The 41,222-nt window shown below is 67.9% G+C and carries 35 protein-coding genes and 1 pseudogene; 20 read left to right on the plus strand and 16 right to left on the minus strand.

Going from position 1 to position 41,222, the window contains the following annotated elements:
• Positions 1 to 212: 212 nt before the first annotated feature.
• On the minus strand, positions 213 to 1,787 hold the full coding sequence (locus AC1DXX_RS24970; protein WP_478136905.1) for a phospholipase D family protein: 1,575 nt from the start codon (positions 1,785 to 1,787) through the stop codon (positions 213 to 215).
• A gap of 160 nt (positions 1,788 to 1,947) precedes the next feature.
• Here AC1DXX_RS24970 and AC1DXX_RS24975 point away from each other — a divergent pair, with 160 nt between their 5' ends.
• The 5 genes from AC1DXX_RS24975 to AC1DXX_RS24995 all read left to right on the plus strand — a co-directional run bounded on the left by AC1DXX_RS24975 (position 1,948) and on the right by AC1DXX_RS24995 (position 7,019).
• Positions 1,948 to 2,898: a LysR family transcriptional regulator gene (locus tag AC1DXX_RS24975; RefSeq protein ID WP_478136906.1), complete on the plus strand. Its 951-nt coding sequence runs from the start codon at positions 1,948 to 1,950 to the stop codon at positions 2,896 to 2,898.
• Between the two features lie 51 nt (positions 2,899 to 2,949).
• Entirely contained in the window at positions 2,950 to 5,196 is a 2,247-nt protein-coding gene (gene yccS / locus AC1DXX_RS24980; RefSeq protein WP_478136907.1) for a YccS family putative transporter, read from the plus strand.
• 51 nt (positions 5,197 to 5,247) lie between these two features.
• Positions 5,248 to 5,604, plus strand: a complete 357-nt coding sequence (locus AC1DXX_RS24985; RefSeq protein ID WP_478136908.1) for a hypothetical protein — start codon at positions 5,248 to 5,250, stop codon at positions 5,602 to 5,604.
• 149 nt (positions 5,605 to 5,753) lie between these two features.
• Complete coding sequence (locus tag AC1DXX_RS24990) at positions 5,754 to 6,452, plus strand: Bax inhibitor-1/YccA family protein (protein WP_478136909.1); 699 nt, start codon at positions 5,754 to 5,756, stop codon at positions 6,450 to 6,452.
• A gap of 21 nt (positions 6,453 to 6,473) precedes the next feature.
• Positions 6,474 to 7,019, plus strand: coding sequence for an Rrf2 family transcriptional regulator (locus AC1DXX_RS24995; protein WP_478136910.1), 546 nt, complete (start codon positions 6,474 to 6,476; stop codon positions 7,017 to 7,019).
• Between the two features lie 4 nt (positions 7,020 to 7,023).
• Here the strand turns inward: AC1DXX_RS24995 and AC1DXX_RS25000 are convergent, their stop codons facing one another.
• Positions 7,024 to 7,929: a DMT family transporter gene (locus AC1DXX_RS25000; RefSeq protein ID WP_478136911.1), complete on the minus strand. Its 906-nt coding sequence runs from the start codon at positions 7,927 to 7,929 to the stop codon at positions 7,024 to 7,026.
• Positions 7,930 to 8,039: 110 nt separating this feature from the next.
• Here AC1DXX_RS25000 and AC1DXX_RS25005 point away from each other — a divergent pair, with 110 nt between their 5' ends.
• On the plus strand, positions 8,040 to 8,483 hold the full coding sequence (locus AC1DXX_RS25005) for an Lrp/AsnC family transcriptional regulator (protein WP_478136912.1): 444 nt from the start codon (positions 8,040 to 8,042) through the stop codon (positions 8,481 to 8,483).
• 4 nt (positions 8,484 to 8,487) lie between these two features.
• Here AC1DXX_RS25005 and AC1DXX_RS25010 read toward each other — a convergent pair whose 3' ends face one another.
• A complete protein-coding gene (locus AC1DXX_RS25010) occupies positions 8,488 to 9,114 on the minus strand; it encodes a TetR/AcrR family transcriptional regulator (protein ID WP_478136913.1) in 627 nt (208 codons plus the stop codon).
• A 135-nt stretch (positions 9,115 to 9,249) separates the two neighbouring features.
• On the opposite strand from AC1DXX_RS25010, the gene AC1DXX_RS25015 reads away from it, so the two are divergent.
• Positions 9,250 to 10,467: an ABA4-like family protein gene (locus tag AC1DXX_RS25015; protein WP_478136914.1), complete on the plus strand. Its 1,218-nt coding sequence runs from the start codon at positions 9,250 to 9,252 to the stop codon at positions 10,465 to 10,467.
• Between the two features lie 162 nt (positions 10,468 to 10,629).
• The gene (locus AC1DXX_RS25020) at positions 10,630 to 11,328 is read left to right on the plus strand and encodes an HAD-IA family hydrolase (protein ID WP_478136915.1); all 699 of its coding nucleotides are present in this window, start codon (positions 10,630 to 10,632) and stop codon (positions 11,326 to 11,328) included.
• Positions 11,329 to 11,576: 248 nt separating this feature from the next.
• On the opposite strand, the gene AC1DXX_RS25025 is transcribed toward AC1DXX_RS25020, so the two are convergent.
• From AC1DXX_RS25025 to AC1DXX_RS25080, 12 genes are all read right to left on the minus strand, one after another.
• The gene (locus tag AC1DXX_RS25025; RefSeq protein ID WP_478136916.1) at positions 11,577 to 12,854 is read right to left on the minus strand and encodes an NAD(P)/FAD-dependent oxidoreductase; all 1,278 of its coding nucleotides are present in this window, start codon (positions 12,852 to 12,854) and stop codon (positions 11,577 to 11,579) included.
• 51 nt (positions 12,855 to 12,905) lie between these two features.
• On the minus strand, positions 12,906 to 13,805 hold the full coding sequence (locus AC1DXX_RS25030) for a GNAT family N-acetyltransferase (RefSeq protein WP_478136917.1): 900 nt from the start codon (positions 13,803 to 13,805) through the stop codon (positions 12,906 to 12,908).
• Positions 13,806 to 13,813: 8 nt separating this feature from the next.
• The gene (locus AC1DXX_RS25035) at positions 13,814 to 15,139 is read right to left on the minus strand and encodes an NAD(P)/FAD-dependent oxidoreductase (protein WP_478136918.1); all 1,326 of its coding nucleotides are present in this window, start codon (positions 15,137 to 15,139) and stop codon (positions 13,814 to 13,816) included.
• 76 nt (positions 15,140 to 15,215) lie between these two features.
• Entirely contained in the window at positions 15,216 to 16,655 is a 1,440-nt protein-coding gene (locus tag AC1DXX_RS25040; protein WP_478136919.1) for an aldehyde dehydrogenase family protein, read from the minus strand.
• A gap of 49 nt (positions 16,656 to 16,704) precedes the next feature.
• The gene (locus tag AC1DXX_RS25045) at positions 16,705 to 17,058 is read right to left on the minus strand and encodes a cupin domain-containing protein (RefSeq protein WP_478136920.1); all 354 of its coding nucleotides are present in this window, start codon (positions 17,056 to 17,058) and stop codon (positions 16,705 to 16,707) included.
• Between the two features lie 161 nt (positions 17,059 to 17,219).
• Positions 17,220 to 18,374 carry an NAD(P)/FAD-dependent oxidoreductase gene (locus AC1DXX_RS25050; RefSeq protein ID WP_478136921.1) on the minus strand — a complete coding sequence of 385 codons (1,155 nt, stop codon included), beginning with the start codon at positions 18,372 to 18,374 and terminating at the stop codon, positions 17,220 to 17,222.
• A 61-nt stretch (positions 18,375 to 18,435) separates the two neighbouring features.
• Positions 18,436 to 19,839: an FAD/NAD(P)-dependent oxidoreductase gene (locus AC1DXX_RS25055; RefSeq protein ID WP_478136922.1), complete on the minus strand. Its 1,404-nt coding sequence runs from the start codon at positions 19,837 to 19,839 to the stop codon at positions 18,436 to 18,438.
• Positions 19,836 to 20,216: a (2Fe-2S)-binding protein gene (locus AC1DXX_RS25060; RefSeq protein ID WP_478136923.1), complete on the minus strand. Its 381-nt coding sequence runs from the start codon at positions 20,214 to 20,216 to the stop codon at positions 19,836 to 19,838. The genes AC1DXX_RS25055 and AC1DXX_RS25060 overlap by 4 nt, the downstream gene beginning before the upstream one ends.
• Positions 20,217 to 20,235: 19 nt before the next feature.
• A complete protein-coding gene (locus AC1DXX_RS25065) occupies positions 20,236 to 20,730 on the minus strand; it encodes an Lrp/AsnC family transcriptional regulator (protein ID WP_015865681.1) in 495 nt (164 codons plus the stop codon).
• 70 nt (positions 20,731 to 20,800) lie between these two features.
• The gene (locus AC1DXX_RS25070) at positions 20,801 to 22,204 is read right to left on the minus strand and encodes an aminotransferase class III-fold pyridoxal phosphate-dependent enzyme (protein ID WP_478136924.1); all 1,404 of its coding nucleotides are present in this window, start codon (positions 22,202 to 22,204) and stop codon (positions 20,801 to 20,803) included.
• 150 nt (positions 22,205 to 22,354) lie between these two features.
• The gene (locus tag AC1DXX_RS25075; protein ID WP_478136925.1) at positions 22,355 to 23,290 is read right to left on the minus strand and encodes a 2-hydroxyacid dehydrogenase; all 936 of its coding nucleotides are present in this window, start codon (positions 23,288 to 23,290) and stop codon (positions 22,355 to 22,357) included.
• A gap of 11 nt (positions 23,291 to 23,301) precedes the next feature.
• On the minus strand, positions 23,302 to 24,180 hold the full coding sequence (locus AC1DXX_RS25080) for a GNAT family N-acetyltransferase (protein WP_478136926.1): 879 nt from the start codon (positions 24,178 to 24,180) through the stop codon (positions 23,302 to 23,304).
• 513 nt (positions 24,181 to 24,693) lie between these two features.
• Here AC1DXX_RS25080 and AC1DXX_RS25085 point away from each other — a divergent pair.
• The 8 genes from AC1DXX_RS25085 to AC1DXX_RS25120 all read left to right on the plus strand — a co-directional run bounded on the left by AC1DXX_RS25085 (position 24,694) and on the right by AC1DXX_RS25120 (position 34,660).
• Positions 24,694 to 25,359 carry a haloacid dehalogenase type II gene (locus tag AC1DXX_RS25085; RefSeq protein ID WP_478136927.1) on the plus strand — a complete coding sequence of 222 codons (666 nt, stop codon included), beginning with the start codon at positions 24,694 to 24,696 and terminating at the stop codon, positions 25,357 to 25,359.
• 31 nt (positions 25,360 to 25,390) lie between these two features.
• A complete protein-coding gene (locus tag AC1DXX_RS25090) occupies positions 25,391 to 26,683 on the plus strand; it encodes an NAD(P)/FAD-dependent oxidoreductase (protein ID WP_478136928.1) in 1,293 nt (430 codons plus the stop codon).
• An 82-nt stretch (positions 26,684 to 26,765) separates the two neighbouring features.
• On the plus strand, positions 26,766 to 28,388 hold the full coding sequence (locus AC1DXX_RS25095; protein WP_478136929.1) for an ABC transporter substrate-binding protein: 1,623 nt from the start codon (positions 26,766 to 26,768) through the stop codon (positions 28,386 to 28,388).
• A gap of 159 nt (positions 28,389 to 28,547) precedes the next feature.
• A complete protein-coding gene (locus AC1DXX_RS25100; RefSeq protein WP_478136930.1) occupies positions 28,548 to 29,504 on the plus strand; it encodes an ABC transporter permease in 957 nt (318 codons plus the stop codon).
• 9 nt (positions 29,505 to 29,513) lie between these two features.
• Entirely contained in the window at positions 29,514 to 30,419 is a 906-nt protein-coding gene (locus AC1DXX_RS25105; protein WP_478136931.1) for an ABC transporter permease, read from the plus strand.
• A complete protein-coding gene (locus tag AC1DXX_RS25110) occupies positions 30,419 to 32,047 on the plus strand; it encodes an ABC transporter ATP-binding protein (RefSeq protein ID WP_478136932.1) in 1,629 nt (542 codons plus the stop codon). The genes AC1DXX_RS25105 and AC1DXX_RS25110 overlap by 1 nt, the downstream gene beginning before the upstream one ends.
• Positions 32,048 to 32,058: 11 nt before the next feature.
• On the plus strand, positions 32,059 to 33,147 hold the full coding sequence (locus tag AC1DXX_RS25115) for a tartrate dehydrogenase (RefSeq protein ID WP_478136933.1): 1,089 nt from the start codon (positions 32,059 to 32,061) through the stop codon (positions 33,145 to 33,147).
• 31 nt (positions 33,148 to 33,178) lie between these two features.
• Positions 33,179 to 34,660 carry an NAD-dependent succinate-semialdehyde dehydrogenase gene (locus tag AC1DXX_RS25120; protein ID WP_478136934.1) on the plus strand — a complete coding sequence of 494 codons (1,482 nt, stop codon included), beginning with the start codon at positions 33,179 to 33,181 and terminating at the stop codon, positions 34,658 to 34,660.
• A 9-nt stretch (positions 34,661 to 34,669) separates the two neighbouring features.
• On the opposite strand, the gene AC1DXX_RS25125 is transcribed toward AC1DXX_RS25120, so the two are convergent.
• Positions 34,670 to 35,647: a tripartite tricarboxylate transporter substrate-binding protein gene (locus AC1DXX_RS25125; protein ID WP_478136935.1), complete on the minus strand. Its 978-nt coding sequence runs from the start codon at positions 35,645 to 35,647 to the stop codon at positions 34,670 to 34,672.
• A gap of 125 nt (positions 35,648 to 35,772) precedes the next feature.
• Here AC1DXX_RS25125 and AC1DXX_RS25130 point away from each other — a divergent pair, with 125 nt between their 5' ends.
• From AC1DXX_RS25130 to AC1DXX_RS25145, 4 genes and pseudogenes are all read left to right on the plus strand, one after another.
• Entirely contained in the window at positions 35,773 to 36,318 is a 546-nt protein-coding gene (locus AC1DXX_RS25130) for a MarR family winged helix-turn-helix transcriptional regulator (protein ID WP_478136936.1), read from the plus strand.
• 125 nt (positions 36,319 to 36,443) lie between these two features.
• Positions 36,444 to 36,890 (plus strand): universal stress protein, encoded by a 447-nt coding sequence (locus AC1DXX_RS25135; RefSeq protein WP_478136937.1) that lies wholly within the window; start codon positions 36,444 to 36,446, stop codon positions 36,888 to 36,890.
• Between the two features lie 565 nt (positions 36,891 to 37,455).
• Positions 37,456 to 37,581: pseudogene (locus tag AC1DXX_RS25140) on the plus strand (ESPR domain-containing protein); the annotation flags it as partial.
• Between the two features lie 36 nt (positions 37,582 to 37,617).
• Positions 37,618 to 41,222 (plus strand): beta strand repeat-containing protein (locus AC1DXX_RS25145; RefSeq protein ID WP_478136938.1); only part of this gene is annotated, 3,605 nt, incomplete at its 3' end.

Below are 41,222 nucleotides of genomic sequence, written 5' to 3' on the forward strand. Positions count from 1 at the left end.
GCCTCCTCCTTTATTTCGCTGCGCAGAGCACACCATCGGCGTGATCGCTCAGCGCAGCGGTTGATCGGCCAGCACGAGAGCAGCGCTCATCGTGCACAGGGCACCGGGTGCTCCCCGCAGCGAAATAAAGGAGGAGCGAAGCGGGGGACATTCGCGGAGGGGAGTACCCGGTGTCCTGCGCACGCACCCCGAACGCCCCCCCCGACAGACTCTCAGAGTTCACCCTCAGGCACGATAGGCGCCAGCAGAAACACCTGGAGCCTCAGCAAGGCGCCAGCTTCAGGCTCCTCGGTCAACATCTTCTCGGTGCCATCCTGCCGCGTGACCCATTCCGTGGAATGGCCATCGGGCGCCAGGCGCAGCAGGTAGGCGCTGGATTCGAAGTCCATCATGCCCAGCAATTCACTGGCCAGCGCGGGGCTGTCGATCAAGAGCCCCAGCTCGGTGTTGCGCCGCTCCGAGCGGTTGTCGAGGTTCATCGAGCCGACGAACAGGATGCGGCGGTCGATCACCGCGATCTTGGCGTGCAGCCGCCCGAACGATGCGCCGAAGCGCCCCAATCGCGAGCGCTGGCGCGAAAGCCCCGGGCTCAGCTCGTGGATCTCGACGCCGGCCTGCAGCATCGGGGTGCGGTAGCGCGTGTAGCCGGTGTGCACCAGCGGCTCGTCGGTCGCGGCCAGCGAATTGGTCAGGAGCCGCAGCCGGACATGGCGCAGGCGAAGCTGCTGCATCGATTCGAGCCCGATCTGCCCCGGCACGAAGTACGGCGAGGCGACGAACACCTCCTCGGTGGCCGCGCGCATCGCCTCGACCAGGCGCGCACGCACGGTCCCTTCGCGCGTCGAGTCCTTGCTGCCCGCGACCTTGTCGGGCGGATCGGCAAAGGCGTGCGCGGTGGCGGCGGTCAGTTCGAGGCGGCCCCGTTCGAGCTGCTCCAGCGTCGTCGTGTAGCGCTTCAGCCGCTCGGGCACGCCCATGTCCCGCGGCCACTCGGGCGCCGCGGTGAGCACGTCCAGCCTTGCCCGCTGCGCGTCGGGGCCGCCGGGGTACGCGACCAGCGATTCGATCGGATAGACGTACTCGCTGTTCCAGTAGGTGTCGAAGGCGGTCGACAGCTCGCGCACCACCGGGCCGGCGGCGAGCACATCGAGATCGACGAAGTTGTTCTCGTTGGCCCGCATGAAGTACGCGTTCGCGATGTTGCGGCCACCGGCCACGGCCATCGCGTTGTCGGCGACCAGCAGCTTGTTGTGCATCCGGTGGTTGATGCGGCCGAAATCCGCCAGGGAGCTCGCGAAGCGGCCGGCAAAGGACGCGCGGCCACCGGGAAACGGATTGAAGAGCCGCACCTCGACGTTCGGGGAGGCGGCGAGCGCGAACAGCAGTTCGTCTTCGCCGACCGTGTAGAGGTCGTCGATGAGCAGCCGCACGCGAACGCCCCTGTCGGCCGCGTCGCGCAGGGCGCGGAACAGGGCCTTGCCGGTGTCGTCGTTGTGCAGCACGTAGTACTGCACGTCGAGCGTGCGCTGCGCGCGGGCCGCGAGTTCGAGGCGCAGGCGGAAGGCGTACCAGGCCAACGGCTCCAGCCGGAATCCCGAGAGCGCGGGATCGGGCAGCGAAGCTGCGACGATGGCGCCCAAAGGCGTGGACGTGCCAGGCGCAATGGCGGAGGAAGGCGCACGGGCCGGATTCGACGGGAGCGCCACGCAGCCCGCGATCGCGGCAAACAGGGTCAACGCGGCGGCTTGGAATGCGAGGCGCCGGATCGCCCGATGGATGGAAGTCATCACGCCGGATTCGAGCATCCGCCGGATGGCGCGTCCAGCCAATCGGATTGAGCCGGACTTTCAATCCAATCAACTTGCGAAAGCCAGGACCGGGACCACTTCCTCCACAGCCGCTGTTGGCGCATGATCGCCGGCCACGACGCCGGACAACCCTCCACCCATGACCATCCACGAACTCGACTTCCGCAAGATCGATCTCAACCTGCTGGTGGTCTTCCACGCGCTCATGCAGGAGCAGAGCGTGTCGCGCGCAGCAGCCCGGCTGTACCTCGGGCCGTCGGCCGTGAGCATGTCGCTGCGGCGGCTGCGCGAGCTGTTCAACGACGAGTTGTTCATCCGCTCGGGCGCAGGCATGGTGCCGAGCGCGCGGGCCGACGAGCTGGCACCGGCCATTGCGCAGTTGCTCGAAGGTGCGCACCGGCTGGTCTATCGCAGCGGTGCCTTCAACCCCAACGAGGTGGCCCATGTGTTCCGTCTCGGCGCGTCGGAGACCTGCGAGGCCGGCGTGGTGTCGCTGCTGCTCGCGGAGCTTCGCCGGCTGGCGCCGCTGGCTTCGCTGGTGGTGCGGTCCATCGACGCCACGCGGGTGGCCGGGATGCTGGACACGGGCGACATCGAGCTGGCCGTGGGCTACTTCAGGAACACGCCGGCGCACCAGCGCTGCGAAACGCTCTGCCACCACGACTTCGTCTGCCTCTTCGATGCGCGGCAGATCGGCCACCTGCCGGCGATGACGCTCGAGACCTACCTCGAGCACGAGCACGTGCTGGTCTCGCAGCGCGGCGACCTGGCGGGCGCCGTGGACGACCGCCTCAGGGAACTCGGCCTGTCGCGCCGCGTCGTGGCCTGCGCGGCGCGTTTCTCGGCCCTGCCTTCCTGGCTGACGCGCTCACCGCTGGTGGCCACGCTGCCGGCGGACATCGCGCAGGAAATGGCGCGCACGCATGGCCTCGAGACACGGCCGCTGCCCTTCGACATCGAGGGCTACGACATCCAGATGGCCTGGCATCGGCGGCTGGACGAGGACAAGGCCGCGCAGTGGTTCCGCACGCTGGTCCAGCGGGTGGCGCTGGAAACCCTGCCGGCCCTGCGGGAGGCCGTGGCCGCCTGAAGCCAGGCATGGCATGGCATGGCATGGCATGCATCGTGCAAGATTGCAGCCATGCTCCCCCTGTCCCCCGATTCGCTGCGCCAGCGCCTACGTTCCTTTGCCTCCCGCGCGCAGCCACTGCGCATATTTCTCACGCTCGGCAGCCTGATGGCGGTGTGCGGCTTCACCGGCCATCCCGATGCGGTGATCCCCTTGTTTCTCGGTGCCATCGCCAGCGCGTTGGCCGAAACCGACGACAGCTGGCGCGGGCGGCTTCGCGCGCAGCTCGTCACGCTCGGCTGCTTTGCGGTGGTGTCGTTCTCGGTCGAGGCGCTGTTCGGCATGCCGCTGCTCTTCATCGCGGCGCTGGCGTTCGCAGCCTTCTGGCTCACGATGCTGGGCGCAGTGGAAGCACGGTACAGGGCCATCGCCTATGCGACGCTGATCCTCGCGATGTACGCCACGCTCGGCATCGAGAACCAGGCCACGCACGGCCACGACGGTGGACGCGAGCCGCTGCTGCTGCTGGCCGGCGCCGCCTGGTACGGCGTGTTCTCGGTGCTCTGGTGCGCCGCCTTTCCGGCACAGCCGGTGCAGGCGCGGCTGGTTTCGCTCTTCACCGTGCTCGGCAATTTCGTGCGCTTCAAGGCCTCTCTGTTCGAGCCGCTGCGCGGCATCGACATCGCGCAGAAGCGGCTCTCTCTCGCGCAGCTCAATGCCGAGGTGGTGGCCGAGCTGAATGCCGCCAAGGAAAGCATCTTCCGCCGCATCGGCGCGCGGGCGCCGACCGGGCGCATCTCGCGCTACCGCGGGCTCTACCTGATCGCACAGGACGTGCACGAGCGCGCCAGCTCCTCGCACGACGACTACAACGCGCTGGCCGATGCCTTCTTCCACAGCGACCTGCTGTACCGCTGCCAGCGCGTGCTCGGGCTGCAGGGGCTGGCCTGCCAGCGCCTGGCCGCCTCGATCGCGCGGCGCGAGCCTTTCGACACCGGCGTCGAGACGGTGCAGGCGCTGGCCGACCTGCGCGGCGCCATCGAGCACGAACGGGCGCGCGCGACCACGCCGCAGCGGCTCACGCTGCTCGCCTCGGTCGAGGCGCTCGCGCGCAACCTCGCGCAGCTCGACGGCCAGCTCGCCGGTGCGAGCGAGCCTTCCGCCCGCGCCGGACGGACCGAAATGGGCCTGTTCAACCGCTCGCCGCGTTCCTGGCGCGATGCGGTGGAGCGCGTGCGGCGGCAGCTCGCGCCGCGCTCGCCGCTGTTTCGCCATGCGCTGCGGCTGGCCATCGCGCTGACCGCGGGCTACGGCGTGATGCACCTGATCCATCCCGCGCAGGGCTACTGGATCCTGCTGACCACGCTGTTCGTCTGCCAGCAGACCTATGGCGACACCATCTCGCGCATGGGCCAGCGCATCGCCGGCACCGCACTCGGCGTGGTGGCCGGTTGGGCGCTGCTGCAGCTGTTTCCGCAGCCGCTGGTGCAGTCGGCGATCGCGGTGGTGGCCGGCATGCTGTTCTTCGCCACCCGCGCCACGCGCTACCTGCTGGCAACGGCCGCGATGACGCTGCTGGTGCTGATGTGCTTCAACCAGGTGGGCGACAGCGGCCTGCTGCTCGTGCCGCGGCTGGTCGACACCGCCATCGGCAGCGCCATTGCCGGCCTCGCCGTGCTGCTGGTGCTGCCGCACTGGCAGGCGCGCCGCATCAACGAGCTGGCGGCGACGGCGATGCGCAACCACGCTGGCTACCTGCGGAAGATCGTCGAGCAGTACCGCACCGGCCCGCGCGACCACCTCGACTACCGGCTTGCGCGGCGCAACGACCATAACGCCGATGCGGCGCTGTCGACCGCGGTGTCGGACATGTTCCGCGAGCCGGGCTATGTGCGGCCGCGCGCCGGTGTCGCGCTGCGCTTCCTGATCCGTTCGCACACGCTGCTGAGCTATCTGTCGGCGCTCGGCGCACACCGCGCCGCGCTGCCCGATTCGCCGCACCTGGCGGTGTTGCGCGATGCGGCCGAAGGCGCGGCAGCGGCGCTCGATTCGCTCGCCGGCGAACTGGAGAACGGGTCGGTCACGGACGGTGCGGCCACGGAGGCGGCCATGCGCGCGGCGCTGGCGAACGTTGTCGCGCCGGGCGGCGACGCCGGTGCGGAGGCACGCACTTTCCACACCGAACTGGCCCTGATCTGGTTGCAGATCGACGCACTGCGCACCCATGCGCGCGAGTGGCTCCAACCCGAGGACGGCGCGGCGGTGGCCGAGCCGGCGCCGGCGCAGGGGCGCGAAACGTCCGACCGCCCCGGTCGGTGAAACGGCGTGCCAAAAACCGTGCCGGCACGCGCCGGGTAAAATCGCGGCTTCATGTCCCGCTGGTTTGCCGCTTTCGTCCTTGCCATCATGTTGTCGTGCTACGGCTTTGCCGTGTTCGCGCAAGGCCTGGTGGGCGCCGCCGGTCACGCCGGTAGCGGCACGCAAGCCTGCGTGACCAGCGTGTCGTTGTCCGACGCGCACGCCGGCGACGCCATGGAGGTCGCTGAAGACCTCCCCTCCCATGACGAGGCAGGCTCGGAACACGCCGAGCTGGTCGATGGCCGGCACCCGGCACCGGCGCCGCTTCTCCTGTCGGAACAACCGCGCGGACTCGCCCTGGCGTCCACGCTCTCGCCGCTCCTCGATCGGCCCAAGCGGCCACCCCGCGGCACCGCCCTCGCCGCCTAGGCTCCGCCGCGACCTGGATGGAGCCCTTTGGCGGCTCCTGCCTTCCCGATCCGACCGTGTTGCCGCATTCCGGCGCCGCTTGCATCGCGAACACACCGCCCATCCCGTGCCATACCGCGTCCCCCGTGACGCCCGATCAAGGAATCCCCATGAACAACAGCCCATCGGCTTACCACCCCAGCCTCGGCGCACCGGTCGCCTCGGCCCAGGAACGCAACCGCGTTCTGCGCAACACCTACTGGCTGCTCGCGCTGTCGATGGTGCCCACCGTGCTCGGCGCCTGGCTCGGCGTCTCCACCGGCCTGGCGCGCGCCATGTCGCCGGGGATCGGCCTGATGGTGTTCCTCGGCGGCGCCTTCGGCTTCATGATCGCCATCGAGAAGACCAAGGAATCCGCGGCCGGCGTGCCGGTGCTGCTGGCCTTCACCTTCTTCATGGGGCTGATGCTGTCGCGCCTCGTCGGCACGGTGCTCGGCCTGTCCAATGGTGCCAGCCTCGTGATGACGGCATTCGCCGGCACCGGCGCGATCTTCCTGGGCATGGCCGCGCTCTCGTCAATCATCAAGCGCGACCTGCCGGCCATGGGCAAGTGGCTCTTCATCGGCGCAATCTTGCTGCTGGTGGCCGGCATCGCCAACTTCTTCATCCGGTCGAGCGCGCTGACGATGACCCTGTCGGTCGCCGCCATCGGCATCTTCTCGGCCTTCATCCTGCACGACCTGAAGCGCGTGAAGGACGGCCTGGAAACCAACTACATCTCCGCCACGCTGGGCGTCTACCTCAGCATCTACAACGTGTTCCAGTCGCTGCTGGCCCTGCTGGGCATCGCAGGCGGCCGGGACGAATAACGCTTTCGAAGGAGCCTCACCATGCGCCTCACCACCAAGGGCCGCTTCGCGGTCACCGCGATGATCGACATCGCACTGCACGGCCGCTCGGGTCCGGTCACGCTGGCCTCGATCAGCCTGCGCCAGCGGGTCTCGCTCTCCTACCTCGAGCTGCTGTTCGCCAAGCTGCGCCGCAACGACCTGGTCGAATCGACCCGGGGCCCGGGCGGCGGCTATTCGCTCAGCCGCAAGGCCGCGCTGATCAGCGTCGCCGACATCGTGCTCTCCATCGAGGACAACGATGCCGAGGCCACCCGCCGGCGAGGCGGCGACCCGGCGGGCGACGCCGGCCGCTGCGAGGTCGACGACCTCTGGGCCTCGGTCAGCCTGAGGGCGGTCGAGTTCCTGAAGTCGATCTCGCTGCAGAGCCTCGTCGACGAGCAAAAGGCCAAGGGCGTCCTGCCGGCGACCAGCGCGGCCGGCAGCAGGCGAACGACGGTGGTCGGCACGCCGGCCCGCAAGCCGTTCGTGGTCGATGCGCCCAACTCGGTGTTCGCACTGGGCCGGCGCCAGCAGCGCGCGAGCTGAGGCCTCAGCGCGGCTCGGCGGCCGCCGGTCGTTTTTGCATGCCGGGCAAGGTCCATCCGAAGGTCATGCCCGCCGCCGCGATCAGGATGGCCGCGGCGCCGGCGAGCTGGGCCGGCGCGAGGCGCTGGCCGAAGGCCACGAAGTCGACGCCGATCGCCACGAGCGGATAGATGAACGACAGCGCGCCCGCGACCGTCGTGGGCAGCTTCTGGATGGCGCCATACAGCAGGATGAACACCAGCCCGGTGTAGATCACGCCCATTGCCAGGTGCGTGCCCCATGTCCCCGCGTCCGTGGGCAGCGCCTTCAGGTTCGCAAATGGCGCGAGCAGCACGATGCCGACGCAGACCTGGATCAGCGCGATGAGATGCGGCGCCATGCCGTCGAGCTTCTTCGCGACGATGGCGGCCACCGCGTAGCAGAAGGCCGCGCCCAACGCCATCAGCACGCCCATGAAGTAGGCCGTGCCATCGCCATTGCCGCCGCCGTGCTTGGCCTGCGCCACCAGCACGACACCGGCGAATGCGATGCAGAGCCAGCCCACCTTCATGGCCGTCAGCCGTTCCGAAAACAGCAGCGCACCCAGCGCGACCAGCATGAAGGGCTGCGTGTTGTAGACCGCCGTGGCGATCGAGATCGACGCGCGCGAGAAGGAGGCGAAGATCAGCACCCAGTTGGCAACGAGCGCTACGCCGCCGAACGCGGCAAGGGCGAAGGTGCGAAGCGTGAGGCCGCGGCGCAGCACGCCCAGCACGATGCACGCGGCCAGCAGCGTGGCCGCGCCGAACACGCAGCGCCAGAACAGCAGGTCGGCCAGCGGCTGGCCGGAGCGCACGACGAACCATCCGATGGTCCCGGAAATCACCATGGCGGCGCTCATCTCGAGCGCGCCGCGAAGCTTCATTTGCATGGTTTCGAGCGTGCCAGCTTTCAGAACGGATGGAAATGCTTTAAAAAAGGCAAAGGTATCCGATTGCCATCGAAAATTAGGCTCACCACCCAAACCATCGGAGATCGCGCATGCTGGACGACATCGACCAGGACATCCTGACGGCGCTCGGCGCGAACGCGCGCATGTCGCTCAAGGACCTCGCCCAGCAGGTGGGCCTCTCTTCGCCCAGCGTGGCCGAGCGGCTGCGGCGGCTGGAAGAGCGCGACGTGATCCGCGGCTACACGCTGGCGCTGAACCCCAAGGCGCTCGGCTACCAGTTCCAGGCCATCGTGCGCATTCGCCCCCTGCCGGGCCAGCTGCAGGCGGTGCAGAAGCTGATCGAGGGCACGCCGGAGTTCTGCGAGTGCGACAAGGTCACGGGCGAGGACTGCTTCATCGCGCGGCTCTTCCTGCAATCGCTCGAGCAGCTCGACGGGATTCTCGACCGCATCGCCGCGAAGGCGGAGACCAACACCTCGATCGTGAAGGCGCACACCATCCCGCGGCGGCTGCCGCCGTTGCGGCCCGCCTAGTTTCCTAAGGCCAGAGCTGCCGCAGGATTTCCGGCAGCATGCCGTCGACGAAATCCTTCGTGCAGTGCGTGCCCGCCTGCTCGCCGAACTTCTCGTCGAGCGCCAGATGCGCGAAGCCATGCACCGTGGACCAGGCCGCCAGCACGGTCGCCTGCGTCGCACGGTTCAGCGGCTTCTCGCGGCCCCAGCCCGTGTAGTCGCGCACCGCCATCTCCAGTTCGGCGAAGGCCGCATCGCCGGCTTCTTTCAGCCGCCCGTCCTGCATCAGCCGGTCCTTGCGGAACATGAGCTGGAACCGCCCGGGGTACGCCAATGCGAATTGCACGTAGCCCATGCCCTGGCCGCGCAACCGGCGTGCGGGGTCCTTGCCGCCTGCTGCCGTGCCGTCGCGCAGGCAGCGCGTGAGTTCCTCGAACCCCAGGATCGAAACCTCGGTCAGCAGGCCCGCTGCACTGCCGAAATGATGCAGCGGCGCGGCGGGCGACACGCCCGCGCGCCGTGCCACCTCGCGCAGCGTGAAGCCCTCGATGCCGCGCTCGGCCAGCAGGCCCTCGGTGGCCTGGATCAGCGCCGCGCGCAGGTCGCCGTGGTGATAGGGCGCGGGAGCTTCCGCCGTTTTTCTGGCCGCCATGGCTGCTTGCCGTCCGGGTGTTTTGGAAGCACGAACTTTACACCGTTCAAATTCCAATGGTATTTTTATCTAAACACTGTCAAGATATGGCCGATCCATTCCCGGCTTGACCCTTTCCAGCACGCGATGCCACCCATGTTCGATTCACTCTTCAGCGCAGGCAGCACCATCGCGCTGCCCGCCTGGGCCGCCCTCGGTGCGGCACCCTGGCTCGGCCGCGCCAAGCCCGCCATCTGGGCGGCGACTGGCATCGTCATTCCCGTGGGGCTGGGGCTGGCCTACTGGTGGCTCATGGCGACGTACTGGTCTTCCGCGGCGGGCGGAGGCTACGACTCGCTCTCTGCCGTGCATGCGCTGTTCCAGCACCCGGGCCTGCTCACGGCGGGATGGTTCCACTACCTCGCCTTCGATCTTTTCGTGGGCACCTGGATCGCGCGCGAAGGCGAACGCGCGGGCATCGCGCCGGTGCTGCTCATTCCCTGCTTTGCGCTCACCTTCCTGTTCGGGCCGGTGGGCCTGCTGGCCTTTCTGGCGCTGCGGGTGGCACCGGCCTGCGCGCGAGTGGCGCGCGAACTGCACCGCCGCCAGCCGCAGCTGGCGATGTTCGGCGGCCTGCTGCTGGCGATCATGGTTCCCGCGCTGGTGGCGAGCTACCTGGACCCGCGCACGCTGAACGGCGTCGGCGTCTGGGTCAAGCCGCTGAAGTTCATGGCCTCCGTGAGCCTCTATGCGCTGACCTCCGCCTGGCTGCTCGGCGACCTGCCGCGCGAGCGCCGCGGGTCGGCCGCCGAACGCGCCATCGTCGCCGTCGTCATCGCCACGGGCGTCTTCGAGGTCGGCTACATCACGCTGCAGGGCGCGCTGGGGCAGGCCTCGCACTTCAACAACGACTCGACCTTCCATGCCGTCATGTACGTACTGATGGGCGTGGGCGCRCTCTCGCTCAATGCCACCGCGTTGCCGCTGGCATGGCAGATGGCGCGCCATGGCGGTGCRCTGCCGCCGGCCTATCGCCTGGCCGCGGTGCTCGGCCTGGTGCTGACCTTCGTGGCCGGCGCGGGCGCGGGCATGGCCATCAGCCAGCACGAGGGGCCGACCATCGGCGCGCTCGCCGGCGGCGCGGTGCTGCCGCTGCTCGGCTGGTCGGCCACCGGGGGCGATCTGCGCGTGGCGCATTTCCTGGGGGTGCACGCACAGCAGGTCCTGCCCATCGCCGGCGCGCTCATTGCGACGTGGCGCGTTCCGGCGGGCCGCGCGGCGGTATGGCTGGTGACCGCAGGCTACGCGGCGGCCGTTCTTTACGCATTCAGGCTGGCCTATGCGGGCGTGCCACTCGTTTCGCTGGGGGCCTGACATCGCGCCGGAGAAGATGCTGGCGCGGCGCCGACAACGGAATCCCGTGCTGCCAGACGGGGGCAGTTCGAATCTCATGGGCATGAGCCGCCGCCTATCCTTGATGAACGTCCGGCCCGGACATCGTGGCGGCCGACACCCCCTCATCACTGGAGCTTTCGCATGTCCCTGCAAGATTTCAAGGTTCTCACGTTCGACGTTGTCGGCACGCTGATCGATTTCGAGGGCGGCATGCTCGCCTACCTCCGCTCGGCGGTGCCCGATGCGCGCGTGAGCGACGACGAGTTCCTCGCCGCCTACCGCAAGGCACGCGCCGACGGCAAGGCCGGCTGGTACCCCGACGACCTGGAACGCTGCTGGCACGCCATCGCACCCGGGTTGGGACTGCCCGACTCCGATGCGCTGGCCCAGGGACTGCGCGATTCGGTCGCGCAGTGGCCGGCATTCCCGGATTCGGTGGACGCATTGAAGCGGCTGCACAAGCGCTTCAAGCTGGTGACGATGACCAACGCGCAGCACTGGGCGCTGGCCCATTTCGACAAGACGCTGGGCTCGCCCTTCGACATGCTGCTGAGCTGCGACGACGCGCTGTGCGAGAAGCCCGATGCGCGCTACTTCGCCTATGCCCGCGGCCGCTTCGAAGGCGCCTGGGGCCACAAGCAGGCCGACAACCTGCACGTGGCGCAAAGCCAGTACCACGACATCGGCATCTCGAAGGAACTCGGCATCACCACCTGCTGGATCGAGCGCCGCCATGCGCAGAAGGGCTCCGGCGGCACCATCGAGTCGAAGCGCACCGAGCCCGACTACCACTTCCACACGCTGGCCGAACTGGCTGATGCGGTCGAGGCCGGGCGCTGACCATGGGCATCACCGTTCTGCACCAGTCCGCCACCCTCGGCGGCCTGCAAGACCAGGGCACGCCCGCGCGTCCGCTGAGCAAGGTCTTCGTCGTGATGGCGATGTAGCTTTGCCAGCTTGTCCGCACGAATTCTGAGAACGACCTGGGAGCCATCGACGCGGTCTTCGCCCGAAGGGCTGGCAGTGCCGCCTTGCCGGAGGTCGATGCCGTGGCTCCGCTGCCTGGGGCGCATCGTCGCCGAAGGTACTCAGCGCACCAGATCCTGGAAGCGGTAGTAAGCGCCGACGATAGGAAGAAACCATGGTTTGCCGAAATGGCCGGGAATCGCCGGCCAATCGAAATCCCGCCATGGGTTCAGGTCCGCGCGGCCATCCAGCACTTCCGCCATGATCGCGCCCATGTAGGTCGACATATGGGTTCCGTGCCCGCTGTAACCCATGGAATAGAAGAGGCCGTTGCGCTCTCCGGCCCGCGGTAAGCGGTCGCGTGTCATGTCGACCATGCCACCCCAGCAGTAATCGATACGGGTATCTCTCAACTCGGGGAAGAGTTCCACGAGTGATCGTTGCAGGATGGCGCCGCTCTTCATGTCCGACTTGGGGTTGGTCGTCGCGAAACGCGCGCGACCACCGAACAGCAAGCGGTTGTCTGGCGTGACGCGGAAGTAGTTGACGAAGTTCTTCGTGTCCGTGGTCATCCGGCGCCGCGGCGTCAGTCTATCGAGCACTTCGACCGACAGCGGTTCGGTCACGATGATGAATGCACCCACGGGCACGATGCGACGGCGGAACCAGGCCAATGGCCMCACGGCCGACGTACCGGTCGCAAGCAGAACCTGTTTGGCGCGGATGCTGCCATTCGGCGTTTCGACTTGATGCACCGAGCCGGTTTGGCGCTTGAGGCCGATGACCGGCGTATTCTCGTAAATACGCACGCCGCGCTTCGCTGCGGCCACGGCAAGGCCGTGACCATAACGGCCCACGTGCATGCCTGCGCTCTTGCCAAAGACCAGACCGCCAAAATACCGATCCGACCCGATCTCGTTGCGCAGTTCCGCACGCGTCACCATGTAGGTGTCGGGATCGCACTCCTTCTCCATCAGCGCCTGCGAGCGGGCCAGCTTGTCGTAGTGCTCCGGCTTGGCAGCGAGCTTGAGCTTGCCGACACGCTTGAAATCACAGTCGATGCCTTCCTCCGCGATCAGCGATTCCACCTTGCAAACGCCCGCGTCGAAAGCGCGATAGAGCATGTTGGCGCGCTCTCGCCCGAGCCTGCCCGACAGCGCACAGTAGTCCTGTGCGAAGCCGTTGTTGCACATGCCGCCGTTGCGGCCGGAAGCGGCACTGGCCACGGTCGCGGCATCGAACACCGCAACACTTGCACCTTTCTTCTCCAGCGCGATTGCCGCGGACAAGCCGGTAAAGCCTGCACCGACCACCGCCACATCGACGTTGCCGTTGGGCGCCTGCGTCTGCCCCCCTGTGAATCTCGGCGAGGTATCGAGCCAGTAGGGCATCAGCTTCATGAAAGAACTTTCATCATCTTGGGGATGTAATTGCGTGGACGGTGCGCCGACTCAGCCGAACGACTGATTGGAAAGGGCGAACAGGCGGCCGTCCGCATCGGCATCGATCGGGCGAGCCCGGATGTCTCGCACCATTGGCACTGCATGGCCGACGCAGGGCAGCCCCATGTCGGTCAGCCATGCAGAGAGACCACTGCCTTCGGTCACGTCGATGCGAAGGAACCGGCCGCGAGCTCGCGCGGCGAGTGCGGCGATGAGGTCCATCGCATCGGCGGCAGCATCTGCGCCCGATGCGACCACCGGGCCGATCACCACGCCATGCCCGAATTCCCTCAGGCAGGCGTACGCCGACACACCGGTGCGCCGTTCGGCGACCATCGTCGTTCCGGCGGCGAACAACGCACCCAGCAATGCAGTCCGCTCCATCCCCGTGGCGGCTAGGTCCAACCGGCGCACCCTCTGGACGTCTGCCGCCTGCATGAGACGGACGCTCGCTGGTGTGGCGTCAGAAAATGCCTGTGCCGGCAGCACCGACTGATGCTGAAACACCTGTCCGCGCGCGACAAACCCGAGCTGCGCGTAGAGAGGCAACCCTTCCTGGGTGGCGTTCAGGAACACCGTGCGCTCGCTCGCTTCGTGGAGCAGCTTCCCCATCAAGGCACGTCCCAGACCCCGCCCCTGCATGCCCGGGTCAACGATGATCATGCCCACTGAGGCATGGGTCTCGCCATAGGGCCACCACATCGCCGTGGCGACCAGACGGCCATCAACTTCCGCCGCGAAGCCGCTGCCGAGATCGAAGGCGAAGCGCCAGTCGGCCTCCCGGTATGGCCATCCCAGTGCGGAGGATTGCCTGACCGCGTCCGGCAAGTGATCGGCGCGCAGCGCGGTCAGGTGCGGCACCATTTTTTGCGCCGGCGCGTACAGGCCACTGGAGGGCTTGAACGTCATGGCTGTCTCTAGAAGTCCGCGACCTTGCCCCACGCCGACGACAGGAACCTGTCCGGGTGGTACGGACGGGGATCGACAAGGGGTTCGGCGCCGCTGACGATGTCGGCAATCAAATGGCCGGCCCCAGGGCCAATACCGAAGCCATGGCCACTGAACCCGGCCGCCAGCACGAGTCCGCGCAGGCTCGAGATCTCGCCGATGCCCGGGACACCGTCGGGCGTGCTGTCCACATAGCCGGCCCAGGCCGCCGTGACCGAACTCGCCCTCAGCATCGGCACCAGTTCTACCGCGCGCTTGTACGTCAGGTCTATAACCGATGCGTCCACCTTCGGATCGAGGATGCGCATCCGCTCCATGGGCGTCGGCTTGTCGAGCCGCCAGCGGGACCAGCCTTCATGGCCCGAGCGGACGCCTTCGATTCCGCCGGGCGCGAGATTGCGCCATCTCCGCTGGAACATGGGCAGGAACTGCGGTGCAAAACGCAGAAGTTGCGGCGTAGGGTCCACGCGTCCTCGACCACTGATGGCCAGGGTGTATCCGCCGTCCCCGCGCCGCGTCATGGAGACGCCGGTCGTGTGAAGCGCAGCCGGTATGTCCTTGCTGCCCGTGGCAACCGACAGCACCGTCTGCCGGATTGCAGCCTGGGGAAACCGAATGCCATATTGGCGGCAGAACGAGGATGCCCAGGCGCCTCCGGCAAGCACCGCGATCTTCGTGCGGATGGTCCCGCGCTCGGTGACCACGGCCGAGAGCCGCCCGCCCTCGGTCTCCACGCCCCGCGCCGCACAGCCCTGGTGAACTGTGCCGCCGAGCTTCATGACGGCCCGCGCCACGGCCGGGGCCGCACGGGACGGGTCGGCGGTACCGTCGGTAGGCGCGAAGACACCGCCTTTCCAGGGCTTGCCGGTTGCCCGGCCGCGTTGCGCCGCTTCTTCCGCGGTCAGCATCTGGGTCTTCACGTCGACGGTGCGCGCGAACTGCCCCCAGCGAGCCCAGCCATCCAACTCCTTCTCGCTGTTGCTGAGGTAGAGCAATCCGCATCTCTGGAAGCCCGTCACCTCACCGGTTTCTGCTGTGAATTGCTCCCACAGGTCCAGACTCTTCGTGGCCATCGGCAATTCGCGAGCGTCTCGGTTTTGCTGACGGCACCAGCCCCAGTTCCGGCTCGATTGTTCAGCGCCGACGCGCCCCTTTTCCACGATCGCGACCTTCATGCCACGCTTGGCCATGTAATAGGCGGCAAAAACTCCGATGATGCCGCCGCCAATCACGACGACGTCGGCGTGCGTCGGCAGGTCCGGGCTGGATTCAACGGCAAATAGAGGTGCAGGCATTCTCGGGATGTCCGTTAAGAGTCAGTGAAAAATTGCAAGCATGCTTGCCACTTGTCTGCAGATACGGGAGGCGAGATCAATAGCCAACGACTGCCTTGGTCTCAAGGTATTCCTCGAGTCCATGGATGCCGTATTCGCGGCCGTTGCCGGACCGCTTGTATCCGCCGAATGGCGCGTGGCTGTTCCAAGGCGGGTAGTTGATATGCACCTGGCCGGCGCGGAGTTGCGCCGCCACGCGCCGTGCCCGCTCCCGATCGCCGGACTGCACGCTGGCACTGAGGCCATAGACCGTATCGTTCGCAATCGCGATGGCCTCGGCCTCATCCCGGTAGGGCATGATGACCAGCACGGGGCCGAATATTTCTTCCTGCGCCACTCTCATGCCGGGCGTCACGTCGGAAAACACCGTCGGCCGCACGAAGTAGCCTTGTGTCAAACCGGCAGGCCTGCCCGGACCGCCACAGACCAGCTTGGCGCCGTCTTCTATTCCGCTGGCGATCATCGCCTGCACCCTTGCGTATTGCGCGGCGTTTGCAATCGGACCCATCGACGTCTTTTCATCGCGCGGATCACCGACCGTGATACCGGCCGCCGCTGTCGCTGCCAATGCCTCCACTTCGGCCAGGCGCGATGCGGGCACCAGCATCCGCGTCGGTGCGCTGCATGACTGGCCTGCGTTGCGCATTCCTGCCAACACGCCTTTCGCTACACCCTGGGCGAAATCAGCGTCGTCGAGAAACAGGTTCGGCGACTTGCCGCCCAGTTCCTGCACGACGCGCTTGACCGTCACTGCGGCCGCCTGGGCGACGAGTACACCCGCGCGCGTCGATCCCGTGATGGAGATCATGTCGACATCGGGGTGCGCCGCCAACGCGGCACCGACGACCTCACCCGTGCCACCGACCAGGTTGAACACACCGGCCGGCACGCCGGCATCGTGCATCACTTGCGCGAAGAGCTGCGCGCTGTAGGGCGACAGTTCGCTGGGCTTCAGGACGATCGTACAGCCAGCAGCGATCGCCGGCGCGACCTTGGCGGTGATCTGGTACAGCGGCCAGTTCCACGGCGTGATCAGCGCGCATACGCCGATCGGCTCTTTCGAAATGGCACTGCCGCCCTCGATGGAAAGAAATTTGTAGCGTTGCAGCACTTCCATCTGGGCGCGAACATGCGCGATCCCAAAAGGCACATGAGCGGTCCTGGCGAATCCGATGGGCGTGCCCATCTCCGCCACGATGGCTTGCGCGAACAGCTCCGCACGCTCTTCCAGCAGCGCCAGGATGCGGCCCAGCAGCGCAAGCCGCTCGTCGACCGTGCTTCGCGAGAACGTTTCAAAAGCACGTCGGGCTGCAGCGACGGCAAGGTCGACATCCATCGACGAACCGGCTGCGACACGCCCAACGATCTCTTCGGAAAACGGATTGACGACCGCAATGCTCGCGGCATGGGTACGGTCCTGCCAATGCCCATCGATGTAGAACCGGGAGTCGTCCCAGCTTCGGTTGTCAGTTGCCATGATCGAGCTTTCCGTCCATGAGTAGTTCAGCTGTCGGCACACTGTCGTGTCAGGCGGTAACCCACACCTTGCGGACGGTTTCGATGGTGCGCCACGTCCCGACATAGCCCGGCTTCATGATGAAGCAGTCGCCGGCCTTGTAGGTCAACGGCGGTTGACCTTGCTCCGTGATCTCCACCACGCCGGAAAGGATCAGGCAGAACTCCCACGTGTCTCCTTTGATGGAGTGATTGACGCCGACTGTCGACTCGAACACCCCCGCACGCACCTTGCCGTCTTTCGCGCTGTCGATGTCCCAGTTGCGGCATACGACATCGCCCTCGATAACGCGTTCCGCCGGCGGGCGGTATTCACGCGGCTCGCCGAGTTTTTCGAGGTTGAAAGGGACAAGAAGCTTGGACATGTGGAACCCTGTTCGCATTGGTCGGATGGTGGACCAATGCTAGAGAAAACACTGCCGCGTCGATGCCGAACCATGTACCGGGAAAAGTGAGAAATGCGTGATTGCGAACTTCCACCAGTGGATCGTGCCGCAGCAACGAAAGCCGGGGTTCGGGCCGCGCTTCAGGCCACCTGCTTCGTCAACTCGGGCGCGAAGCGGCCGATCGAGAAACCCTCGATCGGCGTCGAAGTCCGACCGGTGGCGATCAGCTCGGCCATCGTCTCGCCCACGCCGGGGCTGATGGCAAAACCCTCGCCGTTGAAGCCGAAAGCGTAGTGCAAGCCCGGCACGCGCGCGCTGGGCCCCATGACCGGCTGCCAGTCGGCTGTGTAGCCCTCGATGCCGCTCCACACGCGGATCAGCTGCACATGCGCGAAGGCCGGCACGAAGCGGCGCAGCTCGCGCAGCTGCCGCAGCACGTTGTCCGGCTTGACGTAGGCGCGCACGCTGTTCGCATGCGCCGGCCCCTTGAGCCCGCCGCCGAAGACGATGTTGCCGCGTGCGATCTGGCGGAAGTACAGGCCTTCATGCTCGATCGGCGAAGACAAACCGATCGACGGGCCGATGGCATAGGGCAGCGGCTCGGTCACGCCCATCTGCGGGCCGCGCGCCTCCATCGGCACGGCCTCGCCGAACTGCTCGGCCATGCGGTTCGACCACGCGCCGCAAGCGACCAGCAATTGCGGTGCCCGAAAGCGCCGCCCGTCGGCGGTGTGGGCGACGAAGCCCTCTCCGTCGCGCTCGACCTGCATCACCTCGGCATGCTCGACGATGTTCGCCCCGGCGCGGCGGGCCGCCCGCGCAAAGGCCGGACCGGCCAGCCGCGGATTGGCATGGCCGTCGTTCGGCGAGAGCGAACCGCTCACCACCTCGGGCGCGAAGATGCCCCAGCGCTTGCGCAGCTGCTCGGCGTTGAAGAGCTCGAGGTCGAGGCCCAGCGGCTTCACGTCCTTCGCATGCTGCTCCAGCGTGGCGGCCTGCTTTTCGGTGTAGCAGACGCGCAGGTGGCCGTAGGGCACGAACTCCAGGTCTTCGCCCAGCAGTTCCTTCACGCGGCCCCACACGGCGCGCGCGCGGTTGGCCAGCGGCATCTGCGCCAACGCGCGGCCCTGGCGTCGCACGTTGCCGAAGTTGGTGCCGCTGGCCTGGCGGCCCACCAGCTCGCGCTCGAGCAGCGTGACCGACAGGCCATGATCGTGGCGCAGGAAGAAAGCGGCGGTGGTGCCCATGAGGCCGCCGCCAAGGATCAGCACGTCGGTGTTCGTGGTCTCGCTCATTGGATGACCTTCGTGCTTCGCACTGCGGTGCGAGCTTGCTTGGGGCGGCCCGGAGCGGCGCTCATACCTGCACCTCGCGCGTGCTCATCGCCAGCGGCTTGACCGGCGCCTGCGAGCGCAGGCGGCCCACCAGTTCGATCGGCACGCCGCTGGCCTGCGCGACGATCTCGGCCGAGGCATGGCCGCAGAAGCGGCCCTGGCAGCGGCCCATGCCGACACGGCTGAAGGCCTTGGCGCGGTTGACTTCGTGGCTGTCCAGCTCGTTGACGCAACGGCGCAGCTCGCCGGCCGTGACGGCTTCGCAGCGGCACACCACCGCGTCGTCGGGCAACGCAGCGGCTTGCGCATGCGGCCATGGAAAGGCGCGCGCCAGGCCTTCGCGAAAACGGTTCATCCGGGCCAGCGTGCGTTGCAGCACAGCGGCTTCGGCGCCGTAGAGCGCCTGTCCGGGCGCATGGCCCAGGTCGGCCAGTGCCGCGAGCGCCGCCAGACGACCGGCGGCCTCGGCACCATCGGCGCCGAGGATGCGGGCGCCGTCACCCGCCAGGTACACGCTGCGCGTGCTGCTGCGCCCGTCGGCGTCGATGCGCGGCAGCCATTGGCGGCTCACCGGCTCGAAGTCGAATTCGCAGCGCGCGAGATCGGCCAGTTGTGTTTCGGCGCGCAGGTGCCAGCCGAGGCCGACCGCATCGCATGCGAAGCGTTGCTCATGGCCTTGCGCATCGCGCACGGCCACGGCCTGCACGCCTGCGCTGTCGTCGCCGTCGATGCGCAACGGCGTCACGCCCTGCAGCACGGGCACGCCGGCGCGGCGCAGGCCGCGGATCAGCGCCAGCCCGCGCAGGGCCAGCCGCGGCCGCGCGAGCAGCCCGGTCATCGCACGCCATGACTTGGCCGAAGGGGCCGTGTCGAGCACCGCCGCCACCTGGGCGCCGGCCTGCACGTACTGCGAGGCGACGAGGTACAGCAGCGGCCCGCTGCCGAGAAAGACAGTGCGCGCGCCAATGGCGCAGGCCTGCGCCTTCAGCGCGATCTGCGAGGCGCCCAGGCTGTAGCAGCCGGCGCGGTGCCAGCCCGGCACGGGCATCAGCCGGTCGGTGGCGCCGGAGCACACGATCAGCGCATCGAAGGGCAGCACCTGCGGCTCGCCCTCGTGCACCACGTGCAGTTCGCCCTCGCTCAGGTTCCAGGCCAGCGTGTCGCTGCGGTAGTCGACCTGGGCGCGCAGCGCGTCGAAGTCGCGGTGCAGCGCTTGCGCCTTCTCGGCCTCGGTGCCGTAGAGCTTGGCGTAGGGGCGCTTGAAACCTTCGGGCTGGCGGCGGTAGATCTGGCCGCCGTCGCGCCGGCCTTCGTCGACCACCGTGGGCCGCAGCCCGGCCTGCACCAGGGCCTGCGCTGCGCGCACGCCCGCGGGGCCGGCACCCACCACGACCACGCGCGGTGCACTTGCGGATGCGCCGCTCACGCGCCGTTCTCCGCAGCGTGGCGTGCCAGCGACTGCTTCAGGTCGGGCGTCACGGGCCACTGGCCCACGGGCGGCCGCGTGAGCACCGACATACCCGCCTCCACCGTCGTCGAGCAGGCGCGCAGCCGCTCGCCCGAAGCGGCCCACACCCAGCAGTCCTGGCAGGCGCCCATGAGGCAGAAGCCGGCGCGCGCACCGTCGCCGAACTCGCTGTCCCGCACCCGCCGGCCCTGGCTCAGCAGTGCCACCAGCAGCGTGTCGCCGGCCAGTGCGGTGGCCGGTTGGCCGTCGATCTGGAAGGCCAGCGAGGGCCTGTCGGTTTCGGCGAGCCGCACGAAGCGGGCGGGCGGGCGAAGGCTGGAGGTGGGTTCGGGCATGAAAAGTCGAAGGCGCCGGTCACCGCGGGTGGGGAAACAGCCGTTCGATCGGGCAATGCGTCTTGATGAACGGCGACTTGATGACGATGTAGCTGAAGTACTTCGAGATGCCGATGTTGCGTTCGAGCAGTTCCTCGATCACTTCCTGGTAGTGGTTGACGCCGCGCGTCAGGAAGCGCAGCAGGTAGTCGTAGCCGCCGCTCACCAGGTGGCATTCGAGCACCTCGTCCACTTCGCGGATCGCGGCCTCGAAGCGCACGAAGTCCTCGCGGTGATGGTCCTGCAGCGTGACCTCGGTGAACACGGTGAGCGTGTCGCCGAGCTTCTCGAGCCGCAGGTGTGCGCCGTAGCCGGCGATGTAGCCCGCCTGTTCCAGCCGCTTCACGCGGATCAGGCAGGGGCTGGGCGACAGGCCGACCGCATCCGCGAGGTCGACATTGGTCATGCGTCCGTTCTGCTGCAGCTGGGCCAGGATGCGCAGGTCGAGTCGGTCGATCTTGAAAGCTTCAGACATGGCGGTCCTGAGTAACGGAGAGAGTCCGATTCTGCTTCGCCGGCAGGGTCCGGGGGCAGTGCTTTCCCGCTCAGGCCGCCAGCGCCGCGCGCACGTCCGCGGCGTCCAGCACCTCGTCGAGTATTTTCTTCAGGCGCGCGAACATCTGCGCGAACTCGTCTTCGGTGAAGGTGAGCGCCGGCGCAAAGCCGAGGATGTTGTCGCCGAAGGCGCGGAACACCAGCCCGTTGCGGTAGCCCGCGGCAAAGATGCGGTCCGACAGGCCGAGCGCCGCATCGAAGCCACGCTTGCTTTGCTTGTCGCTCACCAGCTCCAGCGCGCCCAGCAGCCCGCGGTGGCGCGAATCGCCCACCAGCGGATGCGCGCGCAGCGCATCGAGCCCCGCCGCAAAATGGGCCGCGCCGCGCTGGCCGTTGGCGAGCACCCCACCCTCTTCATACAGGCGCAGCACCTCGAGCGCGACCGCGGCGCTCACCGGGTGCGCCGAGTAGGTGGCGCCGTGGCCGACCGACGCGCCCGCGGGCGCACCGTCGGCGATGCCGGCATAGACCTTCTCCGACATCATCGTCGCGCCCATCGGCACGTAGCCCGACGTCAGGCCCTTGGCCATGGTCATCAGGTCGGGCTCCACGCCTTCGGCCTCGCAGGCGAACATGGGGCCGGTGCGGCCGAAGCCGGTGATGACCTCGTCCACCACGAAGAGGATGTCGAGCTCGCGCGCCGCATCGCGCATGGCCTTGAGCCAGCCCTTGGGCGGCACGATGACGCCGCCCGAACCCTGGATCGGCTCGCAGAAGAAAGCGGCCACGTTGTCGGCGCCGAGCTCGGCCACCTTGGCGCGCAGCGAAGCCACCGACGCGGCGATCAACGCCTGCGGGTCGGCGCCGTCCGCATGGCGGTACGGGTTGGGCGACGGGATGTAGTGCTGCGTGGGCAGCGGCAGGTCGAAGCCGCGGTGGAAGGCGGGCAAGGCCGTGAGGCCCGCGCCGGTCGACGAGGAGCCGTGGTAGCCGCGCTCCAGTGCAATGAACTGCTTCTTCGACGGCTTGCCGATCGCGTTGTAGTACTGCACGATGAAGCGCACGGCGGCATCCACCGCCTCCGAGCCGCCGAGCGTCATGTACACGCGGGTCAGCGATGCGGGCGTGATCTGCACCAGCTTCTCGGCCAGGCGGATGGCCGGCTCGCTGCTGAAGTGAAAGTAGCTGGTGGCGTACGGCAGGCGCCGCATCTGGTCGGCCGCAGCCTGCACCACGCTCTCCTGGCCGTAGCCCACGTTCACGCACCAGAGGCCGGCGAAGGCGTCGAGCAGTTCGTGCCCGTTCGCATCCGTCAGCCAGGCACCGCGGGCCGAGGCCAGCACGGTGGGGCCTCGCTGCTCGTGCGTGCGCCAGGGCGAGACGGGATGAATGAGGTGGGCACGGTCGATCGCGTCGAGCGTGGCAAGGTGCGGCAATGCGGTGGGATGCGTCATGGCGGTGTCGATTGAGGCGAGAGCGAAGGAAGCTTTCGAATGCCCTCAGCTTAGGCGGCGTGCCGCATGGCGTGGTGCTGCTTTGGGGGTGCTGCGCGAAGCACGCTGCGGTTATGCGACCCGCCACAGCACATCATGCGGTCGGGCTTTTCAGTAACCCTTGGCGCGGTCCACGCGGCCGACCATCGGCTCGCCGGCTTCGAAGCGGCGCAGGTTGTCGAGCACGGCCTCCGCGGCGCTCAGCGGCTGCGTCATGCTCGCGATGTGCGGCGTGAGCTGGATGCGCGGATGGCGCCAGAAGGCGTGCGTGGGCGGCAGTGGCTCGGGGTCGGTCACGTCGAGCACCGCATCGCCGATCTGCCCGCTGGCGAGCGCATCCAGAAAGTCGCGCTCCACCAGGTGCGGCCCGCGGCCCACGTGCACCAGCCCCGCGCCCCTGGGCAGCATCGAGAACAGCTTCGCATCGAGAAAGCCGCGCGTCGAATCGGTGAGCGGCAGCAGGCACACGAGGACGTCGGTGCGCGCCAGAAAGGCGGGCAGCGCGTCGGCACCCGCATGGCACTGCACGCCAACGACTTCATGCTGCGAGCGGCTCCATCCCGCGCAGTCGAAGCCCAACGAGACCAGCYGCGCCAGCACCGCCTGGCCGAGCGAGCCCAGCCCCAGCACGCCCACGCGCCGCTCGCCTGCGGGCCGCACGGGCAGCGGCTTCCACTGTCCTTCCTGCTGCTGGCGCCGGTACTGCGGCATGTCGCGATGCAGGCCGAGCACCGCGTGCGTCGCGTACTCGACCATGCCGCGCACGATGCCGGGCTCGACCATGCGCACCACGGGCAATTCGGGCGGCAGCGCCGCAAAGTCGAACTGGTCCACGCCCGCGCCCGAGGAGAACAGCACCTCGAGATTCGGGAAGCGCTCGGCGATGTCGTCCGGCGGCTCCCATGCTGCGAGAAAGCGCACCTGCGCCGCGTCGCCGATGTCGGGCCAGATGCGGAAGTCGATGTCGGGCCGGCGGCGACCGAACACCTCGGCCCACTGGCGCCCGCGCACGGGGTCGGACTTGTAGAGAAAGGTGAAGGCTCCCATGGACTGCCCCTTCAACCCACGGCCTGGGTCACGATCGCGAACAGCGCCGGCCCTTGCGCCGGCACCGCGAGCGGCTCACCGCGCACCATCGTCGTCGGCGCATCCACGCGCAGCAGGCCGATGCTCTCGAGCCATTCGGCCAGGCCGCTGTCGAAGTCGATGTCGATGCGCGTGAAGTTGCCGGCGTTCAGGCCCGCGAGATGCGCAATCAGCGCCTTCGCGCCCTCGGCATCGGGCGCGACCACGGGCCCGATGGCATGGCCGCGGCCGAAGCGCCGCAGCATGGCGAAGCCCTTCGGCGCGTTGTCGTGGTCGAGCACCACGCAGGCATCGGCGCTTTGCAGCAGCTCGGCAATGAGCGCGTCGCGCGGCATGCCGCGTGCCGCCGCATCGAGTGCCTGCAGCGCGGGCAGTTCGTTGAGCCCCGCGGGCCGCAGCCGCCAGCCGGGCTGCAGCGCGACCAGCGGTGCCGGCAGCGCAATGCCCTGGTGCTGGCGCATCTCGCCGGTGCGCACGAACCCCAGCCGTTCATAAAGCCCCCGCCCTTCCGCGGTGGCGTGCAGCAGCACCGTGCGCTTGTCCAGCCCGTCGAGCAAGGCGCTCATGAGGCGGTGCCCGATGCGGCGGCCCTGGCAGGCGGGCGAGACGATCACCAGGCCGATGGTGGCGTGGCTCTTGCCCCATAGCCAGCGCAGGCCGGTCGCGACGAGTTCGCCGTCGCGTTCGGCCGCGATGCCTTCGGCATGCGAGAACATCTGCTCCCAGTCCGCGGGGCGATGCGGCCAGCGCAGCTCGGCGGACAGCGCATGCGCATGCGGAAGGTCGGCGGCCGTCATCGGTCTGAACACCACGCCATCCGGGGCGGGTGCATTCGAAATAGGTTCGGGCATGGGGAAAACTCTCTGTTGCGAAGGAATGGCGCATCCATCTTGGACGACATTGCGGCGCTGCACCAGACCGAATTCGGCCTCCTTTGCAACTTGCAAGCTTCGGTTGCCGGGCGGCCCGGTTTCGCAATTCGATGCCGCGGCGCGCCCGCATATGCACACAAATGCTGAGGCATCCTGCCTAGGATCGACGGCCACTTCATAGGACCCGCCGCCATGCAAGCCGTCGATCCGCGAAACATCCACCGGCAAGGGCCGGGGACGTCGGGCGTTCGACGCCAACCCGCGCTTCAAAAGCGTGCTCATCGGCTTTGCCGCGGCGCACCGAGGTGCATGGCCGCACGCATGCTGGGCACACCGCACGGCATGCCGTCGCCACCCCCGCAAACCGCAGCTTCGTTTCGGCAAGCGCCGTTTTTCCCTACATACCTCGAGCGGGAGCGTGCTGCAATCGCTTCGTAATGATTTCGTAATGAGCTTGTCGCATTAGCCACCTTTCAAACAGGAACAGAGACCATGACTTTTCGTCCCAAGTACGTGACCTTCGACTGCTACGGCACCCTCACCCGGTTCCGCATGAAGGAGTTGACCCTCGACCTCTTTGCCGATCGCATCCGGCCCGAGCAGATGGAGCAGTTCGTCGCCGACTTCACCGCTTACCGCTTCGACGAGGTGCTGGGCGCCTGGCAGCCCTACGAGGTGGTGCTGAAGAATGCGGTGCGTCGCCTGTGCAGGAAGTGGAAGATCCAGTACTTCGACAGCGACGGCCAGAAGTACTACGACGCCGTGCCCACCTGGGGTCCGCACGACGACGTGGCCGCAGGCCTCGCCAAGGTGGCCAAGGAAATCCCGCTGGTCATCCTGTCGAACGCCTCGGACGACCAGATCCAGAAGAACGTCGCCATGCTCGGCGCACCGTTCCACCGCGTCTACACCGCGCAGCAGGCGCAAGCCTACAAGCCGCGCCTGCAGGCCTTCGAGTACATGCTCGACTCGCTGGGCTGCAACCCGGAAGACGTGCTGCACGTGTCGTCCAGCCTGCGCTACGACCTGATGTCGGCGGACGACATCGGCATCGTCAACAAGGTGTTCGTCAACCGCGGCCACGGCCCGGGCAACCCGGCCTACCGCTACACCGAGATCCAGGACATCGGCGGCCTGCCCGGCGTCGTGGGCCTCTGATCCTCCTCTGCACGCTGACCCGCTCCACGCCATGAAGCTCGACTCCTACTGGACCGATTCCGCGCCGGCCTTCTCGCCGGCAGCGCATGCACTGCCGGCGCAGGTGGACGTCGCGATCGTGGGCGGCGGCTTCACCGGCCTGTCGGCGGCGCGGGCGCTGGCCCAACGCGGCGCCCGCGTCGCGGTGCTGGAAGCCGGCACCCGCGTGGCGGCCGAGGCGTCGGGCCGCAATGGCGGCCACGTGAACAACGGGCTGGCCGTGGACTACGCCGATGTGGCGGCCAAGGTCGGCATCGAGAAGGCCCGGGCCTGGTACCGCGCCTACGACGACGCGGTGGACACCGTGGCGCGGCTGGTGCGCGACGAGGCGATCGACTGCGACTTCATGCGCCATGGCAAGCTCAAGCTCGCCACGCGCGCCCACCAGATGGCCGCGCTCGAACGCAGCGCGCAGCGCCTGGTGGCCGACGGCGTGGACACCGACGTCGAGATCCTCGATGCGGCGCAGGTGCGCAGCGAGGTGCAGAGCGAGCGCTTTCATGGCGGCCTGCTCTACAAGCGCAGCGGCCAGATGCACATGGGCCGCTTCGCCCAGGGGCTGGCCGAAGCCGCGCAGCGCCACGGCGCGCAGATCCACACCGGCACCATGGTCAACCGCGTCGAGCGGCTAGGCCAGGGCCATGCACACCGGCTGCACACCGCCGGCGGCACCGTCACCGCGCAGCAGGTGCTGCTGGCCACGGGCGCCACGCGCCATGGCGGCTACGGCAGCTTCGGCTGGCTGCGCCGGCGCATCGTGCCGATCGGCAGCTTCATCGTCGTGACCGAGCCGCTCGGTGCGGAGCGCGCGCAGGCGCTGCTCGCGGCCCGGCGCACCTACACGACGGTCGCGAACATCCACCACTACTTCCGGCTCACGACCGACCACCGGCTGGTGTTCGGCGGCCGTGCGCGCTTCTCGGTTTCCAGCCCGCAGGCCGATGCCGCAAGCGGCGAGATCCTTCGCGCCGGACTGGCCGAAACCTTCCCGCAGCTCGGCGCCGTGCGGCTGGACTACTGCTGGGGCGGACTGGTCGACATGACGCAAGACCGCCTGCCCCACGCCGGCGAGCGCGACGGCCTCTACTACGCCATGGGCTACAGCGGCCACGGCACGCAGATGTCGGTTCACATGGGCGAGCGCATGGCCGCCGTGATGAACGGCGACGCCAACGCCAACCCCTGGCAGGGCCGCGACTGGCCCGCCATCCCCGGTCACTTCGGCCCGCCCTGGTTCCTGCCGGCAGTCGGGCTTTACTACTCGCTCAAGGACAAGCTGGCCTGAGCGCACAGCGAGTCCGCCGTTTCCGTTCCGTGTTTGTTTGTTCTTCAACCCTCAGTCACCGGCCCCACAGGAGTACCCCACCATGAGCGACAGCAGCAACAAGAGGTTCGAAAGCCTCGTCGGTCCCGGCGAAAGCCTTCGCGTGATGGAATCGCTGAAACGCGGCGCCTCCCGGCGCGACATCCTGACGATGCTGATGGCCGGTGGCATGCAGGCCACCCTGGCCGGCAGCCTCGCCGGCATGGCGGTATCCGCCCATGCGCAGACGCCCAGGAAGGGCGGGCGCCTCCGGGTGGCAGGCGCCACGGCCGCCGCCACCGACACGCTCGATCCGGCCAAGCAGTCGAACCAGACCGACTACTCGCGCTGCAACATGATCTACAACGGCCTGACCACGCTGGACGGCAGCCTCACGCCGCAGCCCGCGCTGGCCGAATCGTTCACCACCAAGGACGCCAAGACCTGGGTCTTCACGCTGCGCAAGGGCGTGACCTTCCATGACGGCAAGGCGCTCGCGCCGGCCGACGTCGTGTTCTCGGTGATGCGCCACAAGGACCCGGCCACCGCCTCCAAGGCCAAGGTGCTCGCTGACCAGATCGAAAGCGTCAAAGCCACCGGCGCCAACGAAGTGACCTTCGTGCTCAGCGCGCCGAACGCCGACCTGCCGGTGATCCTGGGCACCTTCCACTTCCAGATCGTCAAGGAAGGCACGACCGACTTCAACGCCGGCATCGGCACCGGCCCCTACAAGCTCAAGGAATTCAAGCCCGGTGTGCGCTCGCTGATGGTGCGCAACGACGCCTACTGGAAGCCCGGCAAGCCCTACCTGGACGAGATCGAGTTCGTGGGCATCGGCGACGAGAGCGCGCGCGTCAATGCGCTGCTGTCGGGCGGCATGGACCTGGTCGGCTCGGTCAACCCGCGCTCTGTGGAGCGCGTGAAGGGAACCCCCGGCTTCGGCATCTTCGTCACCCAGTCCGGCCAGTACTCCGACCTCGTGATGCGCAAGGACGTGGGCCCCGGTGCCAACCCCGACTTCGTGCTCGGCATGAAGCACCTGTTCGACCGCGAGCAGATGAAGAAGACCATTGCGCTCGACTATGCGGTGGTGGCCAACGACCAGCCGATCGATCCGACCAACCGCTTCTACTTCGCCGGCCTGCCGCAGCGCCCCTTCGACCTCGACAAGGCGAAGTTCCACCTGCAGAAGTCCGGCGTCACCGGCAAGGTGCCGATGGTGGCTTCGCCGGCGGCGCTCTACTCGGTGGAGATGGCGCTGCTGCTGCAGCAGACGGCGCAGCGCGCGGGGCTGGAGATCGACATCAAGCGCATGCCGGCCGACGGCTACTGGTCGAACCACTGGCTCAACAGCCATGTGGGCTTCGGCAACGTCAACCCGCGCCCGAGCGCCGACGTGTTGCTGACGCAGTTCTTCCAGTCGGGCGCAGCCTGGAACGAGTCGCGCTGGAAGAGCGAGAAGTTCGACCAGCTGCTGCTGGCCTCGCGCGCCGAGACCGACCTGGCCAAGCGCAAGCAGATGTATGCCGACATGCAGACCATGATCCACCAGGAGGCCGGCATCGGCATCCCGCTGTTCCTCGCGAGCATCGACGGCCACACCTCCAAGCTCAAGGGCCTGTCGCCCATCCCGCTGGGCGGCCTCATGGGCTACAACTTCGCCGAGAACGTATGGCTGGAAGCGTGAGCTCTCCCCCAGGCTTGCTCACTTCGTGTAGCCGCCACCCCCCTCGCCGGGGGCAACACCAGCGGCCCGGCAAAGCCGGTTCCGCGGTGTTCCCCGAACAGGCCTGGTTGCGCCGGCCCTGGGGCGCGCCTGGAGGAACAGTCCAATGGAGTCGCTGACATGAATCAACTGATCATCAAGCTTCTCGTCCAGCGCATCGCGCTGGCGCTCCTGTCGCTGCTGGCGGTGTCGGTGGTCGTGTTCTCGATCACCGCGGTGCTGCCCGGCGATGCCGCTCAGGAGCAGCTCGGCCAGGACGCCACGCCCGAGGCCGTGGCCGCGCTGCGCGCGCAGATGGGACTGGACGTGCCGGCACCCGAGCGCTACGCGAAGTGGCTGCTCGGCATGGTGAAGGGCGACCTCGGCCGCTCCGCGACCACGCAGATGCCCGTGGCCGAACTGGTCGCCAGCCGCCTCCCCAACTCGCTGCTGCTGGCCGCCGTCACCGCGCTGTTCTCGGTGCCGATCGCACTCGCGCTCGGCATCGCCTCGGCGGTGTGGCGCGGCTCGTGGTTCGACCGCGCCGCCTCGACGACGGCGGTGGGCGTGGTGTCGGTGCCGGAGTTCCTGGTCGCGACGCTGGCGGTGCTGGTGTTCGCGGTCAAGCTGCGCTGGCTGCCGGCGCTCTCCTTCGTCAACGACATCGAGTCGCTGGGCCAGCTGCTGCGCGCCTTCGCGATGCCGGTGCTGGTGCTGTGCTGCGTGATCGTGGCGCAGATGATGCGCATGACGCGCGCCGCGGTGATCGACCAGCTCGAGGCGCCCTACATCGAGATGGTGCGGCTCAAGGGCGCCTCGCCGATGCGCATGGTGCTGGCGCACGCACTGCCCAATGCGGTGGGCCCGATCGCCAATGCGGTGGCGCTGAGCCTGTCTTACCTGCTCGGCGGCGTGATCATCGTCGAGACCATCTTCAACTACCCGGGCATCGCCAAGCTGATGGTCGACGGCGTCTCGCAGCGCGACATGCCGCTGGTGCAGACCTGCGCCATGATCTTCTGCTGCGCCTATTTGATCCTGGTGACGACGGCCGACATCTTCGGCATCCTCGCCAATCCGCGGCTGCGGCACCGCTGAAGGAAGCTCATGGAAACGTCCACATCTTCAACGGTCGCGAGCGCCACGGCTTCCCTGGCGCCAGCGCCGCAAGAACGCCGAGGCGGCCCGCTGCCGTGGCTCGGGGGGTTCGGCGCATTCGGCCTGCTCGGTCTCGCGGTGCTGCTGTTCTGGCTGCTCGCGGCGCTGCTCGGGCCATGGCTGCTGTCGCACGGCACGGCGGCCACGGGCACCTCGAACGTCTTCGAGCCGATGAGCGCGACGCACTGGCTGGGCACCGACTACCTCGGCCGCGACATGCTGGCGCTCATCATCCAGGGGGCGCGCTACACGATCGGCGTCGCGCTGCTGGCCACGCTGCTGGCCAGCGGAACCGGCACCGTGCTGGCGCTCCTGGCCGCCGCCAGCGGCCGCTGGATCGACGCGGTGCTCAGCCGCGGCCTCGACACGCTGACCGCGATCCCGAGCAAGATGTTCGCGCTCATCATGGTGGCGGGCTTCGGCTCCTCGGTGCCGATGCTGGTGGCCACGGCGGCCATCATCTACGTGCCGGGCGCCTACCGCATGGCGCGCTCGCTGGCCGTCAACATCAATGCACTCGACTACGTGACCGTGGCGCGCACGCGCGGCGAAGGCACGCTCTACATCATGCTGCGCGAGATCCTGCCCAACATCCTGGGCCCGATGCTGGCCGACCTGGGGCTGCGCTTCGTCTACGTCGTGCTGCTGCTGGCGAGCCTGAGCTTCCTGGGCCTGGGCATCCAGCCGCCGGCGGCCGACTGGGGCTCGCTGGTGCGCGAGAACATCGGTGCGCTCGCCATGGGCGGCGCCTCGGTGATCGTGCCGGCGCTGGCCATCGCGAGCCTGACCATCGCGGTCAATCTCGTCATCGACAACCTGCCCGGCCGTTCGGACCGGGAACGCGGAGCACGCTGATGGGCGCACCACTCACTGTCCAGGGCCTGAGCATCTGCGCCGGCGCGAACACGCTGGTCGACAACCTGAGCTTCTCCGTGCAGCCCGGCGAAGTGCTGGCGCTGATCGGCGAGTCGGGTTCCGGCAAGACCACCACCGCGCTCGCGCTGATGGGCTATGCGCGCAGCGGCTGCCGCATCTCGGCCGGCCGGGTGCAGATCGGCGACACCGACGTGCTGGCACTCGATGCGGCGCGCCAGCGCAGCCTGCGCGGCCGCACGGTCTCCTACATCGCGCAGAGCGCGGCCGCCTCCTTCAATCCCTCGCGCACGATCATGGACCAGGTGGTCGAGCCCACGGTCATCCACGGCCTGTGCAAGCGGGCCGAGGCCGAGGCAAAGGCGGTGCAGCTGTTCCGCGAACTGGCGCTGCCCGATCCGGAGGGCATCGGCGCGCGCTATCCGCACCAGGTCTCCGGTGGCCAGCTGCAGCGGCTGATGGCGGCGATGGCGCTGATCGGCGACCCCGACCTGGTGATCCTCGACGAGCCGACCACCGCGCTCGACGTGACCACGCAGATCGAGGTGCTGCGCGCCTTCCGCCGCGTGGTGCGCGAGCGCCGCGCCACCGCGGTGTACGTGAGCCACGACCTGGCGGTGGTGGCGCAGATGGCCGACCACATCCTGGTGCTGCGCAACGGCTGCATGCGCGAGCTGAACGCGACCGGGCAGATCCTCGCCGCGCCGGCCGACGAATACACGAAAAGCCTGCTGGCCGCCGCGCGGCCGGCGCCGCGCGAGTCGGCCAAGGCCGCCAACGACGATCCCGAGTTGCTGCTCGAGGTGCGCCAACTCTCGGCCGGCTACGGCCCGGTGGATGCGCAGGGACGCCCGGCCAAGCCGATCCTGGAGGACATCGACCTGAAGCTCTACCGCGGCCAGGCGATCGGCGTGATCGGCGAATCGGGCTCGGGCAAGACCACGCTGGCGCGGGCGGTGGCGGGCCTCCTGAAGCCCAGCCACGGCAGCGTGCTGTTCCACGGCCGCGAACTCAAGCCCACGCTGCAGCAGCGCGAGCGCGACGAGCTGCGCCGCATCCAGATCGTCTTCCAGATGGCCGACACGGCGCTGAACCCGTCGCAGACCATCGGGCGCATCCTGGCGCGGCCGCTGCAGTTCTACAAGGGCCTGCGCGGCGAGCCGCTCAAGCGGCGCATCCAGGAGCTGCTCGATCTGGTGAAGCTGCCGCACACGGTGGCCGACCGCCTGCCCGGCGGCCTTTCGGGCGGACAGAAGCAGCGCGTCAACCTGGCGCGCGCACTGGCGGCCGACCCCGACCTGATCCTGTGCGACGAAGTGACCTCGGCGCTCGACACGGTCGTCGGCGCGGCAGTGCTCGACCTGATGGCCGAACTGCGGCGCGAGCTTGGCGTGTCCTACCTGTTCATCAGCCACGACCTGCACACGGTGCGCTCGGTGTGCGACGAGATCGTCGTGATGCAGCATGGACGCAAGCTGGCGCAAGTGGCGCGCGCCGACTACGAGCGCGGGCCGCACCACCCCTACTACGAACTGCTGGCGCGTTCGGTGCCCGAGCTGCGCCAGGGCTGGCTCGACGACATGGACCGCAGGGCTGCGGCAACCCCATGAGGAAAACCGAGATGACACCCACTTTCCGCATCGCGCTGATCGCCGGCGACGGCATCGGCAAGGAAGTGATGCCCGAGGGCCTGCGCGTGGTGCAGGCCGCCGCGGAGCGCTTCGGCTTCGAGCTCGACTGCCGCGTCATCGACTGGGCGAGCTGCGACTACTACGCCGAGCACGGCCAGATGATGCCCGACGACTGGAAGGCGCAGCTCCAGGGCGTGGACGCGCTGTACTTCGGCGCGGTCGGCTGGCCCGCCACCGTGCCGGACCACGTGTCGCTCTGGGGTTCGCTGCTGAAATTCCGGCGCGAGTTCGACCAGTACATCAACCTGCGCCCGGTGCGCCTGTTCGAAGGCGTGCCCTGCCCGCTGGCCGGCCGCAGGCCCGGCGACATCGACTACTTCGTGGTGCGCGAGAACACCGAGGGCGAATACACCTCGCTCGGCGGCGTGATGTACGAAGGCACCGAGCGCGAGATCGTGATCCAGGAATCGGTGTTCTCGCGCCACGGCACCGACCGCGTGCTGCGCTATGCCTACGAGCTCGCCAACAGCCGCGCGCGCAAGCACCTCACGGTGGCCACCAAGAGCAACGGCATCGCGATCAGCATGCCCTGGTGGGACGGCCGCGCCGATGCCATCGGCCGCGACTACCCCGAGGTGACGGTCGACAAGCAGCACATCGACATTCTCTCGGCGCGCTTCGTGCTGCAGCCCACGCGCTTCGACGTGGTGGTGGCGAGCAACCTGTTCGGCGACATCCTCTCCGACCTGGGCCCGGCCACCACCGGCACCATCGGCCTCGCGCCCTCGGCCAACCTCAACCCCGACCGCCGGTTTCCGTCGCTGTTCGAGCCGGTGCACGGCTCGGCCCCCGACATCTACGGCCAGAACATCGCCAACCCCATCGCCATGATCTGGTCGGGCGCGCTGATGCTGGACTTCCTCACGCAAGGACAAGGCGCGGGCCGCGCCGCGCACGACGCCATCCTTGGTGCGATCGAGGCGGTGCTGCGCGAAGGGCCGCGCACGCGCGACCTGGGCGGCACGGCTTCGACCACCGAGCTTGGAATGGCCATTGCCGAACGTGTCGCCGCCGCCTGACCCCAGAATTCATTCAAGACGTTTTTCAAACATGACACTGACCCTCGAACGCCAGGACCTGCTGCCCGGCCGCCACCTCATCGGCGCCGAATGGCGCGAAGCCAGCGACGCCCGCCGCCTCGACGTGACCGACCCCGCCACCGACGGCGTGTTCGCGAGCGTGCCCGACGGCACGGCCGCCGATGCGCGCGCCGCGGTCGATGCGGCGCATGCCGCCTTTCCCGCATGGCGCGCCGTGCCGGCCAAGCAGCGCGCGCAGATCCTCAAGCGCTGGAACGACCTCATGCTGGCGCACCAGGAAGACCTGGGCCGCCTGATCTCGCGCGAACAGGGCAAGCCGCTGGCCGAGGGCCGCGGCGAAGTGGCCTATGCCGCCAGCTACGTCGAGTGGTTCGCGGAAGAAGCCACGCGCGCCAACGGCGACGTGATTCCCGCGCCGGTCACCGGCCGCCGCATGCTCGCGCTGAAGGAACCCGTGGGCGTGGTCGCCGCGATCACGCCGTGGAACTTTCCGGCCGCCATGATCGCCCGCAAGATCGCGCCCGCGCTGGCCGCGGGCTGCACCGTGGTGTGCAAACCGGCCGAGGACACGCCGCTCACTTCGCTCGCGCTCGTGAAGCTGGCCCAGGAAGCGGGCGTGCCGGCGGGCGTGCTCAACATCGTCACCGCGTCGCGCGAACGCACGCCCGAGGTGGTCGACGTGTGGCTCGCCGACAGCCGCGTGCGCAAGATCAGCTTCACCGGCTCCACGCCGGTCGGCAAGCACCTCGCGCGCGCCTCGGCCGACACGCTGAAGAAGCTGTCGCTCGAGCTCGGCGGCAACGCGCCCTTCATCGTGTTCGAGGATGCCGACATCGACGCCGCGGTGGAAGGCCTGATGGCCGCCAAGTTCCGCAACGGCGGCCAGACCTGCGTGTGCCCGAACCGCGTGTTCGTGCAGTCGAAGGTGCATGACGCCTTCGTCGACAAGCTGGCGGCGCGCGTGGGTGCGCTCCAGGTCGGTCCGGCCTCCGAGCCCGGCTCGCAGATCGGCCCGATGATCAATGCGCGTGCGGTCGACAAGATCGAGCGCCATGTGCGCGATGCCGTGTCCCGGGGCGCGCGCATCGCGGTGGGCGGCGAGCGGCTGCGCTCGGCGCGCTGCGACGGCCCCAACTACTACGCGCCGACCGTGCTGGTGAATGCCGACGCGACCATGGCGTGCAGCTGCGAAGAGACCTTCGGGCCGGTGGTGCCGGTCACGCGCTTCGAGACCGAGGCCGAGGTGGTGGCGGCCGCCAACGACACGCCCTTCGGACTGGCCGCGTACTTCTATTCGACCGACGTGCGCCGCATCTGGCGCGTGGCCGAGGCGCTGGAGTCGGGCATCGTCGGCATCAACGAAGGCGCGCTGGCCGCCGAGGCCGCGCCCTTCGGCGGCGTGAAGGAGTCAGGCTATGGCCGCGAAGGCTCGGTGCATGGGCTGGACGACTACATGCACGTCAAGTACCTGTGCCAGGGCGGTCTTTCGTAATGCGGATCGTCAGGGCGCGAAGCCGGACCGGCGCACCACCGGCTCCCATTGCTGGCGATAGGCCTTGAGCATCTGCGCGGTCTCGGCGGCGGTGCTGACGACCGGCGTGATGTAGAGCGCATTGGCGGCCTTTTGCAATCCGGCGTCCTGCATGACCTCGCGGATCGTGCTGGCCAGCAGTTGCACCTTCGGCTGAGACATCGTGCTCGGCGCGAAGAAGGTGTTCCAGCCATCGGCATCGATCTTCATGCCGGCCTCGCGGAAGGTCGGCAGCGAAGGCGCAAAGCTCACCCGCTTCTTCCCCGACACGGCCAGGATGCGGATCTTGCCGGCCAGGTGCTGGGCATAGAGCGAGTCCAGCGTGTCGATCGCGATCGGCAGGTTGCCGCCGCTCAGGTCTGCCGACAGCGGCGCCGAGCCGCCATAGCCCTTGATCTGCGGCTGGACGCTCAACGCATCGCCCACCATCAACCCGAAGAAGTGAGGAAGGCTGCCGGTGGCCGGCACGCCGAAGACCGCCTCCTCCGGATGCGCCCAGAGCCGGCCCACCAGGAACATCGCACGGTCGAGCTGCAGCTTGTTGCCGACGGCCAGGGCGAAGTCGTAGCTGCTGACCTGGGAGACCGGCACGAAGTCCTTGTCGGGGTCGTAGCCTGCGTCCTTGAACACGAGCGGCGCGACGACCATCACGGCAGGGTTGCCGAGCATCAGGACGTTCTCGCCGGCTGCGGCCCGCTTGACCTGCTTCGCCGCCAGCCGGCCACCTTCGCCGGGGCGGTTTTCAACGGTCACCTGCACGCCGAGCTTGGGGCTCAGCCGTTCCGCGATCAGGCGTGCAATGCGGTCGGTGCTGCCTCCGGGCGCATAGCCGACGACGAGCGTGAGCGGGCCGTCCAGGCTCTGCGCATGAACAGGAGCGAGGGCGCCGCAAGCGGCAAGGGCGAAGCACCATGCGGTGAGCTTTCGCCGGGAGAAAAGAGTGGCCATGAGGTTTCGTGCTGCTGCCGGTTGCGGATCGGCTTTGTTACCTGTTTATACGTAAGTAACAAATAGTTGATCTAATCCATCATCGGCCGCCGAGGCCACGCAGCCACAACCCACCCGACGCTCCCATGCAAGCATTTCCCGACGCAGGCGCATTGCGCGCCCCCCGTTCACTGGACGATCTGCTCCTGTACCGGCTGTCGCGTGCGGCGCGTGCCGGCAGCGGCATGGCGACCCGGCTGGTCGAAGGCGGCTTCGGCATCACGCGCCGCGAGTGGGGAATGATCGGCATGCTGGCACAGACCGGGGAGATCATGCCCTCTGCGCTCGCAGAGCGCCTGGACCTGGACCGTGTGCGCACGTCGCGCGGCCTGCGCAGCCTCTTCGAGAAAAAACTGGTCGAACGGCGGCAGGACGCCGAGGACCGCCGCGAAGTGCATGTGCGCCTGAGCCCGTCGGGCCGGCAGCTCTTCGGCGAGCTGTTTCCCCGCATCGCAAGCCTCAACACCGAACTTCTCGACGGCATCGATGCCGCGCACATCGACATCTTCCTTCAATGCCTGCGCCGGCTCGAGCTGCGTGGAACCGAACTGAGCGCACAGGGCATGGTGCCGGAAAAGGCCGACCGCCGCTCGGGCGGCACGCGCCATCGCTGGCCGAAGCGAAGCGCCTGAATACGCCGCGTCCCCGAGCATCGCGTTTAGAGGGCGCCGCCCACCCTCTTTGCTTGCCTGGCCGGAATCGCGAACTAGACTGGATTGCGAGGGCACCCGCGGTGCCGGGGGCCAAGGAGCCTGCCATGTACAAGCGTGTTCTCGTCGCAACCGATGGCTCCGCGCTGTCGGAAAAAGCGGTCACCACCGCCATCGACCTTGCCTTGCTGACCGGCGCCGAGCTGGTGAGCGTCAACGTCGCGCACATCCAGCCCTATGGCTACTTCGAAGGCTCGATGGTGCTGAACCAGCGGGATGTCGAAGCCACGCAGGAGCAGGCGGACCTGGCGGCCCAGCGGCTGGTCGATGCGGTCAGAACCGCGGCGGTCGCCAGGGGCGTTCGCAGCGCGCAGGCGATCGTCATGAAGTCCAACCAGGTGGCCGAGGCCATCATCGCGACTGCCAAGAACCAGCAGTGCGACCTGATCGTGATGGCATCGCATGGGCGGCGCAGCCTTGCGCGCCTGCTGATGGGCAGCGAGACGCTGCATGTGCTGACGCACTCGCACATTCCGGTGCTGGTGCTGCGTTAGCAGTCGTACGGCGCGCCGGAAGCCGGCCGCAAACATCAGGCTTTGCCGTGTCCCGGGCCGCCCGCGCCTGAATCCGGCTCCCACCCTCGCCTCCCGGCGCTGCAACGGCGCGCCCGGTGCGGCGTGAGGCCGCGCCCGCCTTGGCATCGGCCGGAGGCCGAGTCAAGCCGCGCACCCTGTTCATCGAATTCCTGGAATTCATTGGATTCATGGAATTAATCACGATAAACCACGAACAAGTACAACGATGCACCAAAAGAATGCGGCAGCCCGCATCCGTCATTGTTATAAAAGTATTTATTAAAACTAAATACTTAATTGAATTGAATTTCCAAAAATGGTATGTATTTAATTCTTTAGTAACTTTATATTACTATTCAATATTGATTTGCAATTGATAATTTAAATCAATACAACACAATGACTCCAAAATGCGACATACCAAGTTGCAACCTTCCACTCCCGCTTCTTAAGATTTATTTGCAAACAATAATTTCCAAAAGTTGCACAGGGAGCGGAATGGCCTCGCGCCATTCGATGGTTTTTAAACGGATGGATGGGGCTCATGAACAGAACTTATCGCTCTCTTTGGAACGAATCCCTTGGTGCCTGGGTTGCGGCATCGGAGATCACCCGCGCCAAAGGCACGCGCAGTGGAAGTTGCGTGGCGGCCGCGGGTGCGCCAGGCGCGCTCGGATCGCGCCCAAGCGGGCGCCTTCGCGCAATCTTGACCGCCCTGATGGCGATGGGCGGAACGGGATTGGCCTCGCTGGCGCAGGCGCAGGTGGACTGCTCTGCTGCGCCCTACTACTCCTACAGCCTCAGCTTGACGTGCGCGGGTCAACAGTCCAAAGCGACTCTCGGCGGAGCCACTGCAATAGGTTTTAACGCCTTCAGCGGGGGGATAAATGCCACGAGTCTTGGCATCAACGCCATTGCCTCAGCGACCAATGCCATTTACGTGGGTTCGCGCACCACTGGAACCGGAGCGTCCGCGGAGTCTGCAATTGCTATCGGCACAGACGTGAATGCCAGCGGGATCCGGGCCATTGCCGTCGGCCTCCAAGCCTCGGCCACCGGCGGATCAGCCACCGCCCTCGGGGCGACCGCCCAGGCGGTCGGGGACGGCACCGTTGCGGTCGGCCAGGCGGCCGGTGCGGCCTCGACGAGCGCCAATAAGGGTTCGGTCGCAGTGGGTATTGCCGCGGGACAATTTGTCTCCGGCGCGCAGAACACCGCCATCGGCGGTGGCGTTGAGAGCACGATCCGGGGCGCGGGTTCGGGCGTCACGGGAACGCGCAACGTCGCCTTCGGCACGGGCGACGGCTCGGTAACTTACGCCGGGACCTTGAAGGCTTCGGCAGGCAGTCTGGTCAGCGGCAACGACAATATCGCCATCGGCACCAACGCAGGCATCGGCGTCGCGGCCAGCGGGACGACGTCGATCGGCTTGAACGCGAATGCGACCGCGACATCTGCAGTCGCGGTAGGTACCGGCACGGTCGCCAGCAACATCAATGCGGTCGCGCTGGGAGCTTCCGCCACTGCCACCGCAGCCGGCGCCAGCGCGTTGGGCACCTTCGCCACCGCGACGGGAGCCAATTCCACAGCGCTCGGTGTCAGCGCCACGGCCGGCGCCGACTTTGCATTTGCCGGGGGATGGAGTAGCAAAGCGCTTGGGCTGCGCACCGTCGCAATAGGCAATGAGTCAGAGGCAACCAGCGACGCAGCCACCGCGGTCGGCAACGCCGCTCGAGCGGTAGGAAATAGTTCGCTTGCGCTCGGGGCGCAAGCGCTCGCGATGGGTGCCAGCACCGTTGCGGTCGGCCAGGGTGCCGGTGCGGGCTCGACGGCTGGCAATACCGGTTCAGTCGCATTGGGTATCGCATCCGGGGCACTGGTGACCGGCGCACTGAACACCGCCATCGGCGGCGGCACTGCGAGCGTGATGCGGGGTGCGGGTTCGGGCGTCACGGGAACGCGCAATGTGGCCTTCGGCTCGGGCGATGGCACGGTCGCCTACGACGGCACCCTGAAGGCCGCGGCAGGCAGTCTGGTCAGCGGCAACGACAACGTCGCCATCGGCACCAACGCGGGCATCGGGGTCGCGGGCAGCGCGACGACGTCGATCGGTCTGAACGCGAATGCGAACGCGGACAGGGCAATCGCCATCGGCTCCCAGGCAAACGCTTCCGTAACGGATGCCATCGCACAAGGCAGCAGCGCCAACGCGAGCGCCCAGAATGCCATTGCGATCGGCTTCGGGTCGATCGCCTCCAAGATAAATTCCATCAATCTTGGCGCGCGCACGCTTGCAGGAGCGGGCGCCACTGCGGAGGGTGCCATCGCTGTCGGCACGGATGTGACGGCATCGCAGGATCGCGCGGTCGCGATGGGGATCGTCAGCCGGGCAACCGGCACGGATGCGGTAGCGGTCGGTACCCGGGCCAACGCGGCCGCGGCCAACGCCACCGCGCTCGGCTCGGGCGGGACTGACGCCGCGACCGCCGTGCGCGCCTCGGGCACCGGTTCTGTGGCGCTGGGCGGCAACACGACCGCGGGCGCCAACGCGGCAGCCGCCGATGCCATTGCCATTGGCGGAGAGTCGTCCGCGACCCAGACGGAAGCGATCGCGGTCGGCCGGCTGGCCACCGCCTCGGCCGCAAACACCATTGCGGTCGGCAGGAATGCCCGGGCGGATTCGGCCGAAGCGGTTGCGATCGGCACCAACGCAACCGCTACCGGCGGTCGCTCGGTCTCCATCGGCTCCGGCAACGTCGCCAGCGGCAACGGCGCGGTGGCAATCGGCGACCCGAACACCGCCACCGGCAACGGCGCGATCGCGAATGGCCTGGACAACACCGCCACCGGCGACGGTTCGGTGGCGATGGGCAATACCAACATGGTCGGCGGGGGCGGCCAGGGGGTGAGCGTGGCCGGCACGCCGGCGCAGGGCGCGGTCGGCATCGGCTACCAGAACACCGTGGTCGGCCAGGGCAGCGTCGCGATCGGCAGCACCAGCAAGGCGCTGGCTGCGGGCGCGGTCGCGTTCGGCGACACGGCGGTCGCGAACAACGCGCGTGACGTGGCGCTGGGCTCCGGTTCGGTCACGGCAGCAGCCGTCGGCACGCCCAGCACCGTGATCAATGGCACGACCTACAACTTCGCGGGCATCACGCCGAGCAGCACGGTCAGCGTCGGCACGGGCACGGTGGGTGGCGAACGCACCATCACCAACGTGGCGGCGGGCCGGCTCTCTGCAACCAGCACCGATGCGATCAACGGCAGCCAGCTGTACCAGACCAACCAGGCGGTCGAGGCGGTGGCAACAACAGCGGGCAAGGGATGGAACCTGAGTGCCAATGGGGAGGCGACGCCGCAAAACATTGCACCGGGCGCAACGGCAGACTTCGCCAACGGCAGCAATACGACCGTCACGCGCACGGGCAACCAGATCAGGGTTGATGTGGTGGCAGATCCGACCTTCAACTCCGTGACCACAGGCAACACCAGGATCGACAACAACGGCCTGACCATCGTGGGAGGCCCGAGCGTAACGACCACCGGCATCAATGCCGGTGGCACGCAGATCACGAACGTGGCAGCCGGTACGGCTGCCACGGATGCGGTCAACCTGACCCAGCTGAACACCACGGTGGCCGGCAGCAAGACCAAGTACTACCACGTCAACTCCACAGGCGGGGGCAACGAAGCCAACGACGGCGCGACCGGCGCCGACGCCATCGCATCGGGCAAGGGCGCAACGGCCGCAGGTGCCTCCAGTGTGGCCATGGGCCTGGGTGCCACGGCCGGCACGGCCAACAGCGTGGCGCTGGGTGCGGGCTCGGCCACGGCGACAGTCGTCGGCACGCCCAGCACGACGATCAACGGCACGACCTACAACTTCCAGGGCATCACGCCTGTGGGCACGGTCAGTGTCGGCACGGTGGGCGGCGAACGCACCATCACCAACGTGGCAGCGGGCCGGCTCTCTGCGTCCAGCACCGATGCGATCAACGGCAGCCAGCTGTACCAGACCAACCAGGCGATCGAGGCGGCGGCAACAACAGCGGGCAAGGGATGGAACCTGAGTGCCAATGGCGAGGCGACGCCGCAAAACATTGCTCCAGGCGCAACGGCAGACTTCGCCAACGGCAGCAATACGACCGTCACGCGCACGGGCAACCAGATCAGGGTTGATGTGGTGGCAGATCCGACCTTCAACTCCGTGACCACAGGCAACACCAGGATCGACAACAACGGCCTGACCATCGTGGGAGGCCCGAGCGTAACGACCACCGGCATCAATGCCGGTGGCACGCAGATCACGAA

This window comes from Variovorax sp. P4_B10 (assembly GCF_056402375.1).

Coding starts and splice junctions, on each gene's coding strand:
- AC1DXX_RS24970 (WP_478136905.1), bottom strand. CDS start 1,787: ATGACTTCCATCCATCGGGCGATCCGGCGCCTCGCATTCCAAGCCGCC.
- AC1DXX_RS24975 (WP_478136906.1), top strand. CDS start 1,948: ATGACCATCCACGAACTCGACTTCCGCAAGATCGATCTCAACCTGCTG.
- yccS (WP_478136907.1), top strand. CDS start 2,950: ATGCTCCCCCTGTCCCCCGATTCGCTGCGCCAGCGCCTACGTTCCTTT.
- AC1DXX_RS24985 (WP_478136908.1), top strand. CDS start 5,248: ATGTCCCGCTGGTTTGCCGCTTTCGTCCTTGCCATCATGTTGTCGTGC.
- AC1DXX_RS24990 (WP_478136909.1), top strand. CDS start 5,754: ATGAACAACAGCCCATCGGCTTACCACCCCAGCCTCGGCGCACCGGTC.
- AC1DXX_RS24995 (WP_478136910.1), top strand. CDS start 6,474: ATGCGCCTCACCACCAAGGGCCGCTTCGCGGTCACCGCGATGATCGAC.
- AC1DXX_RS25000 (WP_478136911.1), bottom strand. CDS start 7,929: ATGCAAATGAAGCTTCGCGGCGCGCTCGAGATGAGCGCCGCCATGGTG.
- AC1DXX_RS25005 (WP_478136912.1), top strand. CDS start 8,040: ATGCTGGACGACATCGACCAGGACATCCTGACGGCGCTCGGCGCGAAC.
- AC1DXX_RS25010 (WP_478136913.1), bottom strand. CDS start 9,114: ATGGCGGCCAGAAAAACGGCGGAAGCTCCCGCGCCCTATCACCACGGC.
- AC1DXX_RS25020 (WP_478136915.1), top strand. CDS start 10,630: ATGTCCCTGCAAGATTTCAAGGTTCTCACGTTCGACGTTGTCGGCACG.
- AC1DXX_RS25030 (WP_478136917.1), bottom strand. CDS start 13,805: ATGACGTTCAAGCCCTCCAGTGGCCTGTACGCGCCGGCGCAAAAAATG.
- AC1DXX_RS25035 (WP_478136918.1), bottom strand. CDS start 15,139: ATGCCTGCACCTCTATTTGCCGTTGAATCCAGCCCGGACCTGCCGACG.
- AC1DXX_RS25040 (WP_478136919.1), bottom strand. CDS start 16,655: ATGGCAACTGACAACCGAAGCTGGGACGACTCCCGGTTCTACATCGAT.
- AC1DXX_RS25045 (WP_478136920.1), bottom strand. CDS start 17,058: ATGTCCAAGCTTCTTGTCCCTTTCAACCTCGAAAAACTCGGCGAGCCG.
- AC1DXX_RS25050 (WP_478136921.1), bottom strand. CDS start 18,374: ATGAGCGAGACCACGAACACCGACGTGCTGATCCTTGGCGGCGGCCTC.
- AC1DXX_RS25060 (WP_478136923.1), bottom strand. CDS start 20,216: ATGCCCGAACCCACCTCCAGCCTTCGCCCGCCCGCCCGCTTCGTGCGG.
- AC1DXX_RS25065 (WP_015865681.1), bottom strand. CDS start 20,730: ATGTCTGAAGCTTTCAAGATCGACCGACTCGACCTGCGCATCCTGGCC.
- AC1DXX_RS25070 (WP_478136924.1), bottom strand. CDS start 22,204: ATGACGCATCCCACCGCATTGCCGCACCTTGCCACGCTCGACGCGATC.
- AC1DXX_RS25080 (WP_478136926.1), bottom strand. CDS start 24,180: ATGCCCGAACCTATTTCGAATGCACCCGCCCCGGATGGCGTGGTGTTC.
- AC1DXX_RS25085 (WP_478136927.1), top strand. CDS start 24,694: ATGACTTTTCGTCCCAAGTACGTGACCTTCGACTGCTACGGCACCCTC.
- AC1DXX_RS25090 (WP_478136928.1), top strand. CDS start 25,391: ATGAAGCTCGACTCCTACTGGACCGATTCCGCGCCGGCCTTCTCGCCG.
- AC1DXX_RS25095 (WP_478136929.1), top strand. CDS start 26,766: ATGAGCGACAGCAGCAACAAGAGGTTCGAAAGCCTCGTCGGTCCCGGC.
- AC1DXX_RS25100 (WP_478136930.1), top strand. CDS start 28,548: ATGAATCAACTGATCATCAAGCTTCTCGTCCAGCGCATCGCGCTGGCG.
- AC1DXX_RS25105 (WP_478136931.1), top strand. CDS start 29,514: ATGGAAACGTCCACATCTTCAACGGTCGCGAGCGCCACGGCTTCCCTG.
- AC1DXX_RS25110 (WP_478136932.1), top strand. CDS start 30,419: ATGGGCGCACCACTCACTGTCCAGGGCCTGAGCATCTGCGCCGGCGCG.
- AC1DXX_RS25115 (WP_478136933.1), top strand. CDS start 32,059: ATGACACCCACTTTCCGCATCGCGCTGATCGCCGGCGACGGCATCGGC.
- AC1DXX_RS25120 (WP_478136934.1), top strand. CDS start 33,179: ATGACACTGACCCTCGAACGCCAGGACCTGCTGCCCGGCCGCCACCTC.
- AC1DXX_RS25125 (WP_478136935.1), bottom strand. CDS start 35,647: ATGGCCACTCTTTTCTCCCGGCGAAAGCTCACCGCATGGTGCTTCGCC.
- AC1DXX_RS25130 (WP_478136936.1), top strand. CDS start 35,773: ATGCAAGCATTTCCCGACGCAGGCGCATTGCGCGCCCCCCGTTCACTG.
- AC1DXX_RS25135 (WP_478136937.1), top strand. CDS start 36,444: ATGTACAAGCGTGTTCTCGTCGCAACCGATGGCTCCGCGCTGTCGGAA.